We start from the raw sequence: 57,155 nt of genomic DNA, 5'->3' as shown, positions 1-57,155 counted from the left end.
ACCGCCCGGCGGATCGGCCGCGTCGTCCTCGTCGTCGCGACCGGGATCTCGGTCCTCGCGGTGCTGCTCGTGCTCGCCGCCTGGCGCAACGACCACACGATCGACTCGGACAAGGGCGTCGCGACCGCGGAGGTGCTCTCGGCAGGCGCGCTGCGGTCCGCGGTCAGCTTCGTCACCCCCGACGGGGTCACACACACACCGCGGCTCGGTGTCCTGTACCCGACGAACCTGACCGCCGGACAGCGCATCGACGTCGAGTACGCACGCTCGAACCCCGACCTGGTGCGCGTGTCGGGCCGGGACGTGCGGGTCGCGCTGGTGCCTGCCGGGTCGGTGATCGTGGTGACCTGGCTGATCGCGGCGCCGGTCCTGTGGCTGCTCGGGCGGCGTCGCGAGTAGTTCGCGGAGAGTTCGCGCGACGGTCACCCACAGCGTCCGCCTCCGTCGCGCACGATGCCCACACTGACGGACGTGCGCGTCGCCGTCGTTGCCGAATCGTTCCTGCCCCACGTGAACGGGGTCAGCCACTCGGTCGTCCGAGTGGTCGAGCACCTGCGCCGCGCCGGGCATCCGGTGCTGATCGTCGCCCCCGGCGGTCCGGGCGCCGCGCCCGAGCACGACGGCGTCCCGGTGCATCGGGTGCCGGCGGTGGCAGTCCCGCGGATTCGGTCCCTGCCGGTCGGTGTCCCGCAGCCGTCGATGGTCTCGGCGCTGCGCGACTTCGCCCCCGACGTCGTGCACCTGGCCTCGCCGTTCCTGCTCGGCGCCGGTGGACTGGCCGCCGCACGACATCTCGGCGTGCCCGCGGTCGCGGTCTACCAGACCGACGTTGCGGGCTTCGCCGACAGCTACGGGCTCGGGCTCGCCGGCCGCGCGGCCTGGCGGTGGACCCGGCGGCTGCACCGCGGCGCCGCCCGCACCCTCGCCCCGTCGACCGCGGCGGTGGACGCCCTGGTGGGGCGCGGGGTGCCGCGGGTGTACCGGTGGGGGCGCGGCGTCGACACGGTCCGGTTCGCGCCGTCGGCCCGCGACCCGCGGCTGCGGGCGGACTGGGATCCGACCGGCGGCCGGCTGATCGTCGGGTACGTCGGGCGCCTCGCCCCCGAGAAGCACGTCGAACGGCTGGCGGTCCTGGGCGAAGACCCGGCGGTGCAGCTCGTCGTCGTCGGCGCCGGGCCCGACCGCGACCGGCTGGCCGAGCTGCTGCCGTCCGCGGTGTTCACCGGCCACCTCGGCGGCGACGACCTCGCCCGCGCCTACGCCGCGCTCGACGTGTTCGTCCACCCGGGCGAGCACGAGACGTTCTGCCAGGCCGTGCAGGAGGCCCTGGCCAGCGGCGTCCCGGTGATCGGCCCCGACGCCGGCGGCCCCCGCGACCTGATCTCCCACTGCCGCAACGGCTACCTCCTTCCGGTGGACCGGTTCACCGAGCTGCTCCCGAGCGCGGTCACCGCGTTGCGGGACCCGCTGCTGCGCGCCCGGTTCGGGGAGGCAGCCCGGCGGTCCGTGCTGGGCCGCACGTGGCCCGCGGTGTGCGCCGAACTCCTCGACCACTACGCCCAGGTGACCGGCCCGGCCACGACCGCGGAGCCGCGGACGGCCTGATCCGGCCCGCCTGTACGGTTGCGGTGTGGCAGCAACGAAGGGCTCACGGGCCTCGCTGGAGAAGGAACCGCACGAGGTCGCCTCGATGTTCGACGGGGTCGCCGAGCGCTACGACCTGACGAACACCGTCCTGTCGTTCGGACGGGACCGGTACTGGCGCACGGCGACACGTGCGGCGCTCGACCTGCGGCCGGGGGAGCGGGTGCTCGACCTCGCCGCCGGGACCGGCGTCTCGACGGTGGAACTGGGTCGGTCCGGCGCCTGGGTGGTCGCGACGGACTTCTCCAAAGGCATGTTGCACGCGGGTGCGTCCCGCCGGGTCCCGATGGTCGCCGGGGACGCGATGGCGCTGCCGTACGCGGACGCGGTCTTCGATGCCGCGACCATCTCCTTCGGTCTGCGGAACGTGTCGGACTTCGAGGCCGGGCTCCGCGAGATCGCCCGCGTCACCAAACCCGGCGGCCGGCTGGTGGTCAGCGAGTTCTCCACCCCGACGTTCGGGCCGTTCCGCACCGTCTACATGAACTACCTGATGCGGGCGCTGCCGCGGGTCGCGCAGGCCGTCAGCTCCAATCCCGACGCGTACGTCTATCTCGCCGAGTCGATCCGTGCGTGGCCGAGTCAGGAGGACCTGGCCCGCGCGATTCAGGCCGCGGGTTGGACGGACGTACAGTGGCGCAACCTGACCGGTGGGATCGTCGCGCTGCATCGCGCCCGCCGGGACCCCCTTCCGGGGTAGTTTCGGGGTCCGAGTTCAAGACGGGGGGAGTGACGCCACGATGAAGCAGTCCGCCGGTCGCGGGGCCCAGGGGAAGCTGCCTCAAGAACTGACGACGTTCGTCGGTCGTCGGCGTGAACTCACCGAGACCAAGCGGCTGTTGTCGCAGTCGCGCCTGGTCACGCTCACCGGGATCGGTGGTGTCGGCAAGACGCGCCTCGCGCTGCGCACCGCCGAGGATTCGCGGCGTTCGTTCGCGGACGGTGTCTGGCTCGTCGAACTCGGCGAACTCGGCGACCCCGACCTCGTCGCCGACACGGTCGCCACCGCGCTCGGCCTGCGTGAGCAGCCGGGGCATTCCGCGTTGACACTGCTGACCGACCACCTGGCGCCGATGAGCCTGCTCCTCGTGCTCGACAACTGCGAGCACCTGGTCGACGCCGTCGCCGACCTCGCCGAGACGCTGCTGCGCGCCTGTCCCGACCTGCGGATCCTGGCGACCAGTCGGGAACCCCTCGCGATCGGGGGCGAGGCGGTGCTGCGGGTCCCGTCGCTGACCGTGCCCGACTCCCAGCGGCCGCAACCGCTGCCGGGTCTGCCTCGCTACGAGGCGATCACCCTGTTCGTCGAACGGGCCGCGGCCGCGGTCCCGGGATTCGAGCTGACCGAGGAGAACCACGGCGCCATCGTCGAGATCTGCCACCAGCTCGACGGGCTGCCGCTGCCGATCGAACTGGCGGCGGTCCGCCTGCGGGCGATGTCCACCGGGCAGATCCTCGAACGCCTCACCGACCGGTACCAGTTGCTGACGAAGGGCACCCGCGGTGCACCGACCCGCCAGCAGTCCCTGCGCATGAGCATCGACTGGAGCCACGAACTGTGCACCGCCACCGAGCAGGTGCTGTGGCGACAGCTGTCGGTGTTCGCGAGCAGCTTCGAACTCGACGCCGTCGAAGGAGTGTGCGGCGGCGAATCGACGTCGCTCCAACTGCTCGACGGGCTCGCGTCGCTGGTCGACAAGTCGATCCTGATCCGCGAGGAGGCCGGCACCGGTGTCCGCTACCGGATGCTCGAGACGTTGCGGGAGTACGGCCGCGAGAAGCTGCGCGAGGCGGGGGAGTTCACCGCACTGCAGCGGCGGCACCGGGACTGGTACGAGTCGTTGGCGTCGGCGGCCGAAGCCGAGTGGATCAGCCCGCGCCAGGTCGACTGGATCCGCAGGCTCGAACGCGAACAGGCCAACCTGCGCGAGGCGCTGTCGTTCAGTGTGACCGAGCCCGGCGAGGTCGACGCCGGACTGCGGATCGGCGCCGCCCTGTACCCCTTCTGGTTGTGCCGGGGCATGCCCAGCGAGGGCCGTCACTGGCTCGATCGGGTGCTGGACCGCGGCCCCGCGACCCCCAGCAGGGACCGGATCAAGGCGCTGTACGTCGACAGCGTCCTCGCCGGCACCCAGGGCGACCTGTCCCGGTCCGCGGCTCTGGTGGCGCAGGGCCGGGTGCTGGCCGACGCGCTCGACGACCCCGAAGCCGACCTGTTCATGACCCTCGCCGCCGCGTCCGAGGCGCTGTTCGCGGGCCGGCTGACCGAGTCGATCCCGAGGTTCGAGGACGCGATCGCCCGGTTCCGCGCCTCCGGTGACGTGTTGCGGCTGACGTTCGCGCTGGTCGGGATGGCCGTCGCCGCCGGGGTCTGCGGAGACGAGGACCGCGCGATCTCGTATCACGAGGAAGTGCTCGAGATCACCGAGGCGCACGGCGAGTGCGCGATCCGCGGGTACTCGTTGCTGGCGTTGGCGCTCGGTCGCTGGTCCGACGACCCGGCCAGTGCCACGTCCCTGCTCGAGCAGGGACTGCGCCTGGGCCGGATCGTCGACGATCCGATCGGCTGCAGTTCCTGCATCGAGGTGCTGGCCTGGATCGCCGCCGCCGACGGTCGCCACCGTCGCGCTGCGGTGCTGATGGGCGCCGCGCAGGCCCGATCGCAGGCCGTCGGCAGTCCGATCGTGCTGGTCCCGAACGTGCTGGTCCATCACGAGGAGGCCGAGAAGCGGACGCGGGATGCTCTCGCGGACTCGGTGTTCGATGCCGCGCTGCGGCAGGGCCTGGGGATGGCCTGCGACGACGTGCTCGCCTACGCTCTGGGCGAGCAGCAGGTCTCCGCGCCGCCACCGACCGAGGCGGTCACCCTGACCCGGCGGGAACGGCAGGTCGCCGAGCTGGTCGCGCAGGGACTGACCAACAAGGCGATCGCGGCGAAGCTGGTGATCTCGCAGCGCACCGCGCAGGGGCACGTCGAACACGTGCTGGCCAAGCTCGGGTTCAACTCCCGGGCTCAGATCGCGGCGTGGGTGGTCGAGCAGCAGGCACAGTCCGCCGTCGCCGACCCGGATCGCACGGGCGACTCCTGACCTGCGTGTTCCCCTGAAACCAGGTACCTGTACGACGAAAAACAGGTACCTGTACGGGTCATTCGACCGTCGTGTTCGCGCCTCGCACCGGGCACCGTGATGCAGGTCTCAATCTGCCGTGTCGAGGCGGTGCCGGTGACGGCGTCGCGAAGTCGAGGTCCCGATGTACGAGTCTGCACAGTTCGACCCCGCAATCCCCACCCCGCGAGCCGCCGTGCTCCGGCCCACCGCCGACCTCCGCCGGCGGCGGGTCGACGTCGACCGGTCCGCGGTCGAATACCTGGTCGGCGGCCACGGCCGGCCCGTGGTGTTCCTGCACGGCTGGGGCGTCGCGCCTGCCACCTACCAGGGCGCGGTGCGGGAGTTGGCACAGCGCGGGGCCCGGGTGTACGCGCCGGCCATGCCCGGATTCGCCGGCACGCGCGCCCTGCCCGACGGGGAGCGCGACCTCGACGGGTACGCACGCTGGGTGGGCCGCTTCATCGACGAGGTCGGCATCCGCGGCCCGGTCACGGTGGTCGGGCACTCGTTCGGCGGCGGTGTCGCCGCCCGCGCCGCGCACGACCTGCCCGACCACGTCGAGGAAGTGGTGCTGATCAACGCCGTCGGCGGAGCCCAGTGGTCACAGTCCGGGGTGGCTCGCCCGATCCACGAGCGGCCGCTGTGGGACTGGATGCTGCGCCTGCAGGCCGACGCTCTCGGTTCGCGCTCGGTCGGCCAGGTGGTCGGTGCGGTCGCAGGCACCGCGCTGTCGAACATGCTGCGCGACCCGATGGCCGTCTGGCGGTCCGGTCACCTCGCCCGCACGGTCGATCTGCGGCCCCAGCTCGCCGAGCTGGCCGAGCGTGGACTGCCGGTAACCCTGCTGTGGGGAACATCGGACACCGTCATCCCGGTCGAGAGCTTCGAGTCGATGCGGGCCGCTCTCGGCGACCCCCACGTCGTGATGGTGTCGGGCAACCACTGCTGGCCGATCGACGACCCGGCCCGATTCGGCGAGGCGATGAGCCGCATCTTCGCCCGGTCGCGCGAGGCGGTGCCGGCATGAGTGTGGACGCGGTCGCCAGGCCGTTCGAGACGGAGGCGTTCATGCTTCGTTCGTGCATGCGCTGCACGACGCTGTTCGCGCCCGACACCTGGGTCTGCCCGACCTGTGACGGCGACCTCGAGTGGGTTCCGTCGACCGGACGCGGCCGGGTGGTGTCGTGGACGCACCTCGACCCGGCGACGGCGTCGGCGAGTGCCCGACGCTCGGCCGGGGAGCTCGAACCGATGACGATCGCGATCGTCGAACTCGACGAGGGGCCGTGGATCTACGCGGCCATCGAGGGATCCGCATCCGGCCACGACTGCGCCCGCGCCCGCGTGGTCTTCCTGCGGGAGCCGCTGGTCGGCCGGTTCCCGGCCTTCGTCCTCAGCTGAACGGCGGCCGGGCGTCCAGGCGCAGTGACGCCCGCCCGGAGGCTCGCCACGCCCGGGCGATCAGATCGGTGTCGGCGTCGGTGACCAGGTTGCCCATCACCCGCACCGCGACCGTCATCAGCGCGCGCGAGCGCATCGCGACCGGGCCGCCGATCGGCAGCACCCGGGGCACGGTCAGCAGGCCGGCCAGCCGGCGCGCGACCGAGAACGCACGCCCGTAGCGGGCCCGCAGCATCGACGGCCACAGGTCGGTCAGGTCACCGGCGCCGAGCGCGTCCGCGACCATCCGGCCCGTTTCGAGGCCGTAGTCGATGCCCTCCCCGTTGAGCGGGTTCACGCAGGCGGCGGCGTCGCCGATCAGCGCCCAGTTGCGGCCCGCGACCCCGGACACCGCCCCGCCCATCGGCAGCAAGGCGGACGCGACCGATCGGATCGGGCCGTCCAGTTGCCAGTCGTCGCGCCGGTGGCTCGCGTACAGCTGGATCAGCGGCCGCAGCGCGCCGGGAGCCGGGCGGGCGGCGGTCGCCAGTGTCCCGACCCCGAGGTTGACCCGGCCTTCGCCGAGCGGGAACACCCAGCCGTACCCCGACTGGACGGTCCCGGCGTGGTCGCGCAGTTCGAGATGCGAGGTGATCCACTCGTCGTCGCCGCGGCCGGAGTCGACGTACGCCCGGGCGGCGACCCCGTACGCGGTGTCCCGATGCCATTGCCGGCCGAGCTGCTTGCCGAGGGTGGACCGCACTCCGTCCGCGACGACCAGGTAGCGGCAGCGCACGGTCCGCGGACCGGCCGCGGTCGCGAACGTCACCGAACGGACGCCGTCCCCGTCGCGGTCCAGTCCGACGGCCTTGGCGCCCTGCAGCATCGCCGCACCGGCGTCGACCGCGACCTGGCGGATCCGGTCGTCGAGTTCGGTGCGGGGCACCGCGCTGCCCGTCGACGGGAACGACCCGTTCGGCCAGGGCATGAGCAGCTCCCGCCCGAATCCGGTCAGCCGCAGCCCGCGATTGACGGGGCGGTCGGCGAGCCAGTCGGCGAGACCGAGATGGTTCAGTTCCGCGACCGCGCGCGGTGTCAGGCCGTCACCGCAGGTCTTGTCGCGGGGGAACGTCGCCGCATCGGCGAGCAGGACGTCGCGGCCCGCGCGGGCCGCCCAGGCCGCCGCGGCCGCCCCGGCCGGGCCCGCCCCGACCACGAGGACCTCGGCGTGCTCGGGTGCCGTCGCCGGGGCGGCGTTCTCGGGAGCCGTCGCGGGCTCGGGGGGCGGGGGAGCCGACCGCGTCGTCTCGGCGAAGACCGGCGCGGAATCGGCAGACGGAGGCACCACGGCTGTATCTTGTCAGGTCCGGACGACATGCCAGGTGACAGCCCGGTCAGCCATCCGGGCGATGCGTTCACTACCGTGACAACCACAGCGGCCTCCGGTTGGTGGCTGCGGGGCCGGTTTGGCGGGTGTGCCGAAGAACAGGATGGGTACTGAGATCGTGAGCACGAGCGAAGTGACGAGCACCGTCGTCGCCGGTGTGGATCTGGGCGACCAGGCACTGGCCGAGGTGGTGCGGACGGGACTGGCCGACGTGGAGTCGCTGCTGGTCGGTGAACTGTCCGACGGCGAGGACTTCCTCACCGAGGCGGCCCTGCACCTCGCCAAGGCCGGCGGCAAGCGGTTCCGTCCGCTGTTCACGGTCCTGACCGCACAGCTGGGGCCGCGCGGCACCGACCCCGCGGTGATCACCGCCGCCACCGTGGTGGAGCTGGTGCACCTGGCGACGCTGTACCACGACGACGTGATGGACGAGGCGTCGATGCGGCGCGGTGCGCCCAGCGCCAACGCGCGCTGGGGCAACAGCATCGCGATCCTCGCCGGCGACTACCTGTTCGCGCACGCGTCCCGGCTCGTCTCGACACTCGGCCCCGACGCGGTGCGCATCATCGCGGAGACCTTCGCGGCGCTGGTGACCGGGCAGATGCGCGAGACGATCGGCGCGAAGAGCGACCAGGACCCGATCGAGCACTACCTGAAGGTGGTGTGGGAGAAGACGGGGTCGCTGATCGCCGCCTGCGGGCGGTTCGGCGGCACGTTCTCCGGGGCCTCGGCCGAGGACGTCGTGCGGCTCGAGCGGCTCGGCGACGCGGTCGGCACCGCGTTCCAGATCTCCGACGACATCATCGACATCTCGTCGGTGTCCGCGCAGTCCGGCAAGACCCCGGGCACCGACCTGCGCGAGGGCGTGCACACGCTGCCGGTGCTGTACGCGTTGCGCGACGAGGGCGCGGACGCGGACCGGCTGCGGGAGCTGCTCGCCGGCCCGGTCACCGACGACGACGAGGTCGCCGAGGCCCTGGTGCTGCTGGAACGGTCGGAGGGCATGGTGGCGGCGAAGGCCAAGCTCGGGGAGTTCGCGGACTCGGCGCGGGCCCAGCTCGCGGAGCTGCCGCAGGGGCCCGCGAACGAGGCGTTGCGCCGGCTCGTCGATTACACGGTGGAACGGGTCGGCTGACAGTAGCGTCGGGAACCGAGTCGGGCGATCCGTCGTTCACCTGATGAGGACCGTGGGAGGAGAGTCGACCGTGCACCGCTATTCGAACGGGTTGAAGACCTTCGCGTTGCTGGTGGGCATGTCGGCTCTGATCGTCTTCATCGGCTCGCTGTTCCGGAACCCGACGATCCTGCTGTTCTCGGTGATGCTGGCCGTCGGCATGAACGCCTACGCCTACTTCAACAGCGACAAGCTGGCGTTGCGGGCGATGCACGCCCAACCGGTCACCGAGGTCGAGGCCCCGGTGATCTACCGCATCGTGCGGGAACTCGCGACCACCGCGCACCAGCCGATGCCGCGGCTGTACATCAGCCCGACCGCCGCGCCGAACGCGTTCGCGACCGGACGCAATCCGCGCCACGCCGCGGTGTGCTGCACCAGCGGAATCCTGCAGATCCTCGACGAACGCGAACTGCGGGCGGTGCTCGGGCACGAACTCTCGCACGTCTACAACCGCGACATCCTGATCTCGTCGGTGGCGGGCGCGATGGCGTCGGTCATCTCCGGTCTCGCGAACATGGCGATGTTCGCCGGGATGTTCGGGGGTCGCGGTGACGATCGGCCCAACCCGTTCGCGCTGCTGCTGGTGTCGCTGCTCGGGCCGATCGCGGCGACGGTGGTCAAGCTGGCCGTGTCGCGGTCGCGGGAGTACCAGGCCGACCAGTCCGGCGCGGAGCTGACCGGCGATCCGCTCGCGTTGGCGTCGGCGTTGCGCAAGCTCGAGCGCGGCACGCAGGCCGCACCGCTTCCGCCGGAGCCGAAGATCGCCGCGCAGTCCCACATGATGATCGCGAATCCGTTCCGGACCGGCGACAAGGTCGGCCAGATCTTCTCCACCCATCCGCCGATGGCCGACCGGATCGCCAGGCTCGAGCACCTCGCCGGGCGTCGGTTGCCCGACTGACCCCTCCCGGCGGGGTAGGTTGACTGACCAGTCAACGTGCTCGGACGGGGGTCACATGGGGCGGGCGACGAGGTTGTCCATCGCGGTCACGGCCGCCGCACTCGCGGCGACGCTGCCTGCGCCGGTTGCACACGCGGAAACGGCCGGGTTCAGCGTGCAGACCTTGCACTTCGACACCACCGTCGGGCCCGACGGCGGCCGGCACTGCGACGTCGAGGGGGATCTCTACACCCCGACCGGCTCGTCGGCGGACCGCCCGGCGCCCGCGATCCTCACCACTCACGGGTTCGGCCAGACCAAGGACGCCCAGCGCCCGACCGCCGAGTTCCTCGCCGGCCGGGGCTACGTGGTGCTCGCGTACTCGGGCCTCGGGTTCGGAGGGTCGGGCTGCAAGGTCACGCTCGACAGCCCCGACCCGGACGGCCGGGCCGCGCAGGACCTGGTGAGCTTCCTCGGCGGCGCGGACGGGATCGCCTACCGCGATGCCGCGCACACGCAGCCGGTGCCCGGCCTCGACCTCGTGGTACGGGACGAGATCGCGCACGACGGCAGGGCGCTGCCGAACGATCCTCGGGTCGGCATGATCGGCGGCTCGTACGGCGGCGCCGTCCAGTTCGCGGCCGCCTCGGTGGACCCCCGGATCGACACGATCGTGCCGATGATCACGTGGAACGACCTGAGCTATTCGCTGGCGCCGAACAGCGCAACCGCGGGCGCCGGGGTCAGCAGCGCGGTGCCCGGTGCCACCAAGTCGTCCTGGGGGCTGCTCTTCAGCGCGGCCGGCGTCACCGCGCCGGGCGTGGACGGCTACCGGGGCGACCCGACGAAGCTGGTCGGCTGCCCCAACTTCGCCGACCAGACATGCAAGGTGCTGGTCACCGCGATGGCGCGGGGCTTCGGGGACCCGGCGGCGGTGCGCTTCCTGCGCTCGGCCTCCGTGGTCTCCTACGTGGACCGGATCCACGTACCGGTGTTGCTGATCCAGGGCGAGGAAGACACCCTGTTCAACCTCAACGAGGCGCGGGCGACGTTCGACGCGCTGCGGGGGCAGGGGACCGAGGTCGCGATGATCTGGCAACGGCTCGGGCACTCCTCGGAGGGTCTGCGCACGGGGTTCGCACGGCGGCCCGACCCGGACACGCAGTACCCCACCCGCAGGTACCTCGACTGGTTCGATCGCCACCTCCGCGGTGCGTCGGTGGACGTCGCGCCCGCGTTCGCGTACGAGCGGGGCTGGGCGGCAGATCCCTCGGATCCGGGTCGAGCGTTCGCGAATGCCGCGGGTCCCGATGTCGGCACCGCGTTCGCGCTGCACCTGTCCGACGGCGGGCGTCTGACCACCGACCCGGCCACGATCCGTCCGGGCACGCAGTCCCTGCGCACACCACCCGCCGGGCTGGTCGACGGCGCCACACCGTCGAACCTGTCGGTCCCACCCGGCCCGCGCCCGGAGCAGCAGCCGGCCGGCGGAATCGCCCAGTGGACGGCCGATCCGCAGGCGGAGCCGCTGGACGTGGTGGGCGCCCCGACGCTGGACCTCGAGGTGTCGACGTCCGCGCCGGTCACCGGGCCCGCCGACGCCCCGGTGCTGTTCGTCAAGCTCTACGACGTCGCACCGGACGGCGCCGCAACGCTCGTGAACGGCCAGGTCGCGCCCGTGCGGATCGTCGAGCCCGGCAGGCCGGTGCGGGTGACGCTGCCTGCGATCGTGCACCGCTTCGACACGGGCCACCGCGTGCGGGTGGCCGTCGCGGGGAGCGACTCGAACTTCCGCGGGGGACTCGTGCCGCACCAGGTGAGCATCCCGGCGGGCGATCCCGCCCGGCAGCTGGTGCTGCCGACCGTCGCGAACTGACCGCGACGCGACGGCGCCGGGCGGCCCGTGGGGGCGGCCCGGCGCCGTCGGGAGCGCTGCTATCGGTAGTTGACGAACTGCAGGGCGATGCCGAAGTCCTCGCCCTTGAGCAGCGCGATGACGGCCTGCAGGTCGTCGCGCTTCTTGCTGCTCACGCGCAGCTCCTCGCCCTGGATCTGGGCCTTGACGCCCTTCGGCCCCTCGTCGCGGATCTTCTTCGAGATCTTCTTCGCGTTCTCGGTCGAGATCCCCTGCACCAGCGAGCCGCTGAGCTTGTAGACCTTGCCGGACTGCGCGGGGTCGCCGGCGTCGAACGCCTTGAGGGAGATGTCCCGGCGGATCAGCTTCTCCTTGAACACGTCCAACGCCGCCTTCAGGCGCTCCTCGGTGTCGGCGGTCAGCGTGATCGTCTCCTCGCCGGACCACTCGATGCTCGCTCCGGTGTTGCGGAAGTCGAAGCGCGTGTTCAACTCCTTCTCCGCCTGGTGCAGGGCGTTGTCCACTTCCTGTCGGTCCACCTTGCTCACCACGTCGAAGGACGAATCCGCCACGTCTTTCTCCCTACTTCGTCGGTCGCCGCCCGGTACTCGGGGGTCGAGAACCCCACGATAACCACACGGTTTGCATTTACCCGCCCCGGTGGTTGTATTCTTCTCATCGCGCCAGGGAGAACCGGCCGGCCCGCGAGGGTCAACCGAGATTTCCTGGATGACACCAGGCAGGTTGCCCGAGCGGCCAATGGGAGCGGACTGTAAATCCGTCGGCTTACGCCTACGTAGGTTCGAATCCTACACCTGCCACACCTGGGTCCCGGCGAGTGCGAGCTCGCTGGGACCTGGTGGTTGGACAGTTCGAAGAAGGCTCCTGACCAGGCGGTTTGGAACTCCGGACACGGACTGTGTAACCTCTTGGAGGCTTCAACGCACGGCCTACCGTGCAGCGGAGCATGCCCCCTTAGCTCAGTCGGCAGAGCGTTTCCATGGTAAGGAAAAGGTCAACGGTTCGATTCCGTTAGGGGGCTCGCTGGATGGGTGTCACGTAAGCTGACACCGATGCATCGAGGCGGTGTAGCTCAGTCGGTAGAGCAAACGACTCATAATCGTTGTGTCGCCGGTTCAAGTCCGGCCATCGCTACAGACCATGAAGAATGGCTCTGGTTGACCCTGACCAGAGTGACCAGTCAGTTTCCTGAAAGAAGGCATACCCGTGGCCTCCTCCACCGACGTTCGACCCAAGATCACCTTGGCCTGCGAGGTATGCAAGCACCGGAACTACATCACCAAGAAGAACCGGCGCAACGATCCTGACCGGCTCGAGCTGAAGAAGTTCTGCCCGAACTGCGGAACGCATCAGGCTCACCGCGAATCCAAGTAGCATCAATCGCGTGCCCCGCAGAGTGCGGGGCACGCGATTTTTTCATGTCGACGTGGGGGCCGGATACGGGAAGACCCGTGACCGGCCCATTGCTGCGTCCAGCGCAGATAGGGTTCCCCTTCGGTGAAACTGAACGCTGATCTCGTTGGCCTGCATCACAGGTTCAGCGACTATTACGAGGTCGGCCGCGAGAAGGTGCGCGAGTACGCGCGTGCGGTCAAGAACGACGACCCCGTGTTCCGGAGCGAGGCGGCCGCGAACGAGCTCGGATACGACGGCCTGGTGGCTCCCCTCACCTTCATCTCGGTGTTCGGGTTCCTGGCGCAGGAGGAGTTCTTCGAGGCCCTCGGCATCGAGATGGACCTGAGCAACATCCTGCACACGGACCAGCGGCTGGTCTTCCATCGTCCGATGAAGGTCGGTGACCGGCTGTACTGCGACGTCTTCGTGGATTCGTTCCGCGTGATGGGTGGCAGCGACATCATCGTGACCCGCAACGACATCACCGACCAGGACGGTGAACCGGTGCTGACCACCTACACCACGCTGATGGGCCGGCACGTCGAGGAGGGCGAGTGATGGCGCTGCGCAAGTTCGAGGACGTCGTCGCCGGGCAGGAGCTGCCGCTGAAGGTGGTCCCGCTGACGCGTTCCGACCTCGTCCAGTACGCGGGCGTCGCCGGCGACCCGAACCCGATCCACTGGGACGACGCGGTCGCGCGATCAGTGGGTTTGCCAACGGCGGTCGCGCACGGCATGCTGACGATGGGTGTCGGAGCCGGGTACATCACGTCCTGGCTCGGGGACCCGGGCGCGGTGCTCGAGTACAACGTCCGCTTCACCAGCCCTGTCTACGTTCCGAACGATGACAAGGGTGTCGAGATCGAGCTGACCGGTAAGGTACGCTCGGTCGACGATGAGGCCCGCGCAGCGGTGATCGCCATCGTGGCCAAGGTGGACGGCAAGAAGATTTTCGGTCGAGCCACCGCAACCGTCCGACTCGGCTGATTTCGGCCGATTCGGTTTGTAAGACCACCGTGCAGTACACTGAGATTTCTGGGATCGTTCAGCGCTGCGCGCTGCCCTACGGTGCAAGTGGTGCCGTTCGGGGTGGCGCGCGTGTTGTGTGGTCGCAGAGTTGGTCGACCGGTTCGTGAGTTCGCGAACGTGGCGGTCGACCAAAGGGGCGTAGCTCAACTGGCAGAGCAGCGGTCTCCAAAACCGCAGGTTGCAGGTTCAAGTCCTGTCGCCCCTGCCCCGGATGTCAGCAACGGAGAGGAACGACGGTGAGCGAGGATCGCGGAAAGGCCGAGAACTCGGCAGGGTCCTTGGGCACCGACGACAGCGACGCGACCGCCTCGCAGTCCTCTCGTCCGACTGGCAAGCGTCCGGGCCGCCGTTCCCGCGCCGCCGCATCGGCCGCGGACGTCCCGGCCGCGACCACTGTCGCCGCCGGCGCAGGCGCCCCGGCGGAGTCCGCCGCCAAGTCGACGGGCTCGTCGAAGACCAAGTCCGACAAGCCGCGCAAGGAGAACTTCTTCAAGCGCCTGCGTCGGTTCCTTCGTGAGGTCGTCGCCGAGCTGCGCAAGGTGATCTGGCCGAATCGCAAGCAGATGATCACCTACACCACCGTCGTCGTGGTCTTCGTGGCGTTCATGGTGGCGTTCGTCAGCGGTTTGGACCTGGCGTTCATCAAGGGCGTCAGCTGGTTGTTCGGCTGATCCGTACGGACATGTGGTCCGGACACCGACAATGCAATGAGAGGAAGCGAGTGCGCCAGTGAGCACCCCCGATAACGACGCAGTAGAGGCCGTGGCCGGAGAGCCCGTAGCCGATGACGCGGTCGGTGCGGAGTCCGCTGACGGCGTGGTCGCCGACGAGACCGCCGCGACCGACGAGTTCGAGGCCCCCGAGTCGGAGGGCACAGAGGCCGAGGGCGCAGATGCCGAGGCCGTCGCCGACGAGGAGCCGGTCGACCCCGTCGCCGAGATGAAGGCCGCGCTGCGGCGCGCCCCGGGCGACTGGTACGTCATCCACTCGTACGCCGGGTACGAGAACAAGGTGAAGGCGAACCTCGAGACCCGCGTGCAGAACCTCGACGTCGGTGACTACATCTTCCAGGTCGAGGTCCCGACCGAAGAGGTCACCGAGATCAAGAACGGCCAGCGCAAGCAGGTCAACCGCAAGGTGCTGCCGGGTTACATCCTGGTTCGCATGGAGCTCAACGACGAGTCCTGGGGCGCGGTGCGCAACACCCCCGGTGTCACCGGCTTCGTCGGCGCCACCTCGCGGCCGTCCCCGCTGACCATCAACGAGGTCGTCAAGTTCCTGATGCCGCAGCAGGGCGCGAAGAAGCCTGCCGCCGCCGCGGCCACCGCGGCCGCCGGCGAGGTTGCTGCCGAAACCGCCGCCAAGCCGCTGATCGAGGTGGACTTCGAGGTCGGCGAGTCGGTCACCGTCATGGACGGCCCGTTCGCGACCCTTCCGGCCAGCATCAGCGAGGTCAATGCCGAGCAGCAGAAGCTCAAGGTGCTGGTCTCGATCTTCGGCCGCGAGACGCCGGTCGAGTTGTCGTTCAACCAGGTCTCCAAGATCTGACGCGGTTCCCGGTTGGAACGGCCCACACACTTGCACTGCAGTAGGGCAAGAAACACACCCAGCAAGAAATAGGAACGAAGATGCCCCCCAAGAAGAAGAAGCTCGCAGGGCTGATCAAGCTTCAGATCCAGGCCGGTCAGGCGAACCCTGCCCCGCCGGTGGGTCCCGCGCTCGGTCAGCACGGCGTGAACATCATGGAGTTCTGCAAGGCTTACAACGCGGCGACTGAGTCCCAGCGCGGCAACGTGATCCCGGTCGAGATCTCCGTCTACGAAGACCGGACCTTCGACTTCAAGCTGAAGACCCCGCCGGCCGCCAAGCTGCTGCTCAAGGCCGCTGGTGTGCAGAAGGGCTCCGGCGAGCCGCACAAGACCAAGGTCGCGACCGTGACCATGGACCAGGTGCGCGAGATCGCGAAGACCAAGCAGGAAGACCTCAACGCCAACGACATCGACGCCGCCGCGAAGATCATCGCCGGCACCGCCCGTTCCATGGGCATCACCGTCGAAGGCTGAGCGCAGCGAAGACTGCATCGGCTCCGAGGGGCTGAGCGCAGCGCAGGCTGCATCCGCGCCGTGAGGCGACGGAACCCAAGATCGCGTGGGAGGGCCGGCCAGGCCCGCAACCACAACTGAACCATTCGCCCGGCGCGACGACGCAGGGTGAGAAGTAAGGACAGAACACATGGCAAAGCGCAGCAAGGCATACCTCGCCGCCGCCGAGAAGGTCGACCAGAGCACGCTCTACAGCCCGCTGCAGGCTGCGAAGCTGGCCAAGGAGACCTCCTCCTCGAAGATGGACGCGACCGTCGAGGTCGCCGTCCGCCTGGGCGTCGATCCCCGCAAGGCGGATCAGATGGTCCGTGGCACCGTCAACCTCCCGCACGGCACCGGTAAGACCGCCCGTGTGATCGTGTTCGCCGCGGGCGAGAAGGCCGCCGAGGCCGAGGCCGCCGGCGCGGACGCCGTGGGTGCCGAGGACCTGATCGAGCGCATCCAGGGCGGCTGGCTGGACTTCGACGCCGCGATCGCCACCCCGGACCAGATGGCCAAGGTCGGCCGCATCGCCCGCGTCCTCGGACCGCGTGGCCTGATGCCGAACCCGAAGACGGGCACCGTCACCACCGACGTGGCGAAGGCCGTTGCGGACATCAAGGGCGGCAAGATCAACTTCCGCGTCGACAAGCAGGCCAACCTGCACTTCGTGATCGGCAAGGCGTCGTTCGACGACGCCAAGCTGGTGGAGAACTACGGCGCCGCGCTGGACGAGATCCTGCGTGCGAAGCCGTCGTCGGCCAAGGGCCGCTACGTCAAGAAGGTCACGGTTTCGACCACCACCGGACCGGGCATCCCGGTGGACCCGAACCGTACCCGCAACCTCCTCGAGGATGCCGAGGCGTAGTTCACGCGCGTCAGACGAGGCCGGCCCGGAGTTCGCTCCGGGCCGGCCTTTTCGCATGTCAGGGTGCGGAATCGCGGTCGGGTCGATCCGATCCCCGCCAGCCCAGCAGCGCCTAGCCCCCGCCGGTCGGGGCCCACGGCATCAGGATCGCGACGAGCAGCGCACAGGCGACGACCGCGCCGGCCGCGACCAGTGACGCGGTGTGCGAGCCGTGCAGCACCGTGGTCTTCATCGTGGTGATCAGCTGCTCGCGCTGCGGTTCGAGCACCGCGGGAAGGGCGCGTGCGCGGATCTCGAGGACGCTGAGCACTGTCGCGCGGGCGAACCCCTTCTCGTCCTCGTTCATGAACGAGGACGGGATCCGGTCGACGACCGGCGCAATCGTCGTGGCGTAGTAGGACGCGACGACCGATCCGAGCACCGCGACCCCGAGCGTGCCGCCGATCTCGCGGGTGGTGTCGTTGACCGCGGACCCGGCGCCCGCTTCGTCCGGCGGCAACGCGGACATGATCGACTCGGTCGCGGGTCCCTGGACGATGGCCAGGCCGAGTGCCGTCGACACCATCGAGGGCAACACCCCGGTCAGGTAGCTGCTGTTCACGTCGACCAGGCCGCCGAGGTACAGACCCAGGCCCGACAGCATCAGTCCGGAGACGATGACGGCGGTCGCGCCGACCCGCTGTGCGAGCAGGGTCGCGATCGGGGCGCCGATCGCGACGGCGGCCGCGAACGGCAGCGAGGCGATCCCGAACCCGAGCGGCGTGTACTCCCGGACGCCCTGGAAGTACTGCGTGATCAGGAACAGGAACCCGAACAGCGAGAAGTAGCCGACGGCGATCGCGAGCGCCGGCAGCGCGAACCTGCGGTTGCGGAACAGCCGCATGTCGAGGATCGGATCGGGCGTGCGCAGCTCCCAGGCGACGAACGCGGCGAGCAGGACGGCGGCTCCCGTGATGCCGCCCAGCGTGGCCGGGCCCGTCCAGCCGTGCCGCGGGGCCTCGATGATCGACCACACCAGCAGTGTCACTCCGGTGATCGAGAGCGTGATCCCGGCCGGGTCGAGTCGCTTCGCGGTCGTCGACTTCGAGGCCGGGACGAGGACCAGGGTGGCGACGATCGCGGCCGCGGCGATCGGGACGTTGATCCAGAACACCGAGTGCCAGGAGAAGTGTTCGAGCAGCCAGCCGCCCGACATCGGGCCGATCGCGATCGCGAATCCGGCCATCGCGGTCCAGGCCGCGATCGCGAGGGCGCGTTCGCGCGCGTCGGTGAAGATGTTGATGATCAGCGCGAGGGTCGCCGGGAACACCGCGGCGGCGAAGACGCCCATCGCCGCGCGGGCGGCGATGACGGTGCCGAGGGTCTCGGCGCTCGCGCCGGCAACGGACATCAGTCCGACGCCGGCCAGACCGATCAGCAGGAGTCGTCTGCGCCCGTATCGGTCACCGAGGTTGCCGCACGCCAACAGCAAGCCGGCGAAGGTGAGCGTGTACGCGTCGACGACCCACTGCAGCCCGCTGACTCCGGTGCGCAGCTGAACACCGATCGAGGGCAGGGCGACGTTGACGATGGTGTTGTCGAGTACGACCAGGAGTTCGGCCAGGCAGATCACCGCGAGTGCGGCGAATCGGCGTGCCCGTGCGGTGTCGGGGGCCCGGACCGGTTCGAGTGTGGACGTCATGGGACGACCCTAGTTGTAGATGTTACGTACGGTAACAGGCAAAGCGGACCCCGTTCGGCGGCATGCGTCACAAAGGGCGCGATGGTGTGGCGTTCGTCACCTGCGGCCGCTGCGGGTGCCGACCGTTTTGGTGTTCGTTCTCTGTGTCCGGTACCGTGGCCGGAAGAGTTCGAACATTTTCGAGTTCACCCCAACAAGTTCTACCCAAGACCGTTGGTCACCGGAGTTCACCGCCTGTCGGCGGGGTCCGGTTGAAGGTCCGGAGCATGTCCGGCGGCCCACGCAGGAGGACGAGGCTGGGGGAGACCTCCGGGCCGGCGTGAGCTGGATCGAGTGCTCCTCGTGTACGCCCCGTGTGCCCTGCACCGGGGCGTTTTTCGTGTTGCGGCCCCTTCGGGCCGGTCACCCGAGTGGTGTCCGGCGCATCATGCCAACACGATGTCACGAGAGGAGGCGAAGTATGGCAAAGCCCGAGAAGGTCACCGCGGTTGCGGAGATCGCTGAGCAGTTCAAGGGTTCGACGGCCGCCGTGGTCACGGAGTTCCGTGGTCTGTCGGTGACGAGCCTGACGCAGCTGCGTCGCGCGCTCGGAGAAGGCGCCACCTACTCCGTCGCCAAGAACACCCTGGTCAAGCGTGCCGCCGCAGAGGCGGGCGTCGAGGGCCTTGACGACCTGTTCGTCGGACCGACCGCCATTGCGTTCATCAAGGGCGAGCCGGTCGACGCTGCGAAGGCACTGAAGACCTTCGCGAAGGACAACAAGGCACTCGTCATCAAGGGCGGCTACATGGACGGCGCTGCGCTGTCCGTGGACGAGGTCAACAAGATCGCGGACCTCGAGTCCCGCGAGGTCTTGCTGGCCAAGATGGCCGGCGCGATGAAGGGCAACTTGGCAAAGGCCGCGGGCCTGTTCAACGCTCCCGCGTCGCAGGTGGCCCGCCTGGCCGCCGCGCTGCAGGAGAAGAAGGCCGCGGAAGGTTCCGCAGCCGAAAGCTGATCCGCACGAGGCTCGGGTCCGCACGGATCCGGTCTTGCGTATCACGTAACACCACCCATCCCACCTCGTCGCGGATCAGCGACATGGGACTTACAGGAAGGACGCCATCATGGCGAAGCTCACCACCGAAGAGTTGCTGGACCAGTTCAAGGAGCTCACCCTGCTCGAGCTCTCGGAGTTCGTGAAGGCGTTCGAGGAGACCTTCGAGGTCACCGCCGCTGCTCCGGTTGCCGTTGCCGTCGCCGGTGCCCCGGCCGCCGCTGCCGAGGCCGCTGAGGAGCAGGACGAGTTCGACGTCATCCTCGAGGGTGCCGGCGACAAGAAGATCCAGGTCATCAAGGTCGTCCGCGAGGTCGTCTCCGGCCTGGGCCTGAAGGAGGCGAAGGACCTCGTCGAGGGCGCTCCGAAGCCGATCCTGGAGAAGGTCGCCAAGGACGCCGCTGAGGCCGCCAAGGAGAAGCTGGTCGCTGCCGGCGCGACGGTCACCGTCAAGTAGGACGCATCTCGTGTAACGCTCCGGCGTCACGTACGACAAGAGGGTCGTTCCCCCGTGGGGGAGCGGCCCTCTTGTCGTCGTCCGGGGCCTTCGTCGTGTCGTTCGGGGCCGCCGTCGACGTGGACGCCCGTTCAGGATGATCGGGCGCATCGTCGCAGGTCGGCGGGGTTTTTCGTGGCCGGTCTGTCCGGATTGCAATCCATACTTACTCATGAGTAGCATAGGCAGTCACGGGTACCACATCGATGCGATAGAGTGACCCAACCCACAGTGGGGGTGACCTGTCGAACAGCGTGGAGGTAAGTGGTGGGAGTAGAGGTAGCGGTCAAGGGACTGACCAAGTCTTTCGGCTCGCAGAAGATCTGGCAGGACGTGACGTTGACGCTGCCCGCGGGGGAGGTCAGCGCACTGCTGGGGCCGTCCGGCACCGGCAAGTCGGTGTTCCTCAAGTCCCTGATCGGCCTGCTGCGCCCCGAGGAGGGCGAGATCGTCATCGACGGCACCGACATCTTGAAGTGCTCGTCGAAAGAGCTGTACGAGGTCCGGCAGATGTTCGGTGTGCTGTTCCAGGACGGCGCCCTGTTCGGGTCGATGAACCTCTACGACAACGTCGCGTTCCCGCTCCGCGAGCACACCAAGAAGTCCGAGTCCGACATCCGCAAGATCGTGATGGAGAAGCTCGAGCTCAACGGTCTGCTCGGCGCCGAGAACAAGCTGCCCGGTGAGATCTCCGGTGGTATGCGCAAGCGCGCCGGCCTCGCGCGCGCCCTCGTGCTCGACCCCGAGATCATCCTCGTCGACGAGCCCGACTCGGGCCTCGATCCCGTGCGCACCACGTACCTCAGCCAGCTGCTGATCGACATCAACGCGCAGATCGACGCGACGATCCTGATCGTGACGCACAACATCAACCTGGCCCGCACGGTGCCGGACAACCTGGGCATGCTCTTCCGCAAGCACCTGGTCATGTTCGGTCCCCGCGAGGTCCTGCTGACCAGCGAGGAGCCGGTCGTCAAGCAGTTCCTCAACGGCAGCAAGATCGGCCCGATCGGCATGTCCGAGGAGAAGGACGACTCGCAGATGGCGGCCGAGCTGGCGATGAAGGAGGCCGGTCACCACGACGGCTCGCAGGAGGTCTCCGGGGTGGTCCCGCAGATGCAGGCCACGCCCGGCATGCCGGTGCGTCAGGCGGTCGCCCGCCGGCAGGCCCGCGTGCGGTCGATCCTGCACACCCTGCCGCCGGAGGCACAGCACAGCATCATCGCGAGCCTCGGCGACGGCGACGCCGCGACCCAGGTGATTCCGGCATACAGCGATTCCGGCGCGGAGTCGTCCTCCTGGGGTAACGGGTAGCCGCGGGTGGGGGGATCGAAGAGTGCGCTGCTGAGCCCGATCTCTGCAGCGCTGACCCAGGCGGGCCTGATCGTCCAGCTGTTCGTCGATGTCGTCCGCAACCTGTTCCGCAAGCCGTTCCAGTTCCGCGAGTTCATCGAGCAGGCCTGGTTCATCGCGAGTGTCACCATCCTGCCGACCGCGCTCGTCGCGATTCCGTTCGGTGCCGTGGTGTCACTGCAGACAGGTTCGCTGATCAAGCAGCTCGGGGCGGAGGCGTTCACCGGCGCGGCCAGCGTGCTGGCCGTGATCCAGCAGGGCAGTCCGATCGTGACCGCCCTGCTGATCGCCGGTGCGGCGGGCTCGGCGGTCACCGCCGACCTGGGGTCGCGCACGATTCGTGAGGAGATCGACGCGATGGAGGTGCTGGGCATCAACCCGATCCAGCGTCTCGTCGTCCCGCGCGTCCTCGCGATGGTGCTCGTTGCGCTCCTGCTCAACGGCCTCGTCTCGGTCGTCGGCATCGCGGGCGGTTACTTCTTCAACGTGATCCTCCAGGGCGGCACCCCCGGTGCCTACCTCGCGTCGTTCTCGGCGCTCGCGCAGTTGCCCGACCTCTACATCGCGGAGGCCAAGGCCGCGATCTTCGGTGTCATCGCGGGTGTCGTCGCCGCCTACAAGGGGCTGCACCCGAACCCGGGTCCGAAGGGCGTCGGCGAGGCCGTGAACCAGACAGTCGTCATCACGTTCCTGCTGCTGTTCTTCGCGAACCTGATCCTGACGATGGTGTACCTGCAGATCGTTCCGGCGAAGGGGGCGTGAGATGACCATCGCCAAGGGACGCGGGGACCGCGCCCTCATGCAGGTGCGCCGGGCGGGGCGTGCCCCGCTGCACGCGCTCGACCGCGCCGGCGACCAGATGTCGTTCTACGCGCGTGCGATCGGCTGGATCCCGCGCACGGTCACGCACTACGGCCGCGAGGTTCTGCGGCTGCTCGCCGAGGTCACGTTCGGCAGCGGCGCGCTCGCCGTCATCGGCGGCACCATCGGCGTGATCGTGATGATGTCCGGGTTCACCGGCGTCGTCGTCGGCCTGCAGGGCTACGCCGCACTCGACCAGCTCGGCAGCTCGGTGCTCACCGGCTTCCTGTCGGCGTACGTCAACACCCGCGAGATCGCGCCGATCGTCGCGGCGCTGGCCCTCTCGGCGACGGTCGGTTGTGGTTTCACCGCCCAGCTCGGCGCGATGCGCATCTCGGAGGAGATCGATGCGCTCGAGGTGATGGCGGTGCCCTCGGTGCCGTTCCTCGTCACCACCCGCATGGTGGCCGGGTTCATCGCGGTCATCCCGCTCTACATCGTCGGCCTGCTGGCGTCGTATTTCGCCTCGCGGATCATCAGCACCCTGTTCAACGGGCAGTCCAGCGGTTCCTACGACCACTACTTCAACCTGTTCCTGCCGCCCGCGGACGTGCTGTGGTCGTTCGGCAAGGTACTCGTGTTCGCGTTCGTGCTGATCATGATCCACTGCTACTACGGCTACAACGCGTCCGGTGGACCCGCCGGCGTCGGCGTGGCCGTCGGCCGGGCGGTGCGGACGGCGATCGTCACGATCGCGGTGCTCGACTTCTTCCTGAGTCTCGCGATCTGGGGCACGACGACAACCGTGCGGGTGGCGGGATGAGCGGCCCGGTTGTTCGCCGGCGCGTGCTCGGCCTCGTGTTCTTCCTGGTGCTCGCGCTGTTCGTGGGTTTCACGATCGGGATGTACACCAAGTCGTTCAAGAACGTCGTCTCGGTCAACCTGGTCACCGACACGGTCGGCAACTCGCTGCCCTCGCACGCCGACGTCAAGGTCCGCGGTCTGATCGTCGGTGAGGTGCGCTCGTCGTCGACCGAGCAGGGCACGGTCACCTCGGTGCTGGCGATCGACCCGGACAAGGCACCACTGATCCCGTCCAACTCGACCGCACAGCTGCTGCCGAAGACGCTGTTCGGTGAGCGGTACGTGGCGCTGATCGTGCCGCCCGGCGACACCGCCACCCCGATCACCGAGGGCAGCACCCTGTACCAGGACAAGAGCGGCAACGCGGTCGAGATCGGGGAGCTCCTCGACGGGCTGCTGCCGCTGCTGCAGGCGATCCCACCGCAGGACCTCGCAAGCACCCTCGGCGCGCTGAACCAGGCGCTGTCCGGTCGCGGCGACGAGATCGGCGTCAGCCTGGAGCGGCTCGAGACCATCTTCGCCGGTGTCAACACCGAACTGCCGAACCTGCAGCAGGGCCTGAAGGGGCTCGCGGACTTCTCGCAGACGTACGCCGATGCGGCGCCGGAGCTGGTCAACGCGCTCGACAACCTGCGCACCACCGGCGCGACCGTGGTGCAGCAGCAGAACCAGATCCGGGCGCTGATGTCCACGGTCACCGCGACCAGCGGCAGCACCGCGGACTTCCTGCAGAGCAACCGCGACGCGTTGATCTCCATCGCGGCCGACTCCCGGGAGACCCTCCAGGTGCTGGCCGCCGCGTCGCCGACGTTCGGGTGCACGTTCGCGCAGTTCGTGCCGATCGTGAACAACGCGAGCGCGATCCTCGGTCTCAATCCCGACGGCAGCCTGCAGGACCATCCCGGTGCCCGGGCCGCGACGGTGTTCGTCAACCCGAAGGGCCGGTACCTGCCGAACCAGGACGAGCCGAGGCTCTTCGACAACCGCGGAGCCAAGTGCTACACACCGGCGGCTCCCGGTGACAAGTTCCCGCAGTACCCCGGCGGCTCGTACAACGACGGCGCGTACCAGGTGCCGTCGCGCAATCCCGGTCCGTCCTACGTGCCGTCACCGGCGGCGCCGCAGTACGCACCGATGCCGAGCGCCGCGACCGGCCAACCGGCGGTCGGGGTCGCGGCGAACACACCGGCCCGGTACACCGGCTCGACGCTCGAGCAGGACACCCTGGCGGTGATCTACGGGGAGGGCACGGGCACGTTGCCGGAGAACGTGCCGGGTTGGACGACACTGCTGGGGGCACCGGCGCTGAGGGGGACCGAGGTGAGCGTCCGATGAAGAGCCAGTTGCGGGGTCTCGCCGGACCGCTGACCAAGCTCGTCATCTTCGCAATCGTCACGATCGTGGCGACCGCGACGTTGGCGTTCACGATCGCGAACACCAGCGGCGGGGGCGGCACCAAGTTCAACGCCGTGTTCTCCGACGTCACCTCGCTGAACAAGGGTGACGAGGTCCGCATCGCCGGTGTCCGGGTCGGGCAGGTCGACAAGATCGCGATCGTCAACGACCGGGAGGCGAAGGTCCAGTTCTCGTTGACGGATCGGGACTGGCTGCCGGCCGGCTCGACGGCCACGATCCGGTACCGCAACCTCGTCGGCCAGCGCTACATCGCGTTGGAGCAGGGCACCGGACAGCAGGGCATGAAGCTGACGGAGGGCGAGACCATCGGTCTCGACCACACGAAGCCTGCGGTCAACCTGACCACCCTGTTCAACGGATTCCGGCCGCTGTTCCAGACACTCAGCGCCGACGACGTGAACAAGCTGTCGTACCAGATCATCCAGGTGTTCCAGGGAGAGGGCGGCACCATCTCGGAGCTCGTGCGCAACACCGCGACCCTGACCAACACGATCGCCGACAAGGATCGGGTGATCGGGGACGTCATCACCAACCTCAACGGTGTCCTCGACACCGTGAACAAGCACGACGACGAGCTCAGCTCGCTGATCGTGAACACCGAGCAGCTGGTCACCGGCCTCGCCAACGACCGCGGCGTGGTCGGCGACGCGGTGACCTCGCTCGCCGGTCTGGCCGACACCACCGCGGCCGTGCTCGAGCCGACCCGGCCGTCGATCCAGGGGTCGGTGTCCGCGCTGAACACGCTCGCGGGGACGTTGAACGAGCAGGACGCGGCGGTGAACAAGATCCTGCAGAACCTCCCGGTGAAGCTCGACAAGCTCAGCCGGATCGCGAGCTACGGATCCTGGTTCCAGTTCTACCTGTGCGGCATCGACGTCGTCGCGGGCCCGGGCGAGTCGAAGTACCTGAACCTGCCGACCGGTCTGCCGACGATCAACCAGCCGATCTACACGAACTCGGCACCGCGCTGCTCGGCGAACGGGGCGGGCCAGTGAAGGCACAACGCCGGAGCCCCGCCAGCATCGGTGCCCTCGGCATCGTCGTCGTGCTGCTCGCGACCATGTCGGCCTTCTTCCTCGACGACCTGCCGATCATCGGAGCGGGTGCCACGTACCGCGCCGAGTTCAGTGAGGCGGCCGGACTCAAGCCCGGCAACGAGGTCCGCATCGCCGGGGTGAAGGTCGGCAAGGTCACCGGGGTCGCGCTCGACGGCGACCGCGTCGACGTCGCGTTCAAGGTCAAGGACGCCTGGGTCGGCGACCAGACCACCGCGTCGATCCAGATCAAGACGATCCTCGGGCAGAAGTACCTGGCTCTCGATCCGCGGGGTGCGTCGGCGTTGCGGGCGGGGGATCCGATCCCGCTCGAGCGCACGACGTCGCCCTACGACGTGATCGACGCGTTCTCCAGCGCCGCGACCACGCTCGAGAAGATCGACACCCGGCAGCTCGCGCAGAGCATGCAGACGCTGTCGGACGCGTTCGCCGGAACCCCGGCGGATGTGCGGGCGTCCCTCGACGGCGTGTCCCGATTGTCCAGGACGATCGAGAGTCGTGACGCGGAGCTGACGAAGTTGTTCGCCGCGACCGCGAAGACGTCGAAGGTGCTCGCGGACCGCAACACCGAGTTCACGCGGCTGATCTCCAGCGCCGGTCTGCTGCTCGGCGAGCTCAACGCGCGCCAGCAGTCGATCGCCCAGCTCCTGACCGGAACGCAGCGGCTCTCCCAGCAGCTGACCGGCCTGGTCCGCGACAACGAGGCCCAGATCGGTCCGGCGCTCGAGCAGCTGCGGGGGGTCGTGCAGATCCTGGAAGACAACAACGCGAATCTCGACAAGGCGATCAAGCTGTACGCGCCGTTCACCCGCCTGTACGCGAACATCGTCGGCAACGGCCGGTGGTTCGACCAGGTCGTGGTCAACCTGACGCCGCCGCAGCTGCCGCTGATTCCGGGCGAGCGTCCTCCGGTGCGCACTGTGGGGGGTAACTGATGACGGGTATCACGTCGGGTCGGATGCCGAAGTTCAGCCGGGGGCAGATCCTGACCACCGTCGGCGTGCTGGTCGGCGCGCTGCTCCTCGCGTTCGGTGGCTGGTGGCTGTTCACCAGGGCGGGCACCACGCAGATCACCGCCTACTTCGACAAGTCGGTCGGCATCTACACCGGCTCGGACGTGCGGGTGCTCGGCGTCAAGGTCGGCAAGGTCGAGGAGGTCACCCCGCTCGGCGACCAGGTTCGGGTGGAGATGCGCGTCGACCGCGGGGTCGACATCCCGGCCGACGCGAAGGCCGCGCAGATCACCCCCTCGGTGGTCTCCGACCGGTACATCCAGCTCGCCCCGGCGTACAGCGGCGGTGAGGTGATGGAGTCGGGCGCCACCATTCCGCGGGAACGCACCGCGACCCCGGTCGAGGTGGACCAGCTGTACTCGAGCATCGAGGAGCTGTCCGAGGCGCTGGGCCCGAACGGGGCGAACAAGGACGGCGCCCTGTCGAATCTGGTCGACACCGCGGCGAAGAACCTCGACGGAAACGGTGAGGCGCTCGGCACCTCGATCACGGAGCTGTCGAAGGCCGCGGCCACGCTGAACTACTACCGCGGGGACCTCTTCGACACCGTCAAGAACCTGCAGACGTTCGTCAGTGCGCTGGCGGCCAACGACGCCCAGGTCCGGCAGTTCAACAGCCAGCTCGCCGACCTGAGTGGGTTCCTGTCGAACGAACGGCAGAACCTCGGTGCGGCGATCAACCAGCTGTCGGTCACGCTCGGCGACGTCGCGGTGTTCGTCCGCGACAACAAGGACCTCGTCGCGAGCAACGCGGAGGGGCTGGTGCAGGTGACGCAGACCCTCGCCGACAATCGGCAGGATCTCGTCGACTCGCTGACCACCCTGCCGCTGGCGATCAGCAACGTCGTCAACTCGTACGACGCCGAGTCCGGCACGCTGGCATCCCGGGTGAACCTGCCGGAGACGCAGGACCCGTTCGGCACGCTGTGCAAGCTGATGGACCTCGGGAAGCTGATGCCCGGGGATCCGAGGTTCGACGCGCTGAGCCGGCAGATGCGCCCGGTCATCGACAACTGTGCCGCGATCATGTCCCAGGTCACCGCCGGGGTGAAGACGCCGACGCTGAACCTGCCCTTCGGCATCCTCAGCGGCGACAATCTGCAGCGGCCGTCGCAGCCGGGCACCCTCCCGGGCGCCATCTCGCCGCGGCTGGGCAACTCGCAGGCACCCGGTCTGAGTGACCAGAACATTCCAAGGGGTGGGCAGTGAAGCGGGTGGGGAAGGCGCAGCCGTGGGCAGTGAAGCGGGTGGGGAAGGCGGAGCCGGCGGGGGTCGGGCGACTGCTCGGTGTCGGCGCGGGTGCGTGTGCCCTCGCGCTGGTCGTGTCGGGGTGCGGGTCGGGCGTCTACGGCATCCCGCTGCCCGGTGGCGCCGATCTCGGTGAGAACCCGATGCACCTGACGGTGCAGTTCGAGGACGTGCTGGACCTGGTGCCGCAGTCGACGGTGAAGGTGGACGGTGTCCCGGTCGGCCGGGTCGAGGAGATCGGCGTTCCGGACGACGGGTGGACCGCGAACGTGAACGTGGTCGTCGACTCGGCGGTGAACCTGCCCTCGAACGCGGTGGCGAGCGTGCAGCAGACCAGCCTGCTCGGCGAGAAGTACATCGAGCTGACGGCGCCGAAGACGAATCCGTCTCCGACGCCGCTGGCCGACGGTGCGACGATCCCGGTGGATCGCACGCAGCACGTCACCGACATCGAGCAGGTGCTCGGTGCGCTGTCGTTGCTGCTCAACGGTGGTGGGGTGGCGCAGTTGCAGCCGATCATCCACGAGCTGACGACGGCCTTCGACGGCCGGGAGGTGCGGGTCCGGGGGCTGCTGGATCAGGCGAACACCTTGATCGACGGACTGAACCGGCAACGTGACGACATCACCCGTGCGCTGGACGGGCTCGACACCCTCAACGGTCGGGTCGTGGAGCAGACCGGTCAGATCGACAAGATCCTCACCGAGATCCCGCCGGCGGTGCAGGTCCTCAACGAACAGCGCCCGCAGTTCGTGCAGATGCTCGGGCAGCTGGATCGCCTCGGTCGGGTCGGCACCGACGTGCTGACCCAGTCGAAGGACAACCTGATCGCGGACCTGCGGGCGTTGCGTCCGACGCTGCAGGCGCTCGCCGATTCCAGCGAGGATCTGGTGACGGTGTTGCCGCTGATCCCGACGTTCCCGTTCCCGGACGGAGCGGAGAAGGTCATCCACGGCAACTCGATGAACCTGATCCTGACTCTCGACATGCGGCTGGGGCAGCAGCTCGAGGCGCTCGGTGTCGGGATGCCGGATCCGGTGTACGTGCCGCCGCCGCCCGGCTACAACGGGTACGTGCCGAAGGTCGACCCGTCGAACCCGTACTACAACGGGAACGGCCCGCGGCCGGGCTGGCCGACGGTGTCGCTGTTGCCGCTGCCGCCGATCGTGCCGGCGCCGGCGCCGCCTCCGGGGCAACCGGTGGCGCCGGGCACCGAACCGGTACGCGGCACGGTCGAACAGGCTCCGCAGAACCCGTTGAGCGGGCTGCTCCAGAAGCTGGGGGTGGGTGGCCGATGAGGTCTCGCCTGGTTCGGTACCAGTTGGTCGCGTTCATCCTGGTCGCGGCCGTGGGACTGCTGTATGTCGGCGCGAAGTACGTGCGCCTGGACAACCTCCTCGGGTTCGGTCAGTACACGGTGACCGCCGATTTCGCGGACTCCGGCGGCATCTTCACCAACGCCGAGGTGACGTACCGGGGCGTCCCGGTGGGTCGGGTGGGGGATCTGCACCTGACCGACGACGGTGTCGAGGTGGATCTGCTGCTCAACACCGGTGCGCCGAAGGTGCCGGCGTCGGCGCGGGCGGTTGTCGCGAACCGGTCCGCGATCGGTGAGCAGTACGTCGATCTGCAGCCGACGAGCGACGAGGGCCCGTATCTCCAGGCCGGCTCGGTCATCACCCGGCAGGACACGTCGATCCCGGTGCCGGTGGAGCAGGTGCTCTCGAGCACCAATTCGCTGGTCCGGTCGGTGCCGGTGGACGCGCTGAACACCACCGTGACGGAGCTGGGCCGAGCGTTCGACGGTCGCGGCGACGACCTGCAGGTGCTGGTCGATTCGCTGAACACGCTGAGCGAGGCTGGTGAGGAGAATCTGCCCGAGACGCTGCGACTGATCCACGACAGCCGGATCGTGCTGGACACGCAGTCGACGCAGTCGTCGTCGATCCGGCAGTTCAGCGCGGACATCGACCGCATCTCCGCGCAGCTGCGCGACAGCGACCCGGATCTGCGTCGGCTGATCGTGTCGGGGACCGCCGCGAGCAACGAGGTGGGGTCGCTGATCGACACCGCGGGTCCGGCGCTGACGACCGATCTGCACAATCTGGCCGCGGTGTCGGCCGTTCTGGGGCCGCGCTCGCTCGCGTTGAACATCCTGCTGACGTTCCTGCCCGCGCTGGCCGCGGGTGCGAGCACGGCGGCGCCGGGTGACGGCACCCTGCATCAGGGCCTGCTGCTCGAGACGAACAACCCGCCGCCGTGTACGCAGGGCTACGAGGGCACGCAGCAGATCCTCGATCAGATGAAGCGGGAGAACCCGAACTTCGACCCGACCCGCGACGAGTTCCCGCTGAACACGAAGGCCAACTGCACCACGCCGTTGGGCAGTGTGACCGGTGTCCGGTCGGCCAACCGGATCGTGTACGCGGACCCGAACACGCCGCAGCCGTGGGACAACAAGCCGAAGGTCGATCCCGACAAGCTCAACCTGAACCCGATCGCGACGCAGCTCGCAACGCTGATGGGCATCACGCCCAAGGGGTGACCGGGGTGGGTCGCCGCGGCCGTCGGTGACGGCGGTCGCGGCGAGCGCAAGTTACTTTCAAGTAGGGTGTGGATGTGATGCGTAGCACGACACTGCTCAAGCCTGCCCTCGCGGTGGTGAGTCTTCTGGCTCTCGTCGCCCTCGGGTGTGCGGTCTGGTTCGGTTACGGCTGGGCGCACGCCTTGCTCTCCGACAAGCCGGCGGCGGCCGCCCGGGACGACGCGCTCACCGGTGCGCGGCAGGCCGCGATCAACCTGAACACCGTCGATTCCGCGAACCTCGACCAGACGTTCGCGAACATGGAGTCGTCGATCACGGGTGACGAGATGACCAACTCGTTGAACGAGACCCGCGACCAGATGGCCGAGCAGGTCAAACAGACCGGTGCCAAGAGCGAGGCGCAGGTCGTCGACGCCGCCCTTACCGACTTCAGCCGCGACGAGGGGTCTGCGACGTCGCTGGTGGTGCTCACCACCACGACGACCTGGCCGAATCAGCAGCCGAAGAAGGTCAAGGTCACGATGCGCATCGGGTTGACCGAGGTCGACGGTGTGTGGAAGGCGTCGAAGGTCGCGAACGTGGGCGCGCCGCTGGCGATGGACGCGGGATCGCCGGCACCGACTCCGGCGCCCGCCCCACCCGCCGACGCGAACACCGGCGGTCAGTAGCACCTCCAGCAGTTCGAGTCGTCCGCAGCGTTTCAAGGAGTATCGACCAGTGCCCCCAACTCGTCGCACCAGCAACACCCCGCAGCCGAAGGGCCGTCGCCCGAAGATCGCGGGCACCGGCCCCGCGGCGGCGCGACGGTCCACCGACCGGCCCACCGAGCCGGTCGAGCCGTCGACACCGTCCGAGCAGGCACCGGACGAGGTCGCGCCCGCAGCGGACGCGGCCGCACCGGACGTCACGGGAGCGGCGGCGGCGCGGCCGGAGGCGCCCGGGGACGAGCGGGCGGCCGCGACGTCACCCGGCGACGAGCCCGATGCGGGCGAGGGCGCCGGCCGACCCGTGGACGCCGGCTCGGCCGCCGCCGACCCGCCGGTGGCGGAGCCGTCGGCCCCGGCCAGGCCGGTGAACCGCACAACGTCGCTGCGTCCGCGCACGCCGTCCGGCGACGAGGGGGGCGCGGAGGCCGCCGCCGACCCCGCCGAGGCGCGCGCCGGCTGGATGCGGGTGGCGGTGATCGGCGCCCTCGCGCTGGCGCTGGGGGCGTTCGCGGTGGTCGCCGCGTTCCGTCCCGGGGCGACGGTGTCCAACCGCGCCTGGGTCGACACCGCGGCGACCACGCAGGTGTCGGCGGCCGCGCGGGACGCGATCCAGACGCTCTACTCGTACAAGTTCGACACCGTGGACCAGGACTTCGACAAGGCGCGCGCGGTGCTCACCGACGACATGCGCACGGAGTTCGACAAGACCGCGAAGGTGACGCGCGACGCGGTGGTCCAGACCAAGACGGAGACGAACGCCCAGGTCACGGACATCGGGGTGAAGCTGCTCGACGACGAGCACGCCGAGTTGGTGGCGAGCATGAACGTCAGCGCGAGCAACGACGGCGTCGCTCAGGGCAGCGCCGAGGGGCCGCTGTCGGTGACGATGAAGAAGGTCGGCGACGCGTGGTTGCTGGCCGACATCCGGGACCGCTGACGTCGGGTTCGGGCGTGGTGACGTCGCAATAGGGCCGAAAGCGTCGAGTCGGCCTTGACGCGGAGGGCGTGACACGTCACTCTATTGGGCGAGGCATGCGAGCAATCGCGGGTCAGAGTGATTACGCGCCGGCGCAAATGGAGGCATCGGGCGCGGTGACGCTCAGGCTCGTGAGCGTCGACCACATCTCCCTGTGACGGCACCCGCGTCAGCGGTGCACATCTCGCGGTGCGTCGCCGGTGTGCAACGTCGTAGTGACGTGACAGCGGTGAACACCGTGCCTTCGAGGCGTCCGTGTCGGGCGTGCTCTTCGGGCTGCGGGGGCTCCACCCTGCCCGGTTGTATTCTGCGCCGGTTTCCGGTACCTTTGGACGTTGCGCTGGCTGCCTCCTGTCCACCTCTCGACCCCGCTGCACTGAAGTTTTCGCTTCATCGTGTGGAGTTGACGAGTTCGTTCGGGTTGTGACCAGCGAATTCGCCCCACAGAAGAAGCAGATACAGCGGCGGTCGCATCCAGCGAGCGGCCCGCGTGAGGTGCTGGAAGGACGCATCTTGGCAGTCTCTAGCCAGACCAAGGCCGGAATCCCCGGAGCCCCGAAGAGGGTGTCGTTCGCAAAGATTCGCGAACCCCTCGAAGTTCCGGGTCTACTTGATCTTCAGACCGATTCCTTCGAATGGTTGATCGGCTCGCCGGCATCCCGAGAGCGGGCCAAGGCTCGCGGCGACGAGGGTGCGACCGGCGGCCTGGAGGACATCCTGGCCGAACTGTCCCCGATCGAGGACTTCTCGGGCTCGATGTCCCTGTCCTTCTCCGACCCGCGCTTCGACGAGGTCAAGGCCTCCGTCGAGGAGTGCAAGGACAAGGACATGACGTACGCGGCGCCGCTGTTCGTCACTGCCGAGTTCATCAACAACAACACCGGTGAGATCAAGAGCCAGACGGTCTTCATGGGTGACTTCCCGATGATGACCGACAAGGGCACGTTCATCATCAACGGCACCGAGCGTGTCGTCGTCTCGCAGCTCGTCCGTTCGCCGGGCGTGTACTTCGACGAGTCGATCGACAAGGCCACCGAGAAGACGCTGCACAGCGTCAAGGTGATCCCGGGACGCGGCGCGTGGCTCGAGTTCGACGTCGACAAGCGCGACACCGTCGGTGTCCGCATCGACCGCAAGCGCCGTCAGCCGGTCACCGTGCTGCTCAAGGCGCTCGGCTGGACCACCGAGCAGATCACCGAGCGGTTCGGGTTCTCCGAGATCATGATGTCGACGCTGGAGAAGGACAACACCGCCGGCACCGACGAGGCGCTGCTCGACATCTACCGCAAGCTGCGTCCGGGCGAGCCGCCGACCAAGGAGTCCGCGCAGACCCTGCTCGAGAACCTCTTCTTCAAGGAGAAGCGGTACGACCTCGCGCGCGTGGGCCGCTACAAGATCAACAAGAAGCTGGGCATCAACACCGGCCAGCCGATCACCGCGTCGACCCTCACCGAGGAAGACATCGTCGCGACGATCGAGTACCTGGTGCGCCTGCACGCCGGCGACCAGTCGATGACCGTCCCCGGCGGCGTCGAGGTGCCGGTCGAGGTCGACGACATCGACCACTTCGGCAACCGTCGTCTGCGGACCGTGGGCGAGCTGATCCAGAACCAGATCCGGGTCGGCCTCTCCCGCATGGAGCGCGTCGTCCGCGAGCGGATGACCACCCAGGACGTCGAGGCGATCACGCCGCAGACGCTGATCAACATCCGTCCCGTCGTGGCCGCGATCAAGGAGTTCTTCGGAACCTCCCAGCTGTCGCAGTTCATGGACCAGAACAACCCGCTGTCGGGTCTGACCCACAAGCGTCGTCTGTCGGCGCTGGGCCCGGGTGGTCTGTCCCGTGAGCGCGCCGGCCTCGAGGTCCGCGACGTGCACCACTCGCACTACGGCCGGATGTGCCCGATCGAGACCCCCGAGGGTCCGAACATCGGTCTGATCGGTTCGCTGTCGGTGTACGCGCGGGTCAACCCGTTCGGCTTCATCGAGACCCCGTACCGCAAGGTGGTCGACGGCCAGGTCACCGACCAGGTCGACTACCTGACCGCGGACGAGGAGGACCGCCACGTCGTCGCGCAGGCGAACTCGCCGGTCGACTCGGCCGGGCACTTCACCGAGGAGCGCGTCCTGGTCCGCCGCAAGGGTGGCGAGGTCGAGTACGTCGCGTCGTCCGACGTCGACTACATGGACGTCTCGCCGCGGCAGATGGTCTCCGTCGCGACCGCGATGATTCCGTTCCTCGAGCACGACGACGCCAACCGCGCGCTGATGGGCGCGAACATGCAGCGTCAGGCCGTGCCGCTGGTCCGTTCGGAGTCGCCGCTCGTCGGCACCGGCATGGAGCTGCGGGCCGCGGTCGACGCCGGCGAAGTGATCGTCACCGAGAAGGCCGGTGTGATCGAGGAGGTGTCCGCGGACTACGTCACGGTGATGGCCGACGACGGCACCCGCCGGACCTACCGCCTGAACAAGTTCGCCCGCTCCAACCAGGGCACCTGCAGCAACCAGCGCCCGATCGTGGACGAGGGGCAGCGGGTCGAGTCCGGCCAGGTTCTGGCCGACGGTCCCTGCACCGAGAACGGCGAGATGGCGCTCGGCAAGAACCTGCTCGTCGCGATCATGCCGTGGGAGGGTCACAACTACGAGGACGCGATCATCCTGTCGCAGCGCCTCGTGGAGGAGGACGTGCTGACCTCGATCCACATCGAGGAGCACGAGATCGACGCGCGCGACACCAAGCTCGGTGCCGAGGAGATCACCCGGGACATCCCGAACGTCTCCGACGAGGTCCTCGCCGACCTCGACGAGCGGGGCATCGTGCGGATCGGTGCCGAGGTCCGTGACGGCGACATCCTCGTCGGCAAGGTCACCCCGAAGGGCGAGACGGAGCTGACCCCGGAGGAGCGGCTGCTGCGCGCGATCTTCGGTGAGAAGGCCCGCGAGGTCCGCGACACGTCGCTGAAGGTCCCGCACGGCGAGACCGGCAAGGTCATCGGTGTGCGTGTGTTCTCGCGTGAGGACGACGACGACCTGCCTCCCGGCGTCAACGAGCTGGTCCGGGTGTACGTGGCGCAGAAGCGCAAGATCCAGGACGGCGACAAGCTCGCCGGCCGCCACGGCAACAAGGGCGTCATCGGCAAGATCCTCCCGCAGGAGGACATGCCGTTCCTGCCGGACGGCACCCCGGTCGACATCATCCTGAACACGCACGGCGTGCCGCGTCGTATGAACATCGGTCAGGTGCTCGAGACGCACCTCGGCTGGATCGGCAAGTCCGGCTGGAAGGTGGAGGGCACCCCCGACTGGGCGGCGAACCTCCCCGAGGAGATGCTCGAGGCTCCGGTCGACAGCAACATCGCCACCCCGGTGTTCGACGGCGCCAAGGAGGACGAGCTCACCGGTCTCCTCGGTTCGACCCTGCCGAACCGCGACGGCGAGCGGATGGTCGGCCCCGACGGCAAGGCCACGCTGTTCGACGGCCGCTCCGGCGAGCCGTTCCCGTACCCGGTGTCGGTCGGCTACATGTACATCATCAAGCTGCACCACCTGGTCGACGACAAGATCCACGCTCGGTCGACCGGTCCGTACTCGATGATCACGCAGCAGCCGCTCGGCGGTAAGGCCCAGTTCGGTGGCCAGCGCTTCGGTGAGATGGAGTGCTGGGCCATGCAGGCCTACGGTGCGGCGTACACGCTGCAGGAGCTGCTGACCATCAAGTCCGACGACGTGGTGGGTCGCGTCAAGGTGTACGAGGCGATCGTCAAGGGCGAGAACATCCCCGAGCCCGGTATTCCGGAGTCGTTCAAGGTTCTCCTCAAGGAGCTCCAGTCGCTGTGCCTGAACGTCGAGGTGCTCTCCAGCGACGGTGCGGCCATCGAGCTGCGCGAGGGCGAGGACGAGGACCTGGAGCGGGCGGCCGCCAACCTGGGCATCAACCTGTCCCGGAACGAGGCCGCCACGGTGGACGACCTCGCGAACTAGGAGCCGACCCGGTGGGCAGTGCAGTGCCACTGCCCACCGGGGCCCGGCAGCGATAGCGAACTAGCAGCAATTTCAACCCGAACAGGGGAAAGGAAGTTACGTGCTCGACGTCAACTTCTTCGATGAACTCCGAATCGGTCTGGCCACCGCGGAGGACATTCGGCAATGGTCCTACGGCGAGGTCAAGAAGCCGGAGACCATCAACTACCGCACGCTCAAGCCCGAGAAGGACGGCCTCTTCTGCGAGAAGATCTTCGGCCCGACCCGGGACTGGGAGTGCTACTGCGGCAAGTACAAGCGCGTCCGCTTCAAGGGCATCATCTGTGAGCGCTGCGGCGTCGAGGTGACCCGCGCCAAGGTGCGCCGTGAGCGGATGGGCCACATCGAGCTCGCCGCCCCCGTCACCCACATCTGGTACTTCAAGGGCGTCCCGAGCCGGCTGGGCTACCTGCTCGACCTGGCTCCGAAGGACCTCGAGAAGATCATCTACTTCGCCGCCTACGTGATCGTCGGCGTCGACGACGAGCTGCGGCACAACGAGCTGTCGACGCTCGAGGCGGAGATGGAGGTCGAGAAGAAGACCGTCGCCGACCAGCGCGACGCCGATCTCGAGGCCCGCGCCCAGAAGCTCGAGGCCGACCTCGCCGAGCTCGAGGCCGAGGGCGCCAAGTCCGACGTCCGCCGCAAGGTCAAGGACGGCGGCGAGCGTGAGATGCGTCAGCTCCGTGACCGTGCCCAGCGTGAGCTGGACCGGCTCGACGAGATCTGGACCACCTTCACCAAGCTGGCGGTCAAGCAGCTGATCATCGACGAGAGCATCTACCGCGAGCTCGTCGACCGCTACGGCGAGTACTTCACCGGCGCGATGGGCGCGGAGTCCATCCAGAAGCTGATGGAGAACTTCGACATCGACGCGGAGGCCGAGAACCTCCGCGAGACGATCCGCAGCGGCAAGGGGCAGAAGAAGCTGCGCGCGCTCAAGCGGCTCAAGGTCGTCGCGGCGTTCCAGCAGTCCGGCAACTCGCCGATGGGCATGGTCCTCGACGCCGTCCCGGTGATCCCGCCGGAGCTGCGTCCGATGGTGCAGCTCGACGGTGGCCGCTTCGCGACCTCCGACCTGAACGACCTGTACCGCCGCGTCATCAACCGCAACAACCGCCTCAAGCGACTGATCGACCTCGGCGCCCCCGAGATCATCGTCAACAACGAGAAGCGGATGCTGCAGGAGTCCGTCGACGCGCTGTTCGACAACGGCCGTCGCGGCCGGCCGGTCACCGGTCCGGGCAACCGTCCGCTCAAGTCGCTGTCCGACCTGCTCAAGGGCAAGCAGGGCCGGTTCCGTCAGAACCTGCTCGGCAAGCGCGTCGACTACTCGGGCCGTTCGGTCATCGTCGTCGGCCCGCAGCTGAAGCTGCACCAGTGCGGTCTGCCGAAGCTGATGGCGCTCGAGCTGTTCAAGCCGTTCGTGATGAAGCGCCTGGTCGACCTGAACCACGCGCAGAACATCAAGTCCGCCAAGCGGATGGTCGAGCGGCAGCGTGCCCAGGTGTGGGACGTCCTCGAAGAGGTCATCGCCGAGCACCCGGTGCTCCTCAACCGTGCCCCCACGCTGCACCGCCTCGGTATCCAGGCGTTCGAGCCGCAGCTCGTCGAGGGCAAGGCCATCCAGCTGCACCCGCTGGTGTGTGAGGCGTTCAACGCCGACTTCGACGGTGACCAGATGGCCGTGCACCTGCCGCTGTCCGCGGAGGCGCAGGCCGAGGCCCGCATCCTGATGCTGTCGTCGAACAACATCCTCTCGCCCGCGTCGGGTCGCCCGCTGGCCATGCCGCGTCTGGACATGGTCACCGGTCTGTTCCACCTGACCCGCCTGGACGAGGGCGCCACCGGCGAGCTGACCGAGGCCACCGCGGACGCCCCCGAGCAGGGCGTGTACTCGTCGCCGGCCGAGGCCCAGATGGCCGTCGACCGCGGCGCGCTGAGGGTGCAGTCGAAGATCAAGGTGCGGCTGACCACGCAGCGTCCGCCGAAGGACGTCGAGGACGAGCTGTTCGGCGACGAGGGCTGGAACTACGGCGACGGCTGGATCGCGGAGACCACCCTCGGGCGCGTGCTGTTCAACGAGCTGCTCCCGGCGGACTACCCGTTCGTCAACGAGCAGATGCCGAAGAAGCGGCAGGCGACGATCATCAACGACCTCGCCGAGCGGTACCCGATGATCGTGGTCGCGCAGACCGTCGACAAGATGAAGGACACCGGCTTCTACTGGGCCACCCGCTCGGGCGTCACCGTGTCCATCTCGGACGTGCTGGTGCCGCCGGAGAAGGCCCAGATCATGGAGACCTTCGAGGCCCAGGCCGACCAGATCGAGAAGAAGTACCAGCGCGGCGCGCTCAACCACGCCGAGCGCAACAGTGCTCTCGTCAAGATCTGGTCCGAAGCGACCGACGAGGTCGGCAAGGCCATGGAGGCGCACTTCCCCGACGACAACCCGATCCCGATGATCGTGAAGTCCGGCGCGGCCGGCAACATGACGCAGGTTCGGTCGCTCGCCGGTATGAAGGGTCTGGTGACGAACCCGAAGGGTGAGTTCATCCCGCGTCCGATCAAGTCCTCCTTCAAGGAGGGCCTGACCGTGCTCGAGTACTTCATCAACACGCACGGTGCCCGTAAGGGTCTGGCCGACACCGCGCTCCGCACCGCCGACTCGGGTTACCTGACCCGTCGTCTGGTGGACGTCTCCCAGGACGTCATCGTCCGCGAGGTCGACTGCGGCACCGAGCGCGGCATCATCACCACGATCTCGGAGAAGCAGCCGGACGGCTCGGTCATCCGCGACGCGCACGTCGAGACCTCGACGTACGCCCGCACCCTGGCCGCCGACGCGGTCGACGAGAACGGCAACGTGATCGTCGAGCGCGGCCACGACCTGGGCGACCCGGCGATCGACGCCCTGCTCGCCGCAGGCATCACCGAGGTCAAGGTGCGCTCCGTGCTCACCTGCACCACCGGCACCGGTGTCTGTGCGACGTGCTACGGCCGCTCGATGGCGACCGGCAAGCTCGTCGACATCGGCGAGGCGGTCGGCATCGTCGCCGCCCAGTCGATCGGTGAGCCCGGTACCCAGCTGACCATGCGTACGTTCCACCAGGGTGGTGCGGCCGGCGCGGCCGACATCACCGGTGGTCTGCCGCGTGTCCAGGAGCTGTTCGAGGCCCGCGTCCCGAAGGGCAAGGCGCCGATCGCGGACGTCACCGGCCGGGTGCAGCTCGAGGACGGCGAGCGCTTCTACAAGATCACGATCGTCCCGGACGACGGCGGCGAAGAGGTCGTGTACGACAAGCTGTCGAAGCGTCAGCGGCTGCGCGTATTCAAGCACGACGACGGCTCCGAGCGCCTGCTGGCGGACGGTGACCACGTCGAGGTCGGCCAGCAGCTCATGGAGGGTGCTGCCGATCCGCACGAGGTGCTGCGCGTCATGGGTCCGCGTCAGGTGCAGATCCACCTCGTCAACGAGGTTCAGGAGGTGTACCGGAGCCAGGGTGTGTCGATCCACGACAAGCACATCGAGGTCATCGTGCGCCAGATGCTGCGCCGCGTCACGATCATCGACTCGGGTGCGACGGAGTTCCTGCCCGGTTCGCTGGTCGAGCGTGCCGAGTTCGAGGCGAGCAACCGTCGCGTCGTCGCCGAGGGCGGCGAGCCTGCGTCGGGTCGTCCGGTGCTGATGGGTATCACCAAGGCCTCGCTGGCGACCGACTCGTGGCTGTCGGCGGCGTCCTTCCAGGAGACCACTCGGGTTCTGACCGACGCGGCGATCAACTGCCGCTCGGACAAGCTGATCGGTCTGAAGGAGAACGTCATCATCGGCAAGCTGATCCCGGCCGGTACCGGTATCAGCCGCTACCGGAACATCCAGGTGCAGCCGACCGAGGAGGCGCGCGCCGCGGCGTACGCGGTCCCGTCCTACGAGGACCAGTACTACAGCCCGGAGGGCTTCGGCCAGGGCACCGGTGCGGCCGTCCCGCTGGACGACTACGGATTCAGCACCGACTACCGCTGATTGCGGTAGCCGCCTGAACGGCCCCCGATCCCGTTGTGGGATCGGGGGCCGTTTCGCGTCTATCGTGGGGGGCAAACCGGACACCGGTTCCGGCCATCCGACACACGCGGAGGCGACCATGGCGGGCAAGGGCATCGACAGGGTGAAGGCGCGGGCCGCCGTGGAGACGGCGCGGGAGAGTCCGGCGATCGTCGCGATCACGGTCGCGCCGGTGCTGATCGGCTTCGGGGTGCTGTGGTGGGCGATAGGCTTCTGGCCGACGCTGCTGCTGGTGCTCCTGGTCGGGGTCGTCGTACTGGGGATCCGCAAGCTCCGCGGGTGACCTGGTCGCCCGAATCGGGGCCGATGTCACTTCTGTCACATCCTCTGTGACATACCTCGCACTGCCCGAGTATTGTTGCGAGAACATGTTCTAGTTTGGAGGAGATCGACAGTGGCGTTCGTGATCACTCAGCCTTGCTGCAACGATGCCAGTTGCACCGAGGTCTGCCCGGTGGACTGTATCCATCCGACGCCGGACGAGCGGGCGTTCAAGACGACCGAGATGCTCTACATCGACCCGGAGACCTGCATCGACTGCGGCCTCTGCGTGGACGCCTGCCCGGTGAACGCGATCTTCCGTGACGACGACCTGTCCGAGTCCATGTCCCGCTACGCGACGATCAACGCGGACTACTTCGCGGAGGGGGACCTCGAGGACGCCGCTCCCGGACCGTCGCTGAAGTTCCCGAAGACCGACCAGGACCCGTTCCGGGTCGCGATCGTCGGGTCCGGACCGTCGGGCTTCTACGCGGCGCGGGAACTGCTCGCCTTCAAGCGGTCCGGCATCGAGGTCGACATGTTCGACCGCCTGCCCACTCCGTGGGGTCTGGTCCGCGCCGGCGTCGCGCCCGACCACCCGGAGACGAAGGCCGTCACCGATCTGTTCTCCGAGGTGTCCCGGCGGCCCGGGTTCCGGTTGCACCTGAACGTCGAGGTCGGCAAGCACGTCACGCACGCGGAACTCCTCGAACACCACCACGCGGTGATCTACGCGGTCGGCGCGCCCAGCGATCGCCACCTCGGCATCCCGGGCGAGGACCTGCCGGGCAGCTTCGCCGCGACCGAGTTCGTCGCCTGGTACAACGGCCATCCCGACTACGCCGCCCGGAGTTTCGACCTGTCCGGTCCGCGCGCCGTGATCGTCGGCAACGGCAACGTCGCGTTGGACGTCGCACGCCTGCTGGTCGTCGACCCCGACACGCTCGCGAAGACGGACATGGCCGGGCACGCCGTCGAGGCGCTGCGATCCAGCGGGATCCACGAGGTCGTGTTGCTCGGCCGCCGCGGGCCCGCGCAGGCCGCGTTCACGAGCCCGGAGCTGATCGCGCTCGGGCACCTGCCCGGCGTCGACGTCGTCGTCGACCCCGCCGAGCTCGAACTCGACGAGGTCAGCGCCGCCGAGGTGGCGGCCAACCCGGCGAAGAAGCTCAAGCTCGACGTCCTGCGCGAGTACGCGGACCGCCCGCTCGCCGGGCACCCCAAGCGGATCGTGCTGCGGTTCCTCGCGTCGCCGGTCGAGGTGCAGGGCACCGACCACGTCACCGGGCTCCTGGTCGCGCGCAACGAGATGGTCGCCGACGAGTCCGGCACCATGCGGGCGCGCAGCACCGACGAGACCGAACTGCTCGAGACCGGCCTGGTGTTGCGGTCGGTCGGCTACCGCGGCGTCCCGGTCGCGGACCTTCCGTTCGACGAGTCCCGCGGCACCATCTCGAACGTCGGCGGCCGGGTCACCGAGGTCGGCACGGAGATCCCGGTGCCCGGGACCTACACGGCGGGGTGGATCAAGCGCGGCCCGTCCGGCGTGATCGGCACCAACCGTCAGTGCGCTCACGACACGATCGCATTGATCCTCGAGGATCTGGCGGCGGACCGGCTGAACGCGCCGAAGGGTGACCGCGACGCGCTGGCGACCCTGCTCGCCGAGCGGCAGCCCGACGAGGTCGGCTGGGACGGCTGGAAGCTGATCGACGCCCGCGAGCGGGCACTCGGCAAGGCGGCGGGTCGCCCGCGCGTCAAGCTGCTCGACGTGACCGAGATGGTGTCGATCGCCAAGGGCTGACCGAGCTCAACCGTCGGCGTCGAGGAGCCGGGCCAGCCGTGCGGTGGCCCGGCTCTCGCCGTTCACCAGGAACCACAGCGTGACCGCGTCCCGGTCGTCCCGCCGCCGGATCCGCAGCCGTTCGCCGTCGGTGATCGGGGAGCGGTACTCGATGACGAGTCGGTGCGGTTCGGCGAGCAGGTCGGGTCTGGTGACCGCGTGGTCCTCGACTGCGTGCAGGTATGCGGCGTTGTTGACGTGCTCGAGTGGGTCCAGGTCGGTCGAGCGCAGCGCGAACGGCGTGTCGGTGCCGTCGTCGGCCGGAGCGGGAGCGTCGAGCCAGGCCTGCCACCGGAGTCGGTTCTCGTCGGTGTGACGGCCGAGCAGCGCGAGCGCGGCGTCGCTGATCCGGGTCGGCATGCCGGTGTCGGGGTTGATGCTGATCCAGAACCCCTCCGTCTCGATCCGGGCTCCCTTGTCGCTGGTGAACCGGACCCGCATGTTCGACCATCGGGTCGAGTACGCCGAGCACCACCGGCTCAGGTGTACGCGGTCAGGCCACAGCACCGGGGTGTGCACGTCGATCACGGTGCGCCGCAGGATCCAGATCGGGTCGGTGTCGCCGAACCCGGCGGCATCGACGTTGTCGGACGCGATGTCCTGGAGGTACCGGGCGATGCCGTCGAAGCGCAGCCGGTTGTCCGGGGCGACGTCCCCGGTCCGCACCGGGCGGGACGCGGCGAACACGTCCCCGCTCGCCGGCGGCGGAGCGAGGGGCTGGTCGAACGGCACGGTGATTCCTCTCGTCGGGACACGGCCACGGGCCGCACCAGTATCACCGACCGTCTCGCCTCGTCAGCGCGGAACGTGGAACGCCGTCAGCGTCGCGCCTGCGGCATGGATCCCCGCCCACGTGTCCGACACGGTGAGTGTCGCGACCGCGGACGTGGGGAACTTGTCGGACATCCGGTCCGCGTGCCGGGACCGTGGGTCGAGTGCCATCGCCGCGCCGGGAATGCCGGGGGCGTGGCCGATGACGAGCAGTGTCAAGACGTCGGGGTCGGTCCCGGCGATCGCGTGCAGCACCTGTGCCGGGGTCGCACCGTACAGGAGGTCGCTGTACACGGTCGGTGCGTCGATCCCGACCGCCGCGAGGGTGAGCCTGGTGCGGGTCGCGGTCGAGCAGAGGATCGCGTCGACCGGCGGCTGGGTGCGGCGGATCCAGTCACCGGCGAGGGCGGCCTCGCGGATGCCCCGGGGCGCCAGTGGGCGACCGTGGTCGCCGACGCCGTCCGGATACGAGGACTTGCCGTGACGCATCAGGATCAGGAACCGGGAGGACGCTGCCATGAGCGCAGCGTAGCGGCGGTGGGGAACGGGCGGGTTGACCGAAGAATTCGGTTGCTCGACGACAGGGGGTCGTGATCGGATCGACGGAGTCGGGCGGGGTGATGACCTTCACATGGATGACGTTTGAGCAATAGTTGCGCGAGCGTTAGCATTTTCGGAGTGGCTGCGACTCCGGACGATCTCTACCTGGCGCTCGAGGAGTTCATCATGCGGCTGCTGGGGGTGGGGGAGTCGGAAGCGCTGGACAAGCTCGTCGCCATGGACCTGTCGTTCTCGCAGGCGCGCACGCTGTTCATGCTCGCGCAGCACGGCAAGCCCGTCGCGATCAACGAGGTGGCCGACTGTCTGCGGCTGTCGGTCGCGGCGGCGGGTCGCAACGTTGATCGGCTGGTCCACCAGGGTCTCGTCGAGCGTCGCGAGGACCCGAAGGATCGCCGCGTCAAACGGATTTCGCTGTCGGAGGCCGGTCGTAGCATCGCGCTCGGCCACATCGACAGCCACAAGGACGAGTTGCGCGCGTTCGCCGCTCGGCTGTCCGACACGGACCGTGACCGGCTGTTCGAGTCGATCAAACCGATACTCGCGGGCGACGTCCTGCGGGCCAGATGTCAGGAGAACCCATGACGACGCCGACACCTCCGGGGCCCGCCGCGGCCTCGGACAAGATCGACGGCGCAGTTCTGAAGATCGCCAGTGTGGTCGTGCTCGGCGCGATCATGTCCATCCTCGACGTGACGGTCGTGAGCGTGGCCCTGCCGACGTTCATGACCGAGTTCGACGCGACCTACGCAACGGTCGCGTGGACGATGACCGCGTACACCCTCGCGCTGGCGACGGTCATTCCGGTCACCGGCTGGGCCGCGGACCGGTTCGGCACCAAGCGCCTCTACATCACGGCGCTGGTGCTGTTCGTGGGCGCCTCGGTGCTGTGCTCGATGGCCTGGAACATCGAGTCACTGATCGGGTTCCGCGTGCTGCAGGGCCTCGGCGGCGGCATGCTGATGCCGCTGGGCATGACGATCATGACCCGGGCGGCGGGCCCGCACCGCGTCGGCCGTGTGATGGCGGTGCTGGGAATCCCGATGATGCTGGGCCCGATCGGTGGCCCGATCCTCGGTGGCTGGCTGATCGAGGCCGTGAGCTGGCACTGGATCTTCCTGATCAACGTGCCGGTCGGTGCGATCGCGCTGACCGCGGCGGTCGTCCTGCTGCCCAAGGACGACCCGAGCCCGTCCGAGTCCTTCGACTTCGTCGGCATGCTGCTGCTCTCGCCCGGTTTGGCGCTGTTCCTGTTCGGCGTGTCCTCGATCCCCGAGGTGGGCACCGTGGCGTCCGCCCGGGTGCTGATCTCCGCCGGCATCGGTCTGGTGCTGGTGATCGGGTTCATCTTCCACGCGCTGCGCAAGCAGGATCACCCGCTGATCGACCTGCACCTGTTCAAGAACCGGAACCTGACCATCGCGGTGGTCACCTCCACGATGTTCGTGATCGCGTTCATGGGCGCCGGACTGCTGTTCCCGAGTTACTTCCTGCAGGTGCGTGGGGAGACCACCCTCGCCGCGGGTCTGCTGCTCGCGCCGCAGGGCATCGGCGCGATGCTGACGATGCCGCTCGCCGGCAACTTCGTCGACAAGATCGGCCCCGGCAAGATCGTGCTGGCCGGGCTGTCTCTGATCGCGGTCGGGATGGCGGTGTTCACCCAGGTGGGCTCCGACACGCCCTACCCGCTGCTCCTCGGCTCGCTGTTCGTGATGGGCCTGGGCATGGGCGGCACGATGATGCCGATCATGACCGCGGCCATGCAGACGCTCACCCACGAGACGGTCGCCCGTGGTTCGACACTGATGAACATCGTGCAGCAGGTGGCGGGTTCGATCGGTACCGCGACGATGTCGGTGGTGCTGACCAACCAGATGATGGACCGCCCGCTCGCCGGCCCGGCGACCGCGGCCCAGCACAGCCCGGAGATCGCGGCGCAGCTGCCGCCGGGTGCGATGGAGCAGGGTCTGAGCCAGGCCGCGGAGGCCTTCGGCTTCACGTTCACGGTGGCGCTGGTGCTGCTCCTGCTGACCCTGATCCCGGCGTACTTCCTGCCCCGCACCCGGCCGGCCGCCCCGGCCGAGGGCGCGGACGAGTCGGCGCCGATGATGATGCACTGACCGACCTCGGTCGAGCCTGCCGTGGGCCCATCTCCCCGATACCGGGAGGTGGGCCCACGGCCGTCACGGGGTGCGGTCGAGGTCGATCACGGACGCGGATCCCTGGGCCGCGGCACACAGGGTGGTGCCGTTCGGTCCGTCGACGTACACCTCACAGCGGCACAGCACCTGCCGGGAGCCGGAGCCGACCGCGGTCGCCGTGGCCCGCAGCGTCGTCCCGACCGCGGGCCGGAGGTAGGCGATCGTGAACCCGGCCGTGACGATGCTCGCGCCGAGCACGGTTCCGGCCGCGAAGGTCAGGGCGTTGTCCGCCGCGTACGAGAGCACTCCGCCGTGGACGAACCCGTGCTGCTGGAGCAGGTCCGGACGGATCGGGATCTCGAGTGTCGCGGATCCGCCACCGAACTCGGTGATCCGGGCGCCCACGAGCGCGCTGAACGGCTGGGCCGCGAGGATCGCGGCCGCGTCGTCGAGGGTGTCGGACATGTCGTCGCTCCTGGTCGCGATCCCGGGTGTCGCCGGGCGGGCGGTCGCCGTCGGGCGTGGCGCCGCGGCCGTGTCGGGGTTCGGCGCTAACGTCGAACCCTACGGAACCGATGTGGGAATCACACACGGAAGAAGGCGCACCATGGCGACCGACCCCACGCCGACCGACCCCGACTCCGCCGCGACCGGGCACTCCGCGGCACCGGGGACCGACACCGACTGGACCTTCTACGCGGTCGTCGGAACCTCCGTCCAGGGCGGGCACACGCTCGCCCGCCTCGGACCCGAAGCGACCGCCCTGGATGCACTGCGCCTCGCGGTGCAAGCGGTCAACCACACGGCCTACTCGATGTTCGAGCAGGGCGTCCAGGGTGACCCGTGTGCCGAATCGTTACTGCTCGAACGGCTTCCGGTCACCCGGTTCAGCATCGAGCGCCGCCGTCCGGGTAGTGCGGAATTCGACGCCACATGGGCGTTGACGGGCGGTCGGCATCAGCGGTCGCGCGCCCGGCGGGTCGCCTGAGGCGTCAGCGACGCCGTCCGAACACGAAGTAGGCGATCGGGCCGACGAAGTTCACGAACGCTGCCGCGGCCCACACCTTCTTGGGCCCCTTGACCTGGTCGGCGTCACGTCGGCGGAGGTCGACCAGGGTGGCAACCGTCAGCACGACCTGCACGACGGCGGCGATCGCGACCGGGACACGCAGGCGGGGGTCGAGGGACTTTCGATGGCGACTCATGGCATCAGTATCGGTGGCGACGGGCCGCAGCGCGCGGATCAGGCGCGGCGCGTCAGGTGATACCACCGCGGTGCGACCCGACGGAGCGGGCCCGGCAGGTCGGTGGCGTCGGACGGGTCGTCGGCGTCCAGCGTCCATCCGGTGAACGTCCGCGCGACTTCCGCGTGGCTGACGCCGCGGGGCAGTGGCCCTCGCCGACCGGGGCTGAACGCGAACATCAGCAGGTGGGCGCCGGGCGCGGCGACCGCCGTGATCTCCCGCGCGTAGTCGTGGCGCTGCGGGTGGGTCAGGCCGTGGAAGCAGCCGACGTCGAGCAGCAGGTCGAATCCGGTCCCGACCGCGGCGCCGAGCGCGGTGACGTCCCCGACCACGAACGTGACCGTGACCCCTTCGGCGTCCGCCCTGCGGCGGGCCCGGTCGATCGCCAGCGGGACCGCGTCGACCCCGGTGACTCGCCAGCCCCGGCCCGCGAGTTCGATCGAGTGGTCGCCGGTGCCGCATCCGACGTCGAGTGCCCGGCCCGGTCGGCCCGTGACCTCCTCCCGGTCCAGGAGGGTGCCGAGTTCGCGCCGGAATCCGGGCCGCGCCCGTTCCCACGGCGTGAAGCCGAGGCGATATGCGAGTGTGTAGCCCACGTTCACGGTGGTCCACCGGATGTCCGAGTCGAGCGACGGTCGCGGCCGATGTGCGGGATGTCCGCTCATCGCAGTGTGCGCCGCCGCGGCGCCGGTGTCCAGGGCGTCACCGGTGGCGACCGCGCCGATCGGCGACGGCGCAGGCGCTCGGAACCTGGACCGGCCGGATGAGAACGTGTTCTAATTCGCGTGGACGGCGAAGTCTGCCCCAATCCACCCCGACTGAAAACGCTTGGAGTTCACGACATGTACGAGTGGTCCGACACCGACCTGATGTTCCGCGACGCGCTGCGTGGCTTCATCGACAAGGAGGTCAAGCCACACGTCGACAAGCTCGAGAGCGGGGAACTCCCGCCGTTCGACATCATCCGAAAGATGTACGCCACGTTCGGGATGGACGAGATGGCGCGCGAGGGGCTCGAGAAGGCCTTCGCGAAGGAGGAGGCGCGCGAGCGCGGCGAGACGGTGTCCGAGTCCGGTGAGAAGTCCGGGGGCTTCAGCGGTGCCGGCAGCATGGGCGTGATCCTCAACAGCGAACTCGCGGGTGTGAGCCTCGGCCTGGTCGCCTCGATGGGCGTCAGCCTCGGCCTGACGGTCGGCACCCTCCGCAGCCGCGGCACCCTCGCCCAGAAGAAGCGCTGGCTCCCCGAGCTCGTCACGTTCGAGAAGGTCGGCGCGTGGGCGATCACCGAGCCGGACTCGGGTTCGGACGCGTTCGGCGGGATGAAGTCCTACGTTCGCCGCGACGGTGAGGACTACATCCTCAACGGTCAGAAGACGTTCATCACGAACGGTCCGTACGCCGACGTCACCATCGTGTACGCGAAGCTCGACGAAGGGGATCCGTCGGTCGACCGCCGCGACCGCAAGGTCCTCGGATTCGTGCTCGACAAGGGCATGGAGGGATTCACCCAGAGTGCTCCGTTCAAGAAGATGGGCATGAACTCCTCGCCGACGGGCGAGCTGTTCTTCGACAACGTGCGGATCACCAAGGATCGGCTGCTGGGCGAGACGGAGAACCCGTCCAAGGGTGACGGCAAGGACAGTGCGAAGGAGTCGTTCGCGGCCGAGCGGATCGGCATCGCGTCGCTCGCGCTCGGCATCATCAACGAGTGCCAGCGCCTGTGCATCGACTACGCGAAGAATCGCAAGCTGTGGGGCCGGGAAATCGCGCAGTTCCAGCTCATCCAGCTCAAGCTCGCCGAGATGGAGGTCGCGCGCCTCAACGTTCAGAACATGGTGTTCAACGCGATCGAGCGCACGGCGGCCGGCAAGCCGGTGACGTTGGCGGAGGCGTCGGCGATGAAGCTGTACTCCTCGCGTGCGGCGACCGAGGTCGCGATGGAGGCCGTGCAGCTGTTCGGCGGCAATGGCTACATGGCCGAGTACAAGGTCGAGCAGCTGGCGCGCGACGCGAAGTCGCTGATGATCTACGCGGGCAGCAACGAGATCCAGGTGACGCACATCGCCAAGGGCCTGCTCGGAGCCTGACGGCGGCGGGCGTACCCCGCCCGGCGCCGATCCCCGGGTTCGGCGCCGATCGGGGGATGCCGATCGGTCAGGATGCCGATCGGAACACGGTGTCCCGCACCGATCCTCGCGGCACCCCTCGGGGGTGGTCGAACGCGGCGGCACTGCCGGCTGCTCCCGCGCGGTGCATCGACACCGGGCGGGAGCGGGCATCGGGCGGTCTCCCGGCGCGGGCAGGCCGCCCGGGGCCGGCCGCACAGAATTTCGTGTCGATGGCGGCCGTCGCGCCCGTGCGTCGCCGTGACGACCGGGCTGGGGAGCGGACGCGCCCGCCGGGCCTCACGCGGCGCCCGCGACCTCCTCGACCTTGGCGCGCAGCGTGTTCTCGGTGTGCGCGATCGCCGTGCCGACGATCGGTTCCACGATCTTGGCGAGCAGCTTGCCGGCGACCCCGCCGGGGAGTGTGTACTCGAAGTCGACCGTCAGCTCGGTGTCGCCGTCGGGGGTGGGGGAGAACTGCCAGGTCGACGCGTTGCTGATGCCGTCGATCGATTCCAGCCGGATCAGCCGGTCCTGCTCCCACGCGGTGATCTGCACCCGGGAGCGCAGGGCCTTGGGCCCGAGTTGCATCGTCGCGTCGAAGGTGGCGCCGAGGCCCTGCGACCGGCTCCCGACCGGCTCGAAGCGGGTCACCCCGAACATCCAGTCGGGGACGGTGCGGTAGTCGTCGACGTATGCGAATCCGGTGCTGACGAGCACCTTGGCGACTGCGACGCGGTGAATGTGGCCCATGCTTCTCCTCGTGTCGTCGGCCCCGAAGGACCTGTGACCCACGGTAACGGGTAAGTCCGCGACTTGGACAGCCGTTCGGCTGGATAGGGTGGGTACATGAATCCGGTGCGACGGGAGCGGGACCCGGAGGGCCGGCCGCGCAACGCCCGGCCTCGGGACGGGCTCGGGCGGCCGTTGCCCCGTGGCGCGGTCGGGGTGCCGCGCGCGCCGGAGGGCGTCGTGCGGGCGCCGGCCGTCACCATCGCCGAGGCGCAGCGACTGCTCGACGCCGGGATGCCGTTTCACGCTCACGAGGTGCTCGAGGACGCCTGGAAGTCGTCCCCTCGCGGCGAGCGTGCCCTGTGGCAGGCGTTGGCGCAGCTCGCGGTCGGGTGGACACACCTGCTGCGCGGCAACGCGGTCGGGGCTCGCGCGCTGCTGGTGCGGGGTCGTGACGGGATCCGGTGTTACGTGCCGGATCCGCCGTACGCGCTGGACCTGGCCGGGCTGGTCGCGTGGACGGACGACGTCCTGGTCGGTCTCGACGATCGGCGGCCGTGCGAGGCGGTGCACCCGCCACGCCTGCGTCGGTGACCGCCTGCCCGAGCTGCGGACCCGACGGGCCGTCGCGGCGTTGAACGGGTGCACGGTCTGGTCCGCGGCGCCGGGTGCTCGCACGGATCGGCAGCGGCGGACCTCGGCGTGCCGACCCTATCGGTGCCCTCGGGCGCCCTCGACGCGCAGGCGGCGGCATGGCGTGCGCTTTCGCTGCACTCGCGGTTGGTGCTCGGGATCATGGCCGGGATTCGGCTGCGCCGACGACGACCCCGTGTCGATGATCGGCGCTGCTCGTGATGGGATCGCCCTGTCCGGATGGGCGAATGCGCAGTCCGGGCCGTCCGGCTGCGGAACCCGGTTCCGTTTGCGGGGATCGCGTCCTGGTAGCCGAGGCGGGCGGGTGCAGGAGTGGGACGTTCGGGGTCCGGCCGCTGCGCGTGGCGTCCCGGAAGATGCGTGACCGTGTGCCGGCACCGGACCCGACTTCGGCGATACCGTGCCGTGACGCTCGCCGTCACGGCACGGTAACGGCAGTCAGACGGTGCTGCCGATGAAGTGATCGCCCGTGGTGCTGCCGATGAACGACTCCGCGACGGGCGCGACGCCGAGCACGCCGGTCAGCAGTGCGATGGGGAGAGTCTCGATCGATCCCATGGGAGCTCCTGGAGTGTGTCGGTGGTGCGCCCGATGCGGCGCGCGTCCAGTTGTACCGCACCGGGTGTGGCCGCGGATCGAAATCGGGGGACCGGGTCGAGTGTGCAGAGTTCGGTCGGAAATGTTGGTGTTCAACGCTTTCGGAGTGTCGTAGGTACGACAGTGGGCCTCCGGCGTTGTCGCCGGAGGCCCACTGGGGTGTGTGTCGTGGTGCGCCTTACTTGGAGGAGCCGCCCGACGAACCGCCCGACGAACCGCCGTCGCCGGAGCCGGAGGAAATCCGGTCGAGGGCGGTGAAGACCGAGGACAGGCCGCTGAACAGATCGGCGAAATCGGACGACATATGCACTCCTGTTGCTCGTACTTCTTCTTCTGACACGCCTGGACAAGCGTTCACGTAGTTTTACCTTATGTGATGTCGTCGTGACCAGACTTTCGGCAGGAAACGCCCAGTTGGCTCGAATTCTGTCGATCGGTTGACCGACAGGCTCCGGTTGGTAACTGGTGGATTGCTCGGGCGGGGCCGGGTCAGAGGCCCGGGAGTCCGATGTCGACGCTGCCGCCGGGCAGGCCGAGCGAACTGCCGACGAACCACGAGCTGTTGGCGGGGGTGCCGAGCGAGGCGAGCTGCGCGAGCAGGGCGCCGAAGTCCGGCAGGGGCGGCAAGGGGGGCAAGGGGGGCAAGGCTGAACTCCTTACGGTCGTTCCGGAGGGCTGCGCCGGGTGCGGCGCAGGTCGGTTTTACAGCACCGCGCGTCGGCCGTGGGGCGGTTTGGCGATCGTGGCCGTAACGTTGAACGGCATTGCCGCACAACACTCTTCGGACCGCTAAGGGGCTACCGGGGAGTTGTCTAACGGTAAATAACAAGCAGTCGTGCTTGCTTTTTTTGTGCGCACGAGTGATGCTGGACACATCATCGTGTGGAGGGAGACTCATGCCCGATCTCGAAACAGTCGTCGCCGACCTACGCGCCGAGGGCGCGGAGCTCGACGCCCTGGTCGCCGACCTCGACGCCGACCGGTGGCGCACGGCCACCCCCGCGCCGGGGTGGACGATCGCGCACCAGATCGGGCACCTCGCCTGGACCGACCGCGCCGCACTGATGTCCCTCGGCGACCCCGACGCGTTCGCCGAGTCCTTGGCCGCGGCGTGGGCCAACCCCACCGGGTTCGTCGACGAGGGTGCCGAGGCCGAGGCGCGCCGTCCGGCCGCCGACCTGCTCGCCGACTGGCGGGCCGGCCGCGACGCGCTCGCCGCGGCGCTGGCCTCGGTTCCGTCCGGAACGAAGCTGCCGTGGTACGGGCCGCCGATGAGCGCGATGTCGATGGCGACCGCTCGGCTGATGGAGACGTGGGCGCACGGTCGGGACGTCGCCGCCGCTCTCGGCGTGGTGCCTGCGCCGACGGCTCGGCTCCGGTCGATCGCGCATCTCGGGGTGCGCACCCGGGACTTCGCGTTCGGTGTCCACGAACTCCCGGTGCCTGCCGAGGAGTTCCGGGTCGAGCTGACGGCACCCGACGGTGAGCTGTGGGTGTGGGGTCCGGAGGGCGCGCCCCAGCATGTCACCGGGCCGGCACTCGACTTCTGCCTGCTGGTGACGCAGCGGGCGCACCGCGGCGACCTGGCGCTCGTCGCGGTCGGAACGGACGCGGAGACGTGGCTCGGCATCGCGCAGGCCTTCGCCGGGTTGCCCGGCGTGGGGCGGGAACGAAAGGCGAACGGGTGAACTCGACGATCCGGATCGGCAACTGCTCCGGCTTCTACGGCGATCGGATCTCGGCCGTGCACGAGATGCTCGTCGGCGGCGAGCTGGACTACCTGACCGGCGACTACCTCGCCGAGCTGACGATGCTCATCCTCGGCCGCGACCGGATGAAGGACCCGGAGCTCGGCTACGCCAAGACCTTCCTGCGTCAGATGGAGGACGGACTCGGCCTCGCGATGGACAAGGGCGTCAGGATCGTCGTCAACGCGGGCGGTCTCAACCCGGCCGGCCTGACCGCGAAGCTCCGGGAACTCGCGGAGCGGGTTGGCGTGTCCGCCCGGTTCGCGCACGTCGAGGGTGACGACCTGACCGCCCGCGCCGCCGAGCTCGGACTGGGGCAGCCGCTCACCGCAAATGCCTACCTCGGCGGTTGGGGCATCGCCGAGTGCCTCTCCGCGGGAGCCGATGTCGTGGTCACCGGTCGCGTCACCGACGCGTCGGTGGTCGTGGGACCTGCGGCGCACCACTTCGGGTGGGGACGGACCGAGTACGACCGACTCGCCGGGGCCGTTGCCGCAGGGCATGTGATCGAATGCGGCACCCAGGCGACCGGGGGTAATTTCGCGTTCTTCACCGAGATCGACGACCTCGCCCGCCCGGGTTTCCCGATCGCCGAGATCCGTGCGGACGGCTCGTCGGTGATCACCAAGCACGCCGGCACCGGTGGCGCGGTCACCGTCGACACCGTCACCGCCCAACTGATGTACGAGATCCAGGACGCCCGCTACGCCGGACCGGACGTCACCACCCGGCTCGACACGGTCACGCTCACCCAGCAGGGGCCCGACCGGGTGGAGATCTCCGGCGTGCGGGGCGAGGCGCCGCCGCCGCAGGTGAAGGTCTCGCTCAACACCCTCGGCGGCTTCCGCAACGAGATGGCGTTCGTGCTCACCGGACTCGACATCGAGGCCAAGGCGGAGCTTGCCCGCACGCAGCTCGAGGCCTGGCTGCCGGTGCGACCCGCCGAACTGACGTGGGACCTGGCCCGACTCGACCGGGAGAACGCCGAGACCGAGGAGCAGGCGAGCGCGATCCTGCGGTGCGTCGTCCGGGACACGGACCCGAACAAGGTCGGCCGGGCGTTCTCCAACGTCGCGGTCGAGCTCGCCCTCGCGAGCTACCCCGGCTGTACCTTCCTCTCGATGCCGGGCAACGGGTCGCCCTACGGCATCTACACTCCGGGCTACGTTGACGTGCAGCAGGTTCCGCACATCGCGGTGCTACCGGACGGGACCCGGGTGGAGGTCGCGCCCGCCGGCGAGACGAGACCGCTCACCCCCGTCGCCGACCCCGATCTGCCGCCTCCGCTCGACGCCGGGCCGACCGTGGACGCGCCGCTGGGTGCGCTGGCCGCGGCACGCAGCGGCGACAAGGGAGGCAACGCGAACATCGGCGTCTGGGTTCGCACCGACGAGCAGTGGCGGTGGCTCGCACACACACTCACGGTTGACGAGCTCCGCCGGATGCTGCCGGAAACAGTGGACCTCCCGATCACCCGGACCCTGCTGCCGCAGCTGCGGGCGGTGAACTTCGTGATCGAGGGCATCCTCGGGAAGGGCGTCGCCTACCAGGCCCGGTTCGACCCGCAGGCCAAGGGCCTCGCCGAGTGGCTCCGATCGCGTCACCTGACGATCCCGGCCGCCCTGCTCGGTCCGGTCACCTCATCCGATCCCACAGCGCAGGAGGCCGGCTCGTGAGCGACGCCTGGAACACCCCCGAACGACGCGAGTTGCGGGAGACCGTACGCCGCTTCATGGACAAGGAGGTCCTTCCGCGCCAGGACGCCTGGGAACGCGCCGGGGAGCTGCCGCGGGAACTGCACCGCCGCGCAGGTGAACTCGGCCTGCTCGGTGTCTCCTTCCCCGAGTCCGTCGGTGGCGGCGGCGGGGAACCGATCGACGCGATCGTGGTCTGCGAGGAGATGCACTACGCCGGGTGCTCCGGGGGACTTTTCGCCTCGCTGTTCACCTGTGGCATCGCACTGCCGCACCTCGTTGCCGCGGGCGACCGGACTCAGATCGACAGGTGGGTGCGGCCCACGCTCGCCGGGGAGCTGATCGGCTCGCTCGCGATCACCGAGCCGGGCGGCGGATCCGACGTCGGGCACCTGACCACCCGCGCGGTCCGCGACGGCGACGACTACATCGTCAACGGCGCGAAGACCTTCATCACCTCCGGCTGCCGGGCCGACTTCGTCGTCACGGCAGTCCGCACCGGAGGGGAGGGCGCGGGTGGGGTGTCCCTCCTCGTGATCGAGAAGGGCACACCGGGATTCACGGTGTCCCGCAAACTCGAGAAGATGGGCTGGCTCGCCTCCGACACCGCCGAACTGTCGTTCGTGGACTGCCGGGTGCCCGCGGCCAACCTGGTCGGGGCCGAGAACACCGGCTTCGCGCAGATAGCACAGGCTTTCGTGACGGAACGGGTCGCGCTCGCCACGCAGGCCTACTCGAGCGCCCAGCGGTGTCTGGACCTGACCCTGGACTGGTGCCGTGACCGGGAGACGTTCGGCCGGCCGCTGATCAGCAGGCAGGCGGTGCAGAACACCCTGTCGGAGATGGCCCGCAAGGTCGACGTGGCCCGCGTCTACACCCGGTCCGTCGTCGACCGGTACACCGCAGGGATCACGCGGGGCGACGGCGGAGCGGCGCAGCCGAACCTCCTCGCCGAGGTGTGTTTCGCGAAGAACACCGCGGTCGAGACCGGGGAATGGGTGGCGCACCAGGCGGTGCAGTTGTTCGGCGGCCTCGGGTACATGCGCGAGAGCGAGGTGGAGCGGCAGTACCGCGACATGCGCATCCTCGGGATCGGAGGCGGCACCAACGAGATTCTGACGTCGCTGGCCGCAAAGCTTCTCGGATTCCAGGCCTGACGGATTCCAGGTCCGACGGATTTCAAGTCTGACAAGGGGAATGGACACACGATGACAACGATCGGATCGACACTCGACACCGCGGGCGAGGGATTCGCCGCCGCGGCCGAGTCGATGCAGGCCAAGCTCGCCGAGATCGGGAGCGAGGTCGACAAGGCGCTCGCCGGCGGCGGACCGAAGGCCGTGGACCGGCACCACACCCGGGGAAAGCTGTTGGCCCGGGAACGGATCGAGCTCCTGATCGACGAGGACTCGCCGTTTCTCGAACTCTGCACGCTCGCGGCCTGGGGCAGCGAGTTCCCGGTCGGCGCGAACGTCGTCACCGGGATCGGCGTGGTCGAGGGCGTCGAGTGCATGATCGTCGCCAACGACCCGACCTCCCGCGGCGGTGCCAGTAATCCGTGGACGATCAAGAAGAGCTTCCGGATCAACGAGATCGTCGAGCAGAACCGGCTGCCGGTCATCTCGCTGGTCGAGTCCGGCGGCGCGGACCTGCCGACGCAGAAGGAGGTCTTCATCCCCGGCGGCCGGATGTTCCGGGACCTGACCCGGGCGTCGGCGGCCGGAATCCCCACCATCTCACTGGTGTTCGGCAACTCCACCGCGGGTGGGGCGTACATCCCCGGCATGTCCGACCACGTCGTGATGATCAAGGAACGGTCCAAGGTGTTCCTGGGCGGCCCACCGCTGGTGAAGATGGCGACCGGGGAGGAGTCCGACGACGAGTCCCTCGGCGGCGCCGAGATGCACGCCCGCAAGTCCGGACTCGCCGACTACTACGCGCAGGACGAGTACGACGCGATCCGGATCGGCCGCAACATCGTCAAGCGGTTGAACTGGCGCAAGCAGGGGCCGGCGCCGCGCGCCGATGTCCGCGAGCCGATCCACGACGTCGAGGATCTGCTCGGCATCGTGCCGACCGACCTGAAGATCCCGTTCGATCCCCGCGAGGTCGTCGCCCGGATCGTCGACGGCTCCGACTTCGACGAGTTCAAGCCGCTGTACGGCAGCTCCCTGGTCACCGGATGGGCGGAGCTGCACGGCTATCCGGTCGGCATCCTCGCCAACGCGCGGGGCGTGTTGTTCTCCGAGGAGGCGCAGAAGGCGACCCAGTTCATCCAACTCGCCAATCGCGCGAACACGCCGCTGATCTTCCTGCACAACACCACCGGCTACATGGTCGGCAAGGAATACGAGCAGGGCGGCATCATCAAGCACGGCGCGATGATGATCAACGCGGTGTCGAACTCGACGGTCCCGCACATCTCGATCCTGATGGGTGCGTCCTACGGTGCCGGCCACTACGGCATGTGCGGTCGTGCCTACGATCCGCGCTTCCTGTTCGCCTGGCCCAGTGCGAAGTCCGCGGTGATGGGACCGGCGCAGCTCGCCGGCGTCGTCTCGATGGTGATGCGCGCCAGCGCTGAGGCCAAGGGCGCGCCGTTCGACGAGGAGGCCGACAAGGGCATGCGCGCGATGATCGAGGCGCAGATCGAGGCCGAGTCGCTGCCGCTGTTCCTGTCCGGCCGGGTGTACGACGACGGCATCATC

General features: G+C 68.9%; 53 protein-coding genes and 4 tRNA genes (2 of these 57 cut by a window edge). 46 read left to right on the top strand and 11 right to left on the bottom strand.

Going from position 1 to position 57,155, the window contains the following annotated elements; all coding sequences use genetic code 11:
* The 6 genes from ABD951_RS21505 to ABD951_RS21480 all read left to right on the top strand — a co-directional run.
* On the top strand, window positions 1-399 hold the 3' portion of the coding sequence (locus ABD951_RS21505; protein ID WP_345349916.1) for a DUF3592 domain-containing protein. 12 nt of this gene lie to the left of the window's left edge; only the last 399 of its 411 coding nucleotides appear in the window; its start codon lies off the left edge, out of view; it ends in the stop codon at window positions 397-399.
* Between the two features lie 72 nt (window positions 400-471).
* On the top strand, window positions 472-1,605 hold the full coding sequence (locus ABD951_RS21500) for a glycosyltransferase family 4 protein (protein WP_345350692.1): 1,134 nt from the start codon (window positions 472-474) through the stop codon (window positions 1,603-1,605).
* A gap of 85 nt (window positions 1,606-1,690) precedes the next feature.
* Window positions 1,691-2,344 carry a demethylmenaquinone methyltransferase gene (locus ABD951_RS21495; protein WP_425569920.1) on the top strand — a complete coding sequence of 218 codons (654 nt, stop codon included), beginning with the start codon at window positions 1,691-1,693 and terminating at the stop codon, window positions 2,342-2,344.
* Between the two features lie 40 nt (window positions 2,345-2,384).
* A complete protein-coding gene (locus ABD951_RS21490) occupies window positions 2,385-4,733 on the top strand; it encodes an ATP-binding protein (RefSeq protein WP_345349910.1) in 2,349 nt (782 codons plus the stop codon).
* Between the two features lie 163 nt (window positions 4,734-4,896).
* A complete protein-coding gene (locus ABD951_RS21485) occupies window positions 4,897-5,781 on the top strand; it encodes an alpha/beta fold hydrolase (RefSeq protein ID WP_345349907.1) in 885 nt (294 codons plus the stop codon).
* On the top strand, window positions 5,778-6,155 hold the full coding sequence (locus ABD951_RS21480; protein WP_345349904.1) for a Zn-ribbon domain-containing OB-fold protein: 378 nt from the start codon (window positions 5,778-5,780) through the stop codon (window positions 6,153-6,155). The genes ABD951_RS21485 and ABD951_RS21480 overlap by 4 nt, the downstream gene beginning before the upstream one ends.
* Here ABD951_RS21480 and ABD951_RS21475 read toward each other — a convergent pair.
* Window positions 6,148-7,350, bottom strand: coding sequence for a geranylgeranyl reductase family protein (locus tag ABD951_RS21475; RefSeq protein ID WP_345350689.1), 1,203 nt, complete (start codon window positions 7,348-7,350; stop codon window positions 6,148-6,150). The genes ABD951_RS21480 and ABD951_RS21475 overlap by 8 nt on opposite strands.
* Before the next feature lie 274 nt (window positions 7,351-7,624).
* Between ABD951_RS21475 and ABD951_RS21470 the strand changes: the two genes are divergently transcribed.
* The 3 genes from ABD951_RS21470 to ABD951_RS21460 are packed head-to-tail and all read left to right on the top strand — an operon-like array spanning window position 7,625 to window position 11,454.
* Window positions 7,625-8,656, top strand: coding sequence for a polyprenyl synthetase family protein (locus ABD951_RS21470; protein ID WP_345349901.1), 1,032 nt, complete (start codon window positions 7,625-7,627; stop codon window positions 8,654-8,656).
* 43 nt (window positions 8,657-8,699) lie between these two features.
* Window positions 8,700-9,599, top strand: coding sequence for a zinc metalloprotease HtpX (htpX, locus tag ABD951_RS21465; RefSeq protein ID WP_345349898.1), 900 nt, complete (start codon window positions 8,700-8,702; stop codon window positions 9,597-9,599).
* A 55-nt stretch (window positions 9,600-9,654) separates the two neighbouring features.
* Window positions 9,655-11,454, top strand: coding sequence for a CocE/NonD family hydrolase (locus tag ABD951_RS21460; RefSeq protein WP_345349895.1), 1,800 nt, complete (start codon window positions 9,655-9,657; stop codon window positions 11,452-11,454).
* 59 nt (window positions 11,455-11,513) lie between these two features.
* Here the strand turns inward: ABD951_RS21460 and ABD951_RS21455 are convergent, their stop codons facing one another.
* Window positions 11,514-12,005, bottom strand: a complete 492-nt coding sequence (locus ABD951_RS21455) for a YajQ family cyclic di-GMP-binding protein (RefSeq protein WP_345349892.1) — start codon at window positions 12,003-12,005, stop codon at window positions 11,514-11,516.
* 166 nt (window positions 12,006-12,171) lie between these two features.
* Here ABD951_RS21455 and ABD951_RS21450 point away from each other — a divergent pair.
* The 11 genes from ABD951_RS21450 (at window position 12,172) to rplA (ending at window position 16,826) form a co-directional block, all read left to right on the top strand.
* Window positions 12,172-12,254: transfer RNA gene (locus ABD951_RS21450), tRNA-Tyr, on the top strand.
* Window positions 12,255-12,402: 148 nt separating this feature from the next.
* Window positions 12,403-12,475 (top strand) — tRNA-Thr (locus ABD951_RS21445).
* 40 nt (window positions 12,476-12,515) lie between these two features.
* Window positions 12,516-12,588, top strand: a tRNA-Met gene (locus tag ABD951_RS21440).
* A 72-nt stretch (window positions 12,589-12,660) separates the two neighbouring features.
* On the top strand, window positions 12,661-12,828 hold the full coding sequence (gene rpmG, locus ABD951_RS21435) for a 50S ribosomal protein L33 (RefSeq protein WP_031937658.1): 168 nt from the start codon (window positions 12,661-12,663) through the stop codon (window positions 12,826-12,828).
* Window positions 12,829-12,951: 123 nt separating this feature from the next.
* On the top strand, window positions 12,952-13,407 hold the full coding sequence (gene hadA, locus ABD951_RS21430; protein ID WP_345349887.1) for a (3R)-hydroxyacyl-ACP dehydratase subunit HadA: 456 nt from the start codon (window positions 12,952-12,954) through the stop codon (window positions 13,405-13,407).
* Window positions 13,407-13,835 carry a (3R)-hydroxyacyl-ACP dehydratase subunit HadB gene (hadB, locus tag ABD951_RS21425; RefSeq protein WP_345349884.1) on the top strand — a complete coding sequence of 143 codons (429 nt, stop codon included), beginning with the start codon at window positions 13,407-13,409 and terminating at the stop codon, window positions 13,833-13,835. The genes hadA and hadB overlap by 1 nt, the downstream gene beginning before the upstream one ends.
* Window positions 13,836-14,009: 174 nt before the next feature.
* Window positions 14,010-14,082: transfer RNA gene (locus ABD951_RS21420), tRNA-Trp, on the top strand.
* Between the two features lie 31 nt (window positions 14,083-14,113).
* Window positions 14,114-14,548, top strand: a complete 435-nt coding sequence (gene secE, locus ABD951_RS21415) for a preprotein translocase subunit SecE (RefSeq protein ID WP_345349881.1) — start codon at window positions 14,114-14,116, stop codon at window positions 14,546-14,548.
* Window positions 14,549-14,606: 58 nt separating this feature from the next.
* A complete protein-coding gene (gene nusG / locus ABD951_RS21410; protein WP_345349878.1) occupies window positions 14,607-15,425 on the top strand; it encodes a transcription termination/antitermination protein NusG in 819 nt (272 codons plus the stop codon).
* An 80-nt stretch (window positions 15,426-15,505) separates the two neighbouring features.
* Complete coding sequence (gene rplK, locus ABD951_RS21405; RefSeq protein WP_031937663.1) at window positions 15,506-15,940, top strand: 50S ribosomal protein L11; 435 nt, start codon at window positions 15,506-15,508, stop codon at window positions 15,938-15,940.
* Between the two features lie 169 nt (window positions 15,941-16,109).
* Window positions 16,110-16,826: a 50S ribosomal protein L1 gene (gene rplA / locus ABD951_RS21400; RefSeq protein ID WP_345349871.1), complete on the top strand. Its 717-nt coding sequence runs from the start codon at window positions 16,110-16,112 to the stop codon at window positions 16,824-16,826.
* A gap of 112 nt (window positions 16,827-16,938) precedes the next feature.
* On the opposite strand, the gene ABD951_RS21395 is transcribed toward rplA, so the two are convergent.
* Window positions 16,939-18,507 (bottom strand): MFS transporter, encoded by a 1,569-nt coding sequence (locus ABD951_RS21395; protein WP_345349868.1) that lies wholly within the window; start codon window positions 18,505-18,507, stop codon window positions 16,939-16,941.
* Between the two features lie 460 nt (window positions 18,508-18,967).
* On the opposite strand from ABD951_RS21395, the gene rplJ reads away from it, so the two are divergent.
* From rplJ to ABD951_RS21310, 17 genes are all read left to right on the top strand, one after another.
* Complete coding sequence (rplJ, locus tag ABD951_RS21390) at window positions 18,968-19,504, top strand: 50S ribosomal protein L10 (protein WP_345349865.1); 537 nt, start codon at window positions 18,968-18,970, stop codon at window positions 19,502-19,504.
* A 109-nt stretch (window positions 19,505-19,613) separates the two neighbouring features.
* On the top strand, window positions 19,614-20,000 hold the full coding sequence (rplL, locus tag ABD951_RS21385; RefSeq protein WP_345349862.1) for a 50S ribosomal protein L7/L12: 387 nt from the start codon (window positions 19,614-19,616) through the stop codon (window positions 19,998-20,000).
* Window positions 20,001-20,303: 303 nt separating this feature from the next.
* The gene (locus tag ABD951_RS21380; protein ID WP_345349859.1) at window positions 20,304-21,353 is read left to right on the top strand and encodes an ABC transporter ATP-binding protein; all 1,050 of its coding nucleotides are present in this window, start codon (window positions 20,304-20,306) and stop codon (window positions 21,351-21,353) included.
* Window positions 21,354-21,359: 6 nt separating this feature from the next.
* Window positions 21,360-22,154, top strand: coding sequence for an MlaE family ABC transporter permease (locus tag ABD951_RS21375; RefSeq protein WP_345349856.1), 795 nt, complete (start codon window positions 21,360-21,362; stop codon window positions 22,152-22,154).
* A 1-nt stretch (window position 22,155) separates the two neighbouring features.
* Window positions 22,156-23,016 (top strand): MlaE family ABC transporter permease, encoded by an 861-nt coding sequence (locus ABD951_RS21370; protein WP_345349853.1) that lies wholly within the window; start codon window positions 22,156-22,158, stop codon window positions 23,014-23,016.
* Window positions 23,013-24,392: an MCE family protein gene (locus tag ABD951_RS21365; RefSeq protein ID WP_345349850.1), complete on the top strand. Its 1,380-nt coding sequence runs from the start codon at window positions 23,013-23,015 to the stop codon at window positions 24,390-24,392. The genes ABD951_RS21370 and ABD951_RS21365 overlap by 4 nt, the downstream gene beginning before the upstream one ends.
* 8 nt (window positions 24,393-24,400) lie before the next feature.
* Complete coding sequence (locus ABD951_RS21360) at window positions 24,401-25,468, top strand: MCE family protein (RefSeq protein WP_345350686.1); 1,068 nt, start codon at window positions 24,401-24,403, stop codon at window positions 25,466-25,468.
* Window positions 25,465-26,463, top strand: a complete 999-nt coding sequence (locus ABD951_RS21355; protein ID WP_345349847.1) for an MCE family protein — start codon at window positions 25,465-25,467, stop codon at window positions 26,461-26,463. The genes ABD951_RS21360 and ABD951_RS21355 overlap by 4 nt, the downstream gene beginning before the upstream one ends.
* Entirely contained in the window at window positions 26,463-27,749 is a 1,287-nt protein-coding gene (locus ABD951_RS21350) for an MCE family protein (protein ID WP_425569906.1), read from the top strand. The genes ABD951_RS21355 and ABD951_RS21350 overlap by 1 nt, the downstream gene beginning before the upstream one ends.
* Window positions 27,750-27,787: 38 nt before the next feature.
* Window positions 27,788-29,086, top strand: a complete 1,299-nt coding sequence (locus tag ABD951_RS21345; RefSeq protein ID WP_425569919.1) for an MCE family protein — start codon at window positions 27,788-27,790, stop codon at window positions 29,084-29,086.
* Window positions 29,083-30,333, top strand: a complete 1,251-nt coding sequence (locus ABD951_RS21340) for an MCE family protein (RefSeq protein ID WP_345349844.1) — start codon at window positions 29,083-29,085, stop codon at window positions 30,331-30,333. The genes ABD951_RS21345 and ABD951_RS21340 overlap by 4 nt, the downstream gene beginning before the upstream one ends.
* A gap of 77 nt (window positions 30,334-30,410) precedes the next feature.
* Entirely contained in the window at window positions 30,411-31,001 is a 591-nt protein-coding gene (locus ABD951_RS21335; protein ID WP_345349841.1) for a hypothetical protein, read from the top strand.
* Between the two features lie 49 nt (window positions 31,002-31,050).
* Window positions 31,051-31,977 (top strand): hypothetical protein, encoded by a 927-nt coding sequence (locus tag ABD951_RS21330; RefSeq protein WP_345349838.1) that lies wholly within the window; start codon window positions 31,051-31,053, stop codon window positions 31,975-31,977.
* Window positions 31,978-32,511: 534 nt separating this feature from the next.
* On the top strand, window positions 32,512-35,997 hold the full coding sequence (rpoB, locus tag ABD951_RS21325; RefSeq protein ID WP_345350677.1) for a DNA-directed RNA polymerase subunit beta: 3,486 nt from the start codon (window positions 32,512-32,514) through the stop codon (window positions 35,995-35,997).
* 100 nt (window positions 35,998-36,097) lie between these two features.
* Window positions 36,098-40,060 carry a DNA-directed RNA polymerase subunit beta' gene (locus ABD951_RS21320; RefSeq protein ID WP_345349835.1) on the top strand — a complete coding sequence of 1,321 codons (3,963 nt, stop codon included), beginning with the start codon at window positions 36,098-36,100 and terminating at the stop codon, window positions 40,058-40,060.
* Between the two features lie 118 nt (window positions 40,061-40,178).
* On the top strand, window positions 40,179-40,382 hold the full coding sequence (locus tag ABD951_RS21315) for a hypothetical protein (protein ID WP_345349832.1): 204 nt from the start codon (window positions 40,179-40,181) through the stop codon (window positions 40,380-40,382).
* Between the two features lie 111 nt (window positions 40,383-40,493).
* Window positions 40,494-42,164 (top strand): 4Fe-4S binding protein, encoded by a 1,671-nt coding sequence (locus tag ABD951_RS21310; RefSeq protein WP_345349829.1) that lies wholly within the window; start codon window positions 40,494-40,496, stop codon window positions 42,162-42,164.
* A 6-nt stretch (window positions 42,165-42,170) separates the two neighbouring features.
* On the opposite strand, the gene ABD951_RS21305 is transcribed toward ABD951_RS21310, so the two are convergent.
* Both ABD951_RS21305 and ABD951_RS21300 read right to left on the bottom strand, forming a co-directional pair.
* On the bottom strand, window positions 42,171-42,935 hold the full coding sequence (locus tag ABD951_RS21305) for an acyl-[acyl-carrier-protein] thioesterase (RefSeq protein ID WP_345349826.1): 765 nt from the start codon (window positions 42,933-42,935) through the stop codon (window positions 42,171-42,173).
* 63 nt (window positions 42,936-42,998) lie between these two features.
* Entirely contained in the window at window positions 42,999-43,493 is a 495-nt protein-coding gene (locus ABD951_RS21300; RefSeq protein ID WP_345349823.1) for a SixA phosphatase family protein, read from the bottom strand.
* 207 nt (window positions 43,494-43,700) lie between these two features.
* Here ABD951_RS21300 and ABD951_RS21295 point away from each other — a divergent pair, with 207 nt between their 5' ends.
* Together ABD951_RS21295 and ABD951_RS21290 are read left to right on the top strand one after the other, a co-directional pair.
* Window positions 43,701-44,117 (top strand): MarR family winged helix-turn-helix transcriptional regulator, encoded by a 417-nt coding sequence (locus ABD951_RS21295; protein WP_345350674.1) that lies wholly within the window; start codon window positions 43,701-43,703, stop codon window positions 44,115-44,117.
* The gene (locus ABD951_RS21290; protein WP_345349820.1) at window positions 44,114-45,652 is read left to right on the top strand and encodes a DHA2 family efflux MFS transporter permease subunit; all 1,539 of its coding nucleotides are present in this window, start codon (window positions 44,114-44,116) and stop codon (window positions 45,650-45,652) included. Before ABD951_RS21295 ends, ABD951_RS21290 begins: the two co-directional genes overlap by 4 nt.
* Window positions 45,653-45,715: 63 nt before the next feature.
* On the opposite strand, the gene ABD951_RS21285 is transcribed toward ABD951_RS21290, so the two are convergent.
* Entirely contained in the window at window positions 45,716-46,138 is a 423-nt protein-coding gene (locus tag ABD951_RS21285) for a PaaI family thioesterase (protein ID WP_345349817.1), read from the bottom strand.
* A 142-nt stretch (window positions 46,139-46,280) separates the two neighbouring features.
* Between ABD951_RS21285 and ABD951_RS21280 the strand changes: the two genes are divergently transcribed.
* A complete protein-coding gene (locus ABD951_RS21280; RefSeq protein ID WP_345349814.1) occupies window positions 46,281-46,661 on the top strand; it encodes a hypothetical protein in 381 nt (126 codons plus the stop codon).
* Between the two features lie 4 nt (window positions 46,662-46,665).
* Here the strand turns inward: ABD951_RS21280 and ABD951_RS21275 are convergent, their stop codons facing one another.
* Together ABD951_RS21275 and ABD951_RS21270 are read right to left on the bottom strand one after the other, a co-directional pair.
* Window positions 46,666-46,878: a PLD nuclease N-terminal domain-containing protein gene (locus ABD951_RS21275; protein ID WP_345349811.1), complete on the bottom strand. Its 213-nt coding sequence runs from the start codon at window positions 46,876-46,878 to the stop codon at window positions 46,666-46,668.
* A gap of 38 nt (window positions 46,879-46,916) precedes the next feature.
* Window positions 46,917-47,582: a class I SAM-dependent methyltransferase gene (locus tag ABD951_RS21270; RefSeq protein ID WP_345349808.1), complete on the bottom strand. Its 666-nt coding sequence runs from the start codon at window positions 47,580-47,582 to the stop codon at window positions 46,917-46,919.
* 177 nt (window positions 47,583-47,759) lie between these two features.
* Between ABD951_RS21270 and ABD951_RS21265 the strand changes: the two genes are divergently transcribed.
* Complete coding sequence (locus tag ABD951_RS21265) at window positions 47,760-49,004, top strand: acyl-CoA dehydrogenase family protein (RefSeq protein ID WP_345349805.1); 1,245 nt, start codon at window positions 47,760-47,762, stop codon at window positions 49,002-49,004.
* 318 nt (window positions 49,005-49,322) lie between these two features.
* On the opposite strand, the gene ABD951_RS21260 is transcribed toward ABD951_RS21265, so the two are convergent.
* The gene (locus tag ABD951_RS21260) at window positions 49,323-49,775 is read right to left on the bottom strand and encodes an SRPBCC family protein (protein WP_345349802.1); all 453 of its coding nucleotides are present in this window, start codon (window positions 49,773-49,775) and stop codon (window positions 49,323-49,325) included.
* A 96-nt stretch (window positions 49,776-49,871) separates the two neighbouring features.
* Here ABD951_RS21260 and ABD951_RS21255 point away from each other — a divergent pair, with 96 nt between their 5' ends.
* Window positions 49,872-50,348 (top strand): DUF309 domain-containing protein, encoded by a 477-nt coding sequence (locus ABD951_RS21255; protein ID WP_345349799.1) that lies wholly within the window; start codon window positions 49,872-49,874, stop codon window positions 50,346-50,348.
* A gap of 835 nt (window positions 50,349-51,183) precedes the next feature.
* On the opposite strand, the gene ABD951_RS21250 is transcribed toward ABD951_RS21255, so the two are convergent.
* Both ABD951_RS21250 and ABD951_RS21245 read right to left on the bottom strand, forming a co-directional pair.
* Entirely contained in the window at window positions 51,184-51,309 is a 126-nt protein-coding gene (locus ABD951_RS21250) for a hypothetical protein (RefSeq protein ID WP_345349796.1), read from the bottom strand.
* A 185-nt stretch (window positions 51,310-51,494) separates the two neighbouring features.
* The gene (locus ABD951_RS21245; protein ID WP_345349793.1) at window positions 51,495-51,650 is read right to left on the bottom strand and encodes a hypothetical protein; all 156 of its coding nucleotides are present in this window, start codon (window positions 51,648-51,650) and stop codon (window positions 51,495-51,497) included.
* A 251-nt stretch (window positions 51,651-51,901) separates the two neighbouring features.
* On the opposite strand from ABD951_RS21245, the gene ABD951_RS21240 reads away from it, so the two are divergent.
* The 4 genes in view from ABD951_RS21240 to ABD951_RS21225 are tightly spaced (at most 51 nt apart) and all read left to right on the top strand, a layout consistent with a single transcriptional unit that may run on beyond the window.
* Window positions 51,902-52,693 (top strand): TIGR03084 family metal-binding protein, encoded by a 792-nt coding sequence (locus tag ABD951_RS21240; protein ID WP_345349790.1) that lies wholly within the window; start codon window positions 51,902-51,904, stop codon window positions 52,691-52,693.
* Window positions 52,690-54,429, top strand: a complete 1,740-nt coding sequence (locus ABD951_RS21235; protein ID WP_345349788.1) for an acyclic terpene utilization AtuA family protein — start codon at window positions 52,690-52,692, stop codon at window positions 54,427-54,429. The genes ABD951_RS21240 and ABD951_RS21235 overlap by 4 nt, the downstream gene beginning before the upstream one ends.
* Window positions 54,426-55,604 (top strand): acyl-CoA dehydrogenase family protein, encoded by a 1,179-nt coding sequence (locus ABD951_RS21230; protein ID WP_345349785.1) that lies wholly within the window; start codon window positions 54,426-54,428, stop codon window positions 55,602-55,604. Before ABD951_RS21235 ends, ABD951_RS21230 begins: the two co-directional genes overlap by 4 nt.
* 51 nt (window positions 55,605-55,655) lie before the next feature.
* Window positions 55,656-57,155, top strand: the 5' portion of a protein-coding gene (locus ABD951_RS21225) for an acyl-CoA carboxylase subunit beta (RefSeq protein ID WP_345349782.1). It continues 99 nt past the right edge of the window; only the first 1,500 of its 1,599 coding nucleotides appear in the window; its start codon is at window positions 55,656-55,658; its stop codon lies off the right edge, out of view.

It is taken from the genome of Rhodococcus olei, from assembly GCF_039540555.1.
Lineage (GTDB): Bacteria > Actinomycetota > Actinomycetes > Mycobacteriales > Mycobacteriaceae > Rhodococcus_G > Rhodococcus_G olei.
This window is presented reverse-complemented; position numbering and strand designations above follow the sequence as displayed.

Excerpts from the sequence above, each read along its gene's own strand:
- ABD951_RS21240 (WP_345349790.1), top strand. The coding sequence starts at position 51,902 with ATGCCCGATCTCGAAACAGTCGTCGCCGACCTACGCGCCGAGGGCGCG.
- ABD951_RS21250 (WP_345349796.1), bottom strand. The coding sequence starts at position 51,309 with ATGTCGTCCGATTTCGCCGATCTGTTCAGCGGCCTGTCCTCGGTCTTC.
- rplK (WP_031937663.1), top strand. The coding sequence starts at position 15,506 with ATGCCCCCCAAGAAGAAGAAGCTCGCAGGGCTGATCAAGCTTCAGATC.
- ABD951_RS21255 (WP_345349799.1), top strand. The coding sequence starts at position 49,872 with ATGAATCCGGTGCGACGGGAGCGGGACCCGGAGGGCCGGCCGCGCAAC.
- ABD951_RS21350 (WP_425569906.1), top strand. The coding sequence starts at position 26,463 with ATGACGGGTATCACGTCGGGTCGGATGCCGAAGTTCAGCCGGGGGCAG.
- ABD951_RS21495 (WP_425569920.1), top strand. The coding sequence starts at position 1,691 with ATGTTCGACGGGGTCGCCGAGCGCTACGACCTGACGAACACCGTCCTG.
- ABD951_RS21470 (WP_345349901.1), top strand. The coding sequence starts at position 7,625 with ATGGGTACTGAGATCGTGAGCACGAGCGAAGTGACGAGCACCGTCGTC.
- rplL (WP_345349862.1), top strand. The coding sequence starts at position 19,614 with ATGGCGAAGCTCACCACCGAAGAGTTGCTGGACCAGTTCAAGGAGCTC.
- ABD951_RS21285 (WP_345349817.1), bottom strand. The coding sequence starts at position 46,138 with ATGTCCGACACCCTCGACGACGCGGCCGCGATCCTCGCGGCCCAGCCG.
- ABD951_RS21260 (WP_345349802.1), bottom strand. The coding sequence starts at position 49,775 with ATGGGCCACATTCACCGCGTCGCAGTCGCCAAGGTGCTCGTCAGCACC.
- ABD951_RS21480 (WP_345349904.1), top strand. The coding sequence starts at position 5,778 with ATGAGTGTGGACGCGGTCGCCAGGCCGTTCGAGACGGAGGCGTTCATG.
- ABD951_RS21370 (WP_345349853.1), top strand. The coding sequence starts at position 22,156 with ATGACCATCGCCAAGGGACGCGGGGACCGCGCCCTCATGCAGGTGCGC.
- ABD951_RS21270 (WP_345349808.1), bottom strand. The coding sequence starts at position 47,582 with ATGAGCGGACATCCCGCACATCGGCCGCGACCGTCGCTCGACTCGGAC.
- rplA (WP_345349871.1), top strand. The coding sequence starts at position 16,110 with ATGGCAAAGCGCAGCAAGGCATACCTCGCCGCCGCCGAGAAGGTCGAC.
- htpX (WP_345349898.1), top strand. The coding sequence starts at position 8,700 with ATGAGGACCGTGGGAGGAGAGTCGACCGTGCACCGCTATTCGAACGGG.
- hadB (WP_345349884.1), top strand. The coding sequence starts at position 13,407 with ATGGCGCTGCGCAAGTTCGAGGACGTCGTCGCCGGGCAGGAGCTGCCG.
- ABD951_RS21395 (WP_345349868.1), bottom strand. The coding sequence starts at position 18,507 with ATGACGTCCACACTCGAACCGGTCCGGGCCCCCGACACCGCACGGGCA.
- ABD951_RS21365 (WP_345349850.1), top strand. The coding sequence starts at position 23,013 with ATGAGCGGCCCGGTTGTTCGCCGGCGCGTGCTCGGCCTCGTGTTCTTC.
- ABD951_RS21280 (WP_345349814.1), top strand. The coding sequence starts at position 46,281 with ATGGCGACCGACCCCACGCCGACCGACCCCGACTCCGCCGCGACCGGG.
- ABD951_RS21460 (WP_345349895.1), top strand. The coding sequence starts at position 9,655 with ATGGGGCGGGCGACGAGGTTGTCCATCGCGGTCACGGCCGCCGCACTC.
- ABD951_RS21485 (WP_345349907.1), top strand. The coding sequence starts at position 4,897 with ATGTACGAGTCTGCACAGTTCGACCCCGCAATCCCCACCCCGCGAGCC.
- ABD951_RS21275 (WP_345349811.1), bottom strand. The coding sequence starts at position 46,878 with ATGAGTCGCCATCGAAAGTCCCTCGACCCCCGCCTGCGTGTCCCGGTC.
- ABD951_RS21265 (WP_345349805.1), top strand. The coding sequence starts at position 47,760 with ATGTACGAGTGGTCCGACACCGACCTGATGTTCCGCGACGCGCTGCGT.
- ABD951_RS21300 (WP_345349823.1), bottom strand. The coding sequence starts at position 43,493 with ATGGCAGCGTCCTCCCGGTTCCTGATCCTGATGCGTCACGGCAAGTCC.
- ABD951_RS21335 (WP_345349841.1), top strand. The coding sequence starts at position 30,411 with ATGCGTAGCACGACACTGCTCAAGCCTGCCCTCGCGGTGGTGAGTCTT.
- ABD951_RS21490 (WP_345349910.1), top strand. The coding sequence starts at position 2,385 with ATGAAGCAGTCCGCCGGTCGCGGGGCCCAGGGGAAGCTGCCTCAAGAA.
- ABD951_RS21315 (WP_345349832.1), top strand. The coding sequence starts at position 40,179 with ATGGCGGGCAAGGGCATCGACAGGGTGAAGGCGCGGGCCGCCGTGGAG.
- ABD951_RS21295 (WP_345350674.1), top strand. The coding sequence starts at position 43,701 with ATGCGGCTGCTGGGGGTGGGGGAGTCGGAAGCGCTGGACAAGCTCGTC.
- ABD951_RS21340 (WP_345349844.1), top strand. The coding sequence starts at position 29,083 with ATGAGGTCTCGCCTGGTTCGGTACCAGTTGGTCGCGTTCATCCTGGTC.
- ABD951_RS21290 (WP_345349820.1), top strand. The coding sequence starts at position 44,114 with ATGACGACGCCGACACCTCCGGGGCCCGCCGCGGCCTCGGACAAGATC.
- rplJ (WP_345349865.1), top strand. The coding sequence starts at position 18,968 with ATGGCAAAGCCCGAGAAGGTCACCGCGGTTGCGGAGATCGCTGAGCAG.